The organism is Nocardia sp. NPDC005998 (genome assembly GCF_040614395.1).
GTDB lineage: Bacteria > Actinomycetota > Actinomycetes > Mycobacteriales > Mycobacteriaceae > Nocardia.
This window is the reverse complement of record NZ_JBEXUI010000002.1, coordinates 367,527-425,197: the sequence shown is the minus strand read 5'-3', so window position 1 is coordinate 425,197 and position 57,671 is coordinate 367,527. Positions and strand designations below refer to the sequence as shown.

General features: G+C 66.4%; 57 protein-coding genes and 1 pseudogene (2 of these 58 cut by a window edge). 9 read left to right on the top strand and 49 right to left on the bottom strand.

Going from position 1 to position 57,671, the window contains the following annotated elements; translation table 11 throughout:
- Positions 1–51 carry the 5' end (the start) of a TIGR03118 family protein gene (locus tag ABZ293_RS05540; protein ID WP_355177535.1) on the bottom strand. The gene continues 1,320 nt to the left of window position 1, outside the view, so the window shows 51 of its 1,371 coding nt (coding positions 1–51); the start codon lies at positions 49–51; its stop codon lies beyond the left edge, outside the window.
- Positions 52–160: 109 nt separating this feature from the next.
- Here ABZ293_RS05540 and ABZ293_RS05535 point away from each other — a divergent pair, with 109 nt between their 5' ends.
- On the top strand, positions 161–667 hold the full coding sequence (locus ABZ293_RS05535; RefSeq protein ID WP_354957037.1) for a peroxynitrite isomerase: 507 nt from the start codon (positions 161–163) through the stop codon (positions 665–667).
- A 68-nt stretch (positions 668–735) separates the two neighbouring features.
- Here ABZ293_RS05535 and ABZ293_RS05530 read toward each other — a convergent pair whose 3' ends face one another.
- From ABZ293_RS05530 to dxr, 6 genes are all read right to left on the bottom strand, one after another.
- A complete protein-coding gene (locus tag ABZ293_RS05530; protein ID WP_355177533.1) occupies positions 736–1,851 on the bottom strand; it encodes a hypothetical protein in 1,116 nt (371 codons plus the stop codon).
- Positions 1,852–2,094: 243 nt separating this feature from the next.
- Positions 2,095–3,882 carry a penicillin-binding transpeptidase domain-containing protein gene (locus ABZ293_RS05525; RefSeq protein ID WP_355177531.1) on the bottom strand — a complete coding sequence of 596 codons (1,788 nt, stop codon included), beginning with the start codon at positions 3,880–3,882 and terminating at the stop codon, positions 2,095–2,097.
- A gap of 66 nt (positions 3,883–3,948) precedes the next feature.
- Complete coding sequence (locus ABZ293_RS05520; protein ID WP_355177529.1) at positions 3,949–4,812, bottom strand: GNAT family N-acetyltransferase; 864 nt, start codon at positions 4,810–4,812, stop codon at positions 3,949–3,951.
- Positions 4,813–4,909: 97 nt separating this feature from the next.
- Entirely contained in the window at positions 4,910–6,070 is a 1,161-nt protein-coding gene (ispG, locus tag ABZ293_RS05515; RefSeq protein WP_355177527.1) for a flavodoxin-dependent (E)-4-hydroxy-3-methylbut-2-enyl-diphosphate synthase, read from the bottom strand.
- 189 nt (positions 6,071–6,259) lie between these two features.
- Positions 6,260–7,459 (bottom strand): site-2 protease family protein, encoded by a 1,200-nt coding sequence (locus tag ABZ293_RS05510; RefSeq protein WP_355177525.1) that lies wholly within the window; start codon positions 7,457–7,459, stop codon positions 6,260–6,262.
- Between the two features lie 216 nt (positions 7,460–7,675).
- Entirely contained in the window at positions 7,676–8,815 is a 1,140-nt protein-coding gene (gene dxr / locus ABZ293_RS05505) for a 1-deoxy-D-xylulose-5-phosphate reductoisomerase (RefSeq protein WP_355177523.1), read from the bottom strand.
- Between the two features lie 161 nt (positions 8,816–8,976).
- Here dxr and ABZ293_RS05500 point away from each other — a divergent pair, with 161 nt between their 5' ends.
- Positions 8,977–9,243 (top strand): DUF2631 domain-containing protein, encoded by a 267-nt coding sequence (locus tag ABZ293_RS05500; RefSeq protein WP_355177520.1) that lies wholly within the window; start codon positions 8,977–8,979, stop codon positions 9,241–9,243.
- 41 nt (positions 9,244–9,284) lie between these two features.
- Here ABZ293_RS05500 and ABZ293_RS05495 read toward each other — a convergent pair whose 3' ends face one another.
- On the bottom strand, positions 9,285–10,229 hold the full coding sequence (locus tag ABZ293_RS05495; protein ID WP_355177518.1) for a LysR substrate-binding domain-containing protein: 945 nt from the start codon (positions 10,227–10,229) through the stop codon (positions 9,285–9,287).
- A gap of 65 nt (positions 10,230–10,294) precedes the next feature.
- On the opposite strand from ABZ293_RS05495, the gene ABZ293_RS05490 reads away from it, so the two are divergent.
- The gene (locus tag ABZ293_RS05490) at positions 10,295–10,708 is read left to right on the top strand and encodes a DUF5997 family protein (RefSeq protein WP_354957007.1); all 414 of its coding nucleotides are present in this window, start codon (positions 10,295–10,297) and stop codon (positions 10,706–10,708) included.
- 232 nt (positions 10,709–10,940) lie between these two features.
- On the opposite strand, the gene ABZ293_RS05485 is transcribed toward ABZ293_RS05490, so the two are convergent.
- The 3 genes from ABZ293_RS05485 to rlmN form a co-directional block, all read right to left on the bottom strand.
- On the bottom strand, positions 10,941–11,228 hold the full coding sequence (locus ABZ293_RS05485) for a hypothetical protein (protein ID WP_355177516.1): 288 nt from the start codon (positions 11,226–11,228) through the stop codon (positions 10,941–10,943).
- 10 nt (positions 11,229–11,238) lie between these two features.
- The gene (locus ABZ293_RS05480; protein WP_355177514.1) at positions 11,239–11,787 is read right to left on the bottom strand and encodes an RNA polymerase sigma factor; all 549 of its coding nucleotides are present in this window, start codon (positions 11,785–11,787) and stop codon (positions 11,239–11,241) included.
- A gap of 440 nt (positions 11,788–12,227) precedes the next feature.
- Positions 12,228–13,337 carry a 23S rRNA (adenine(2503)-C(2))-methyltransferase RlmN gene (gene rlmN, locus ABZ293_RS05475; protein WP_355177512.1) on the bottom strand — a complete coding sequence of 370 codons (1,110 nt, stop codon included), beginning with the start codon at positions 13,335–13,337 and terminating at the stop codon, positions 12,228–12,230.
- Between the two features lie 192 nt (positions 13,338–13,529).
- Between rlmN and ABZ293_RS05470 the strand changes: the two genes are divergently transcribed.
- Positions 13,530–13,895: a lipopolysaccharide assembly protein LapA domain-containing protein gene (locus tag ABZ293_RS05470; protein WP_355177510.1), complete on the top strand. Its 366-nt coding sequence runs from the start codon at positions 13,530–13,532 to the stop codon at positions 13,893–13,895.
- Positions 13,896–14,043: 148 nt separating this feature from the next.
- On the opposite strand, the gene ABZ293_RS05465 is transcribed toward ABZ293_RS05470, so the two are convergent.
- The 5 genes from ABZ293_RS05465 to rpsB form a co-directional block, all read right to left on the bottom strand.
- A complete protein-coding gene (locus tag ABZ293_RS05465; RefSeq protein WP_355177508.1) occupies positions 14,044–15,126 on the bottom strand; it encodes a phosphatidate cytidylyltransferase in 1,083 nt (360 codons plus the stop codon).
- A gap of 124 nt (positions 15,127–15,250) precedes the next feature.
- A complete protein-coding gene (gene frr, locus ABZ293_RS05460; RefSeq protein WP_040693344.1) occupies positions 15,251–15,808 on the bottom strand; it encodes a ribosome recycling factor in 558 nt (185 codons plus the stop codon).
- Positions 15,809–15,857: 49 nt separating this feature from the next.
- Positions 15,858–16,586 (bottom strand): UMP kinase, encoded by a 729-nt coding sequence (gene pyrH, locus ABZ293_RS05455; RefSeq protein WP_354957013.1) that lies wholly within the window; start codon positions 16,584–16,586, stop codon positions 15,858–15,860.
- 255 nt (positions 16,587–16,841) lie between these two features.
- Complete coding sequence (tsf, locus tag ABZ293_RS05450) at positions 16,842–17,666, bottom strand: translation elongation factor Ts (RefSeq protein WP_355177506.1); 825 nt, start codon at positions 17,664–17,666, stop codon at positions 16,842–16,844.
- Between the two features lie 149 nt (positions 17,667–17,815).
- The gene (rpsB, locus tag ABZ293_RS05445) at positions 17,816–18,667 is read right to left on the bottom strand and encodes a 30S ribosomal protein S2 (protein ID WP_355177504.1); all 852 of its coding nucleotides are present in this window, start codon (positions 18,665–18,667) and stop codon (positions 17,816–17,818) included.
- Between the two features lie 839 nt (positions 18,668–19,506).
- On the opposite strand from rpsB, the gene ABZ293_RS05440 reads away from it, so the two are divergent.
- Together ABZ293_RS05440 and ABZ293_RS05435 are read left to right on the top strand one after the other, a co-directional pair.
- On the top strand, positions 19,507–20,052 hold the full coding sequence (locus ABZ293_RS05440) for a M23 family metallopeptidase (RefSeq protein WP_355177502.1): 546 nt from the start codon (positions 19,507–19,509) through the stop codon (positions 20,050–20,052).
- A 72-nt stretch (positions 20,053–20,124) separates the two neighbouring features.
- Positions 20,125–20,643: a DUF1990 domain-containing protein gene (locus ABZ293_RS05435; RefSeq protein ID WP_355177500.1), complete on the top strand. Its 519-nt coding sequence runs from the start codon at positions 20,125–20,127 to the stop codon at positions 20,641–20,643.
- A gap of 73 nt (positions 20,644–20,716) precedes the next feature.
- Here the strand turns inward: ABZ293_RS05435 and ABZ293_RS05430 are convergent, their stop codons facing one another.
- The 19 genes and pseudogenes from ABZ293_RS05430 to ABZ293_RS05340 form a co-directional block, all read right to left on the bottom strand.
- Positions 20,717–21,082 carry a hypothetical protein gene (locus tag ABZ293_RS05430; RefSeq protein ID WP_355177498.1) on the bottom strand — a complete coding sequence of 122 codons (366 nt, stop codon included), beginning with the start codon at positions 21,080–21,082 and terminating at the stop codon, positions 20,717–20,719.
- Positions 21,083–21,170: 88 nt separating this feature from the next.
- Complete coding sequence (locus tag ABZ293_RS05425) at positions 21,171–23,072, bottom strand: alkyl sulfatase dimerization domain-containing protein (protein ID WP_355177496.1); 1,902 nt, start codon at positions 23,070–23,072, stop codon at positions 21,171–21,173.
- 62 nt (positions 23,073–23,134) lie between these two features.
- On the bottom strand, positions 23,135–23,440 hold the full coding sequence (locus ABZ293_RS05420; protein WP_354957021.1) for a DUF202 domain-containing protein: 306 nt from the start codon (positions 23,438–23,440) through the stop codon (positions 23,135–23,137).
- Positions 23,437–23,802 carry a DUF202 domain-containing protein gene (locus ABZ293_RS05415; RefSeq protein WP_355177494.1) on the bottom strand — a complete coding sequence of 122 codons (366 nt, stop codon included), beginning with the start codon at positions 23,800–23,802 and terminating at the stop codon, positions 23,437–23,439. Before ABZ293_RS05415 ends, ABZ293_RS05420 begins: the two co-directional genes overlap by 4 nt.
- Positions 23,803–24,040: 238 nt before the next feature.
- Positions 24,041–24,772 (bottom strand): acetoacetate decarboxylase family protein, encoded by a 732-nt coding sequence (locus tag ABZ293_RS05410; RefSeq protein WP_355177492.1) that lies wholly within the window; start codon positions 24,770–24,772, stop codon positions 24,041–24,043.
- A 271-nt stretch (positions 24,773–25,043) separates the two neighbouring features.
- Positions 25,044–25,964 carry a tyrosine recombinase XerC gene (locus ABZ293_RS05405; RefSeq protein WP_355177490.1) on the bottom strand — a complete coding sequence of 307 codons (921 nt, stop codon included), beginning with the start codon at positions 25,962–25,964 and terminating at the stop codon, positions 25,044–25,046.
- Between the two features lie 233 nt (positions 25,965–26,197).
- Complete coding sequence (gene dprA / locus ABZ293_RS05400) at positions 26,198–27,316, bottom strand: DNA-processing protein DprA (RefSeq protein WP_355177488.1); 1,119 nt, start codon at positions 27,314–27,316, stop codon at positions 26,198–26,200.
- 241 nt (positions 27,317–27,557) lie between these two features.
- Positions 27,558–27,725 carry a hypothetical protein gene (locus ABZ293_RS05395; protein WP_355177486.1) on the bottom strand — a complete coding sequence of 56 codons (168 nt, stop codon included), beginning with the start codon at positions 27,723–27,725 and terminating at the stop codon, positions 27,558–27,560.
- Between the two features lie 90 nt (positions 27,726–27,815).
- Positions 27,816–29,324 (bottom strand): YifB family Mg chelatase-like AAA ATPase, encoded by a 1,509-nt coding sequence (locus ABZ293_RS05390; RefSeq protein WP_355177484.1) that lies wholly within the window; start codon positions 29,322–29,324, stop codon positions 27,816–27,818.
- The gene (locus ABZ293_RS05385; RefSeq protein ID WP_354957029.1) at positions 29,324–29,680 is read right to left on the bottom strand and encodes a YraN family protein; all 357 of its coding nucleotides are present in this window, start codon (positions 29,678–29,680) and stop codon (positions 29,324–29,326) included. The genes ABZ293_RS05390 and ABZ293_RS05385 overlap by 1 nt, the downstream gene beginning before the upstream one ends.
- A gap of 185 nt (positions 29,681–29,865) precedes the next feature.
- Complete coding sequence (locus ABZ293_RS05380; RefSeq protein WP_011210678.1) at positions 29,866–30,171, bottom strand: DUF2469 domain-containing protein; 306 nt, start codon at positions 30,169–30,171, stop codon at positions 29,866–29,868.
- 43 nt (positions 30,172–30,214) lie between these two features.
- On the bottom strand, positions 30,215–31,018 hold the full coding sequence (locus tag ABZ293_RS05375; RefSeq protein ID WP_355177482.1) for a ribonuclease HII: 804 nt from the start codon (positions 31,016–31,018) through the stop codon (positions 30,215–30,217).
- 43 nt (positions 31,019–31,061) lie between these two features.
- Complete coding sequence (lepB, locus tag ABZ293_RS05370; protein WP_354957031.1) at positions 31,062–31,805, bottom strand: signal peptidase I; 744 nt, start codon at positions 31,803–31,805, stop codon at positions 31,062–31,064.
- 108 nt (positions 31,806–31,913) lie between these two features.
- Positions 31,914–32,255 (bottom strand): 50S ribosomal protein L19, encoded by a 342-nt coding sequence (rplS, locus tag ABZ293_RS05365; RefSeq protein WP_011210681.1) that lies wholly within the window; start codon positions 32,253–32,255, stop codon positions 31,914–31,916.
- Positions 32,256–32,616: 361 nt separating this feature from the next.
- Positions 32,617–32,685: pseudogene (locus tag ABZ293_RS05360) on the bottom strand (DoxX family protein); the annotation flags it as partial.
- A 190-nt stretch (positions 32,686–32,875) separates the two neighbouring features.
- A complete protein-coding gene (locus tag ABZ293_RS05355) occupies positions 32,876–33,742 on the bottom strand; it encodes a hypothetical protein (protein WP_354957032.1) in 867 nt (288 codons plus the stop codon).
- A 29-nt stretch (positions 33,743–33,771) separates the two neighbouring features.
- On the bottom strand, positions 33,772–36,153 hold the full coding sequence (locus ABZ293_RS05350; RefSeq protein WP_355177865.1) for a Tex family protein: 2,382 nt from the start codon (positions 36,151–36,153) through the stop codon (positions 33,772–33,774).
- 319 nt (positions 36,154–36,472) lie between these two features.
- Positions 36,473–38,119: an AMP-binding protein gene (locus ABZ293_RS05345; protein WP_355177480.1), complete on the bottom strand. Its 1,647-nt coding sequence runs from the start codon at positions 38,117–38,119 to the stop codon at positions 36,473–36,475.
- Positions 38,119–39,903: an AMP-binding protein gene (locus tag ABZ293_RS05340; RefSeq protein ID WP_355177478.1), complete on the bottom strand. Its 1,785-nt coding sequence runs from the start codon at positions 39,901–39,903 to the stop codon at positions 38,119–38,121. Before ABZ293_RS05340 ends, ABZ293_RS05345 begins: the two co-directional genes overlap by 1 nt.
- 96 nt (positions 39,904–39,999) lie before the next feature.
- Here ABZ293_RS05340 and ABZ293_RS05335 point away from each other — a divergent pair, with 96 nt between their 5' ends.
- Positions 40,000–40,854: a LuxR C-terminal-related transcriptional regulator gene (locus ABZ293_RS05335; RefSeq protein WP_355177476.1), complete on the top strand. Its 855-nt coding sequence runs from the start codon at positions 40,000–40,002 to the stop codon at positions 40,852–40,854.
- 889 nt (positions 40,855–41,743) lie between these two features.
- On the opposite strand, the gene trmD is transcribed toward ABZ293_RS05335, so the two are convergent.
- From trmD to ftsY, 13 genes are all read right to left on the bottom strand, one after another.
- A complete protein-coding gene (trmD, locus tag ABZ293_RS05330; protein WP_355177474.1) occupies positions 41,744–42,436 on the bottom strand; it encodes a tRNA (guanosine(37)-N1)-methyltransferase TrmD in 693 nt (230 codons plus the stop codon).
- Between the two features lie 63 nt (positions 42,437–42,499).
- On the bottom strand, positions 42,500–43,024 hold the full coding sequence (gene rimM / locus ABZ293_RS05325; protein ID WP_355177472.1) for a ribosome maturation factor RimM: 525 nt from the start codon (positions 43,022–43,024) through the stop codon (positions 42,500–42,502).
- Complete coding sequence (locus ABZ293_RS05320) at positions 43,025–43,267, bottom strand: RNA-binding protein (protein ID WP_327101130.1); 243 nt, start codon at positions 43,265–43,267, stop codon at positions 43,025–43,027.
- Positions 43,267–43,692, bottom strand: a complete 426-nt coding sequence (gene rpsP / locus ABZ293_RS05315; protein WP_355177470.1) for a 30S ribosomal protein S16 — start codon at positions 43,690–43,692, stop codon at positions 43,267–43,269. Before rpsP ends, ABZ293_RS05320 begins: the two co-directional genes overlap by 1 nt.
- Positions 43,693–44,069: 377 nt before the next feature.
- Entirely contained in the window at positions 44,070–44,648 is a 579-nt protein-coding gene (locus tag ABZ293_RS05310) for a Uma2 family endonuclease (protein ID WP_355177468.1), read from the bottom strand.
- 288 nt (positions 44,649–44,936) lie between these two features.
- Positions 44,937–45,920, bottom strand: a complete 984-nt coding sequence (locus ABZ293_RS05305) for an LLM class F420-dependent oxidoreductase (protein ID WP_355177466.1) — start codon at positions 45,918–45,920, stop codon at positions 44,937–44,939.
- Between the two features lie 136 nt (positions 45,921–46,056).
- Positions 46,057–47,151 carry an amidohydrolase family protein gene (locus tag ABZ293_RS05300; protein ID WP_355177464.1) on the bottom strand — a complete coding sequence of 365 codons (1,095 nt, stop codon included), beginning with the start codon at positions 47,149–47,151 and terminating at the stop codon, positions 46,057–46,059.
- 248 nt (positions 47,152–47,399) lie between these two features.
- Positions 47,400–48,962, bottom strand: a complete 1,563-nt coding sequence (gene ffh, locus ABZ293_RS05295) for a signal recognition particle protein (RefSeq protein WP_355177462.1) — start codon at positions 48,960–48,962, stop codon at positions 47,400–47,402.
- Positions 48,963–49,054: 92 nt separating this feature from the next.
- Positions 49,055–49,369 (bottom strand): hypothetical protein, encoded by a 315-nt coding sequence (locus tag ABZ293_RS05290; RefSeq protein ID WP_355177460.1) that lies wholly within the window; start codon positions 49,367–49,369, stop codon positions 49,055–49,057.
- A gap of 108 nt (positions 49,370–49,477) precedes the next feature.
- Entirely contained in the window at positions 49,478–51,940 is a 2,463-nt protein-coding gene (locus ABZ293_RS05285; RefSeq protein ID WP_355177458.1) for a [protein-PII] uridylyltransferase, read from the bottom strand.
- A gap of 88 nt (positions 51,941–52,028) precedes the next feature.
- A complete protein-coding gene (locus tag ABZ293_RS05280) occupies positions 52,029–52,367 on the bottom strand; it encodes a P-II family nitrogen regulator (RefSeq protein ID WP_040868325.1) in 339 nt (112 codons plus the stop codon).
- 4 nt (positions 52,368–52,371) lie between these two features.
- A complete protein-coding gene (locus tag ABZ293_RS05275) occupies positions 52,372–53,751 on the bottom strand; it encodes an ammonium transporter (protein WP_355177456.1) in 1,380 nt (459 codons plus the stop codon).
- Positions 53,752–54,077: 326 nt separating this feature from the next.
- Positions 54,078–55,595 (bottom strand): signal recognition particle-docking protein FtsY, encoded by a 1,518-nt coding sequence (ftsY, locus tag ABZ293_RS05270; protein WP_355177454.1) that lies wholly within the window; start codon positions 55,593–55,595, stop codon positions 54,078–54,080.
- A 111-nt stretch (positions 55,596–55,706) separates the two neighbouring features.
- Here ftsY and ABZ293_RS05265 point away from each other — a divergent pair, with 111 nt between their 5' ends.
- On the top strand, positions 55,707–56,096 hold the full coding sequence (locus ABZ293_RS05265) for a DUF2237 domain-containing protein (RefSeq protein ID WP_354957120.1): 390 nt from the start codon (positions 55,707–55,709) through the stop codon (positions 56,094–56,096).
- A gap of 21 nt (positions 56,097–56,117) precedes the next feature.
- Here the strand turns inward: ABZ293_RS05265 and ABZ293_RS05260 are convergent, their stop codons facing one another.
- Complete coding sequence (locus ABZ293_RS05260) at positions 56,118–56,927, bottom strand: TetR/AcrR family transcriptional regulator (RefSeq protein WP_355177452.1); 810 nt, start codon at positions 56,925–56,927, stop codon at positions 56,118–56,120.
- 119 nt (positions 56,928–57,046) lie between these two features.
- Here ABZ293_RS05260 and ABZ293_RS05255 point away from each other — a divergent pair, with 119 nt between their 5' ends.
- Positions 57,047–57,671, top strand: the 5' portion of a protein-coding gene (locus ABZ293_RS05255) for an NmrA family NAD(P)-binding protein (protein WP_355177450.1). It continues 293 nt past the right edge of the window; the window shows 625 of its 918 coding nt (coding positions 1–625); it begins with the start codon at positions 57,047–57,049; its stop codon lies beyond the right edge, outside the window.

Genomic DNA, 57,671 nt, shown 5'->3' with positions numbered 1-57,671 from the left:
GGACCGCCACACCCCGTTCCGGCGCAATTCACTCCAGCGTCCGTTCAACATCTTCGTCCTTTCCAGCCTTCGCTACCCTCATATGGCGATTAGGCGATGCTAACCTTAGCTTGGCGGAATTTCGACAGTATGGGAGCACCTGGGAATCGACAGGTTTAAGCTGTCGCCCGTGGTCGCCCCCCAGCCTTCCGTCGCACCCCATCCCGATATCGCTCCACTCGCCGCGCTGCTCGGCACCTGGCGCGGCCCCGGGCACGGTGAATACCCGACCATCGAATCCTTCGACTATGTCGAGGAAATCAAATTCGGCCATCTCGGCCGACCGTTCCTCACCTACCGCCAGCGCACCCGCGCCGCCGACGGCAGCCGCCCCATGCACGCCGAAACCGGCTATCTGCGCTGCCCGCGCCCGGATCACGTCGAGCTGATCCTGGCGCATCCGACCGGCATCACCGAGATCTGCGAGGGCAGCCTCACCATCGCCGATGGTGTGCTGCAGATGGAGTTCGAATCGACCAGCATCGGCCGCAGCAGCACCGCGAAAGTGGTGACCGCTCTCGGCCGTTCGATCGTATTGACCGACGACACCATCGAATACACGCTGCGCATGGCCGCGGTTGGCGAACCACTCACCCACCACCTCGCCGCAACTCTCCACCGCGCCTGACCCATACACCGGGAGTCTCGCCGAGACCACAGGTGCGTGGCGACCAATTCGCAAAGCGGTATGCCAGATCAGTCGCGCATCGGGTCGGGGCACCAGGGAATGTAGGGCCGCCCTTCGGCCTGGGCGGCGGCCTGGGCCGAGTGGAGCTGGTACGGCGTAATACCGCCCGATTCCCAGGCGCCGACCGAACCAGCCGCAATGGCCGCGGCCGCCTTCGGCGCCAAACCGATCTCATTGCGCACCACCGCGATCGGACGGTCGGCCAGTGCGAACCAGTCCAGGTCCAGGAAGTCGTGGCTGCCGTGGGTCAGCGCGCCACGGCGCATCGCGTCCCCGAGGCGGGTCGCCATGCCAGCGGTGCTCAGATGTCCCTGATCGGCCTCGAACAACCCCGCACCCGCATGCAGATAGCCGGTCTCGAACAGCGAAATCACCATGGCCAGCAGGCTGAACGCGCGCGGATCGTCATTGGCGCGCGCCATGAACGCGAACACCTCGATCTCGTTCTCCAGGGTGGTGCCGTATCCGGCGAGCACATGCACCCAATCGTGCTGGGCCAGCAGCGGCGGGGCCGAACCCGGCAGCCCCGGGGTGACGAAGCCGCGGTCGGCATAGAAATCCGAGACGCCGCGCCCGAGCGTGCCGACCGGCAGCTCGCGCAGGGTGGCCCAGCGCGCCGCCAAGGCCGGATCATCGCTGACCTGTCCCCATGACGAATCCAGGCCCTCGGTGTGCAGCGCGGTCAACCGACTCGGATCCAAACCGCCGAGGTAACCGTTGCGGTCGAAGTCGACCGCGGCCAGTTCGATCGCGCCCTCGGCGTACTTCTGCGCCACCGCGATCATCTCGTCATCGACCTCGAGCGCATCGGCGAACTCCCGCAGTTTGGTCGCGACAGCCGGTGGTAGCGGCCGCACCACCAGTGCGGACAGCAGCATGGTCTGCACGATCCGCTCGCGGAAGATCCGGTTGCGCCGGGCCAGCCCGACCGCGAAGGTCTGGGCATCGATGGGTCGCAGCGTCTCCAGATCGACGCGGTGGCCGGTCAGCGACAGAAACAGCGACGGGATCAGCAACTGCTGCAATGGGGTCAATCCATCCGCACCACCCGCCGCGGCCACCACACCGCTCGCGAGCAGCGCGACTTCGGCCGCATCGGGCGGGGTCAGCAGTACATCGTCCATCCGGTCAACACTCCAGCAAGATCGCCAAGAACATCCACCGCCGCGGTGGACGATTCACAGTATCGAATCGAATTCCCCACGGCGACTACCCGTTTCGCCGAGGGCGTAGTCACCGCGGATCGATGCGATCGGTGCCGATTCCGCGCTCGCGCACGGCGATGTCATCCGGATCGGTTCCACCACACTGCGCTACGAAATGCCGGAGCGACCGGAGAGCAGCAACCGCACCACACGCCGACGTGGTCAGTAACCCGCGGGCAAGCCCGCGAGCATGTCACGCGTTACCGCGACGGCGTGATCGGAGCTGCCGCCCTTGACTAGCAGGGTCGCGAAGGCGAGATCCCCGCGATAGCCCACAAACCAGGAATGCGATCCACCGTCGACCTCGGCCTCCCCCGTCTTCCCGTACACCTCGCCCTGATCGGCAATGCGTTCGGCGGTACCCCCGGTGACCACCTTGCGCATCATCATGCGCAACCCGTCGACCACCTGCGCTTCGATGGCGGGACGATCGCCCCTGATCTCTGTGGTGCGACCGGCGATCAGATACGGCACCGGTGCGGAACCGTGCGCGACGGTCGCGGCGAGCACCGCCATCCCGAACGGACTCACCACCACCTTGCCCTGCCCGATGCCGTCCTCGGTGCGCTGGATCAGATCATCGGCCGGCGGCACCGAACCCGATTCGGTCAGCAGGCCGGGGACGGTATACCCCTGTCCCACACCGAATTTCGCGGCGGTATCGTGCAGGGCGTCGCCGGGCAGTTGACTGGCCAGCTTCGCGAACGCGGTATTGCAGGACCGCTCGTAGGCGGTGGCCATCGGCACATCACCGAGCTGGAAGAGGTTGTAGTTCGGAATTGTCCGCTCCCCGATGACAATTCGGCTCGGACACGGCAAAACCGTTTCCGGCGTCGCCTTCCCGGCCGACATCGCGGCCGCCGCGGTCACCGTCTTGAATACCGAGCCCGGCGGATACTGGCCGATGGTCGCCACCGGACCGGCACGATCGGCCGCCTTGTTCTGTGCGACAGCGAGAATCGCGCCGGTCGAGGGCCGCAGCACCACCATCATGGTCTGCTCCTCGCGGCCGCCGACGGCGCGCTGCGCGGAGTTCTGCACATTGCGGTCGACGCTGAGCGAAAACGACGGTGCGGGTTGTGAGGGCACTTCGGTGAGCACGTCGGTGTCGGCGCCATTGGCATTCATGGTGACAACGCTCCAGCCCGCCTTGCCGTCCACCTCGGCGATCACCGTTTTGCGCACCTGCGCGAGCAGATCGGGCGCGAAATCGCGGTCGGTGGGGACCAGATCCCACTGCTGGGTCAGCGTTACCCCGGGCAGACCGATGAGATCGGTACTGACCTGGCCGAATTCGCTCTCGCTCAAAAGCGCCACGGTGTAGGCGCCCTTGGCGCCGTATGCCGCGCTGAGGATCGCCTCGGGAGTGAGCCGGTCATCGAAGCGGTTCAGCGCCGCCGCCAATGCGGTCGCGGTGAACCCCGGATCCGGTGCGGACGTCACGGTGAACGCGACCCGGGATACCTTGCCCGGCACCAGCACATCGCTGCCGGACTGTTCGTTCACCCTGGCGCGCGGGGCCGGGTTGGCGCGCAATGCCATGGTCTGCGTGTCGCCGAGTTTGGGGTGGATATCGGAGGAGGTCCAACGCACCATCCAGCGGCCATCGCTGCGCCCCATCTGTAATTGACCGGTGTACTTCCAGATCCGGTCCTTGGGCAGCCGCCACTGGTAGGTGTAATCGACGGTCGCGGTATCGCCGGTGACCCTGGCCGCGCCGGTATGCGCGGTCAGTTGTTCGGCCTGTAGTTCGTCCCACGCGGAACGCAATGCGGCGGTTGCCTTCTCGGGCTGACTGGTCAGCTCGGCGGCGGCCTCGACAGCACGGTTCGCGAAGGCGGCCAAAAAGGCATCGGCCGCGGGCACCGGTCCCTGCGGGCTGGCCGAACAACCGGTTCCCGCCGCCGCGAGTACTACGACGGCCAGCGTGAGAAACATGCGTGTCGACATCGGCACCGATCGTATAGCCAACCGCGGGCAAACGGCTGTGGCACACCGATGTTCGCCACGCCGTATTCAGTCGAGCAGAACGGTGGCGAAGGTGGCGATCTGCCGGAATCCGACGCGGCTGTAGGCCCGGCGGGCGATCTTGTTGTAGTCGTTCACGTAGAGGCTGGCGGTGCGTCCCGAGGCCACCACCGCATTGGCGACAGCGGCCGTCCCCTGCGTGCCGAGTCCGGCGCCGCGACGTTCGGGATGCACCCAGACACCCTGGATCTGCCCGGTGCGCCGCGACAGCGATCCGACCTCGGCCTTGTACACCACTTCGCCGTCCTCGAAACGCGCCCAGGCGCGGCCGGATTCGATCAGGCTCTGGATCCGGCGACGGTAGCCACGGCCGCCGTCGCCCGCGCGCGGGTCGACGCCGACCTCCTCGATGAACATGGCGATCGCGGCATTGAGATAGCGCTCCAATTCGTCCCGCCGGACCCGGCGGACCTGTGCATCGGCGGTGGCCAGTGCGGGTTGTCCGAGGGCGAGCAGCGGCTGCGCACCGCGCAGTTCCCGTGCCGGTCCCCAATGCGCGGACAACATCTCCCACAGCGGCAGCGTCAACTCCTGGCGTCCGACCACCGACGAGCACACCCGTGGCCAGCGGACCGCCCGCGTCGCGAACGCGCGCAGCGCATCCTCATTGCCGCGCAACGGCACCAGATTCGCACCGGAGAAGCACAGCGATTCCGACGGTCCGCCGCGGCTCCACAGCTCGCCGTATCCCGCGCCGGTATCCAACCCGAATTCCTGCAACCGTGCCGCCACCATGCACGAGGCGACCGGATCGCTATCGAGGACTCGAAGCACCTGCGCCAGATCCCGGTTTGCGAGCTGACGCGCGGGGGCATCCTTGGCCCGTCGCGTCGGCTCCAACAGACTCCGCACATCGACAGCCTGCCATGAATCAACTCGAAGTGGTACGTCGATCCCGAGAAGCGGTACGCCGATCCCCAAAAGCGAACACGCCGCGCCGCAGCAGCGGCTAGTTGGACACCGTGACGACGGGTTCGCCCGCACCCACTTGCTCGCCCATCTCCTCGGCGATGCGCATCGCCTCTTCGATCAGGGTCTCCACGATCTGCGCCTCCGGCACGGTCTTGATGACCTGCCCCTTGACGAAGATCTGGCCCTTGCCATTGCCCGATGCGACACCGAGGTCGGCCTCCCGCGCCTCGCCCGGCCCGTTCACCACACAGCCCATGACGGCCACCCGCAGCGGAACCTCCATGCCCTCCAGCCCCGCGGACACCTCATTGGCCAGGGTGTACACATCGACCTGGGCCCGGCCGCAGGACGGACAGGAAACGATCTCGAGCTTGCGCGGCCGCAGGTTCAGCGACTGCAGGATCTGCCCGCCGACCTTGACCTCCTCGGCGGGCGGCGCGGACAGCGACACCCGAATCGTGTCGCCGATACCCTCCGACAGCAGCGCACCGAATGCGACGGCGGATTTGATCGTGCCCTGGAACGCCGGACCGGCCTCGGTCACACCCAGGTGCAGCGGGTAGTCGGACTGGGCCGCCAGCTGGCGGTAGGCCTCGACCATGACCACCGGGTCGTTGTGCTTGACCGAGATCTTGATATCGCCGAAGCCGTGCTCCTCGAACAGGCTCGCCTCCCACAGCGCCGATTCGACCAGTGCCTCTGGGGTCGCCTTGCCGTACTTCTCCAGCATCCGCTTATCCAGCGAACCGGCGTTCACGCCGATGCGGATCGGGATGCCCGCCGCGCCAGCGGCCTTGGCCACCTCGCCGACGCGACCGTCGAATTCCTTGATATTGCCGGGGTTCACCCGCACCGCGGCGCAGCCCGCGTCGATCGCGGCGAAGATATAGCGCGGCTGAAAATGGATATCCGCGATGACCGGGATCTGGCTCTTGCGCGCAATGGTCGCCAGCGCGTCGGCGTCCTCCTGGCGCGGGCAGGCGACGCGCACGATATCGCAGCCCGAGGCCGTCAGCTCGGCGATCTGCTGCAGAGTCGCGTTGACATCGTGGGTCTTGGTGGTGGTCATCGACTGCACCGAAATCGGGTGATCGCTGCCGACGCCGACATTGCCGACCATCAACTGGCGGGTCTTGCGTCGAGGCGCGAGAACGGCCGCTGGTGCGGTCGGCATCCCCAATCCGATTGTGCTGGTCACTTTCGGCTGCCTACTTTCGTGCTTTCGTGCGTTCCGTTTTGGGCCGTTCGCCTACCGAGCTTAGCCGCGTCGCGCGACCGCTCACCCTGTGACGGCCATGACACGGGCCGTGACAGACGACTGTCCCGCGGTGCCAGCAGTCCAGCGTTCGCGGGTGCTATCACGGCAGGACCGCGACAGATCAGCGCGTCAGCGGAACAACTGAATGGGATTCACGATGTCGGCGACCAGCGTCAGCACCATATACGCACCGCCGATCACCACTGCGACGTAGGTCACCGGAAGCAGTTTCAGATAGTCGACCGGCCCGGCGGGTGCCAGCCCCTTCCAGCCACGGAGGGTATTGCGGATCTTCTCGTAGAGCACCACCGCGATATGCCCGCCGTCCAGTGGCAGCAGCGGCACCAGGTTGAATGCGCCGAGGAAGAAGTTCAGGCTGGCCAGCACCAGGATGAACACACCCCACAGACCGCGCTCCGCGGTCTCGCCGCCGATCTTGCTGGCGCCGTAGACGCTGACCGGCGTCTCTGGATCGCGCTCGCCGCCGGTCACCGCGGTCCACAGCGCGGAGACCTTCTGCGGCAGCTGGGCCAGCGATTGCACGGTGCGCACGAACATCTGCCCGGTGTATGCGCCCGCCGCCGGAATCGCGGCCAGCGCGTTGTACTTCAGGGGTTCGTAGTACTCCGAGCCGACGCCGACCGCGCTGACCTCGTGGGGGCCGCCGTCCTCGAGAACGCGTATGACGCGTTCCGGGGTGACCTCGATGGTCCTGGTCTGTCCGTCCCGTTCGATGGTGTAGCTGAACGGACCGGTCTGCTTCTGGGTTTCGGTCGTGAACTGCTGCCACGTGGTGACCTTCACACCGTTGACGGCCTTGACCACGTCACCGCGCTGCATACCCGCGCGCTGCGCCGGGCCGGTGCCCGTGCAGTCGGCCAGCGACTTGTCCGGGTTCTGCTGGGCGACACATTTCATCGCGCCGATCGTGGTGGCGGGCGGCTGGTCGAACCGCGGCAGCCCCCAGCCGACGGCGAGTACGACCAGCAGGATGAAGCCGAGCAGGAAATTCATCGCGATCCCACCGAACATCACCACCAGCCGCTTCCAGGTGGCCTGCCGGTACATGGCGCGGTCGAGATCCTCGGGCTCGAGTTCGTCCAGCGCGGTCATGCCCGCGATATCGCAGAAGCCGCCGAGCGGGAGGGCCTTGAGGCCGTATTCGGTTTCACCGCGCCGGAAGGAGAAAACCTTGGGACCGAAGCCGATGAAGTACCGCCGCACCTTCATGCCGGTGGCCTGGGCGGCCCACATATGCCCGCATTCGTGCAGCGCGATCGAAATCGTGATGCCGAGGGCGAACAGTACGAACCCCAACGCGAACACCATTTGCTGTACAGCCCTCCTGCGTTGCGCAGCTCGCCTCAAATGAAGTGCGGCCGCCCGCAGCGGCCGCGACTACCCGCGGACGCGCATCCGATCCCGCGCCGCGAGCACCCCGACCACAGTAACCGGACATCGAGCACCACTCGCTGCCAAGTCTGCCAGGCCAGCATCCGACGGCGCGTCCGATCGCATCGAAGGTCGTTCGGTGCGGACGGCAGATCACCGATCGACGAGCGCGCGGGCGTAGTCGCGTGCCCAGGTGTCGGCCGCCAGCACGTCCCGCAGTGTCTCGGGTTCGGCGCGCCACTGATCGGCCGCCTCGACGGCGCGTGCGACGGTGCGCACGATATCCGGGAAACGGATATGGCCGTCCAGAAAGGCTTGTACCGCGATCTCATTGGCCGCGTTGTAGACCGCGGTGACGCTGCCGCCCGCGGTGCCGGCCTGTCTGGCCAGGTCGATGGCCGGGAACACGGCATTGTCGACCGGCTCGAATTCCCAGGTCGACGCGGTGCTGAAATCGCAGGCGGCAGCCGCGCCCGGCACCCGATCGGGCCAGCCGAGTGCCAGTGCGATCGGCAGCTTCATATCGGGCGGACTGGCCTGGGCCAGGGTGGAGCCGTCGGTGAAGGTGACCATGGAGTGCACGATCGACTGCGGGTGCACGGTGACGTCGATGCGGTCGTAGGGCACGCCGAACAGCAGGTGGGTCTCGATCAGTTCGAGGCCCTTGTTCACCAGCGATGCCGAATTCAGGGTATTCATCAGCCCCATCGACCAGGTCGGATGCGCCTTCGCCTCGGCCGGATTCACCGATTCCAGCATTTCGCTGGTCCAGCCGCGGAACGGGCCACCCGACGCGGTCAGTACCAGCCGATCCACCTCCTCGGCCCGGCCGCCGCGCAGGCATTGGGCAAGCGCGGAATGTTCGGAATCGACCGGCACGATCTGGCCGGGTGCCGCGGCACGGGTCACCAGGGAGCCGCCCGCGACCAGGGATTCCTTATTCGCCAGTGCCAGCCGGGTGCCCGCCTGCAGGGTGGCCAGGGTCGGCTCCAGGCCCAACGAACCGACCAATGCGTTGAGTACGACATCCGCTTCGGTGCGGCGCACCAGTTCGGTGACCGCGCCGGGGCCGCTCAGTGACAGCTCGAGTCGCGTTCCGGCGGCCGGATCGGCGACCGCGACATTGCTGGTCCCGGTGGCGGCCATCTGCGCCGCGAGCAGCTCGGTGTTGCCGCCGCGCGCGGCCAGGCCGACCACCTCGAATTTATCGGGATTGGCGGCAATCACCTCGAGCGCCTGGGTACCGATGGAACCGGTGCTGCCGAGCAGAAGGACTCTCACAATGTCGGACACGGCCCCATTGTGGCAGCGGAGCCAGCGACGCGCCCGAAGGCGGTAGCCTGCGTAACCACGTAGGGCGCCGCTCGCCGATCGAACACAGCCCTGCTGGCTACGACGAGCGGTCGTATGCCACGATATCGGCAGCAACACCCATACCGAGCTAAGGAGCGATCGTGGCCGCCACGGAACTCGAACCCACTAGTGACCGTGCAATCGTCACCCACGTGGACACCGCCGAGGTTCCGTCCGCCGCATGGGGCTGGAGCGGGGAATCGCGCCGCACCTTCCGCGTCGCGGGCTGGATCGTCTGCTTCATCCTGCTGGCCATGACGATCGGCAACCACAAGGGCAAGATCGAAGATATCTTCCTCGTCGGCTTCGCCGCCCTGATCGCGGGCATCATGATCCGCGACTCGATCCTGCGTCGCAAGCCTCGGTAGTACACACCGAAAGGTTTTGACTCGGTTAGGGATTCGCCCGCCTAACGCCCTCGTCGCTTGGCGGGCTTCTTCTTGGCACCAGGGTTCTTGACGAACCCCTTGGCTGCGCCGCCGCGCGCGCCCGCCGAGCGTTTGGCTCCGGTCTTCTTCGGCGGCTCGGCCTTCTTGCGCTGGGTCGCGGCGCGCGAGCTGCGCTCGGACCGGCCGCGCACGATTCCGACGAACTCTTCGATCAGGTCGATGGTCTGCGCGCTCGGCCAGGCCAGGGCGATCTCGGTATCCGGAACACCCATCATGGTGCGATAGACGAGGTCGCGGCGGGCGTACAGACGGGCGATGGAATGCGGGACGATGGCGACGCCGACACCGGCCGCCACCAATTCGATGGTGCCCGCGATGGCATCGATATCGCTGCTGTCCTGAATCCGTTCGCCCTCCAGATCACCCATGCCGACCTGCTCGAAGAGCGATAGCGTGTGGTCCTTGGGCAGCACCACGACGGGGAGTTCGCGATACAGCGGAATCGCGCTCAGACCAGCGCGATCGATCGGCAGGCGGACGAAGCAGGCGTCGACCCGACCCTCACGCAGCGCCGCGAGCTGCTCGGCCATCGGGATCGGAACGACCTCCAGCACGGCATCGGGAAACCGCTCACCCCAGATCCGTGTCCACTTGGAGACCGTAACGCCCGGCACGAAGCCGACGCGCAGCACGACCTCCTCTCGGACAACCGGCTCGGGCTCTTCGGCTCGCGCGATGATGTCCTTGGCATCGCGCAGCAGTTGCTGTCCCGCCTCGGTCAGCTGAGTCGGCTGCGCCCCGGGCACAAACAGTTTGGTCCCGAGTTCCTGCTCCAGATCGATCACCGTATGGCTCAACCGCTGCCGGGAAATGTGCAGCGATTTCGCCGCGCGCGCGAAATGCAGTTCCTCGGCGACCGCGACAAACCAGCGCAGGCGGGTCACGTCGATGGACTCGGGGTTCATTCGTATGAGGGTATTGCCCTCGGGGCCGGGGACTCGCATCCGGCCGCGCCCATTAGGCTGTACCGGTGAGCCCGGATAAGAAACCGCAGACCATGAAGCCGCTCACCGCGGCGAACAAGCTCGGCATCTACCTTCCGGCGACGCCCGAGGAATTCCGCAATTCCCCGATCTCCCGCGCCGAACTCGAAGAACTGCGCACCAATCCTCCGGCCTGGTTGAGCGAACTCCGCAAAACCGGCCCCTTCCCCCGCGATATCGTGGCCCGCAAACTCGGCGTTTCCAATACCGGCCTGGCCCGTGCCGAGGTCTCCGATGCGATGAACGCCGAGGAAATCGCCGCCCTCCTCGCCGACCCGCCGGAGTGGCTGATCCGCGAACGCGAAAACTACGCGGCGGTGCTGAAGGAAGACGAGCGCATCAAAACCCAGCAGGCCGAACGACGCGCCGCCTCCAACCGCCCGGCCAAGAACCGCGGCTGAACTGGCGGTTTTCAGCCGCATCCCTTCTCGGCACCCGTTGTGAATACACGAGCAGTGCCGATCCCGAGACAGCGTGCGAATTCGCAAGCAGTACATAGCGATCCGCTGTGGACCAAGTGATGGCCGCTTGTCGGCTCGGCACTCGTTCGGGAAATCCAGGGACTCGACGAGGGGTGCGGCTGCGTTGTAGTCGCACCCCACAGGCGTCGGTTGCCAAAGCCGGTGGAAGTGCTTACGTCGCACCGGATTTCGTGGTGACCAGTTGACAGGTCCCGTCGGTGCACGAGCGCTGCAACCGCCCCCGCGACAGGGTCTGGATCAGTCCGATCGTCCAGCAGGTCGGGCAGCCGCGCAGTGCGACCAGGCCGACCGGAAGCAGCACCAGGCTGATGGGGCCGAGCGCCGGTATCAATGCGACCGAACCGATCACGGCGCCGAATCCGACCGCGCCACGGACCAAATGGCGCGAGACCGACGCACTGGCGAACTCATGCCCGCCCATCGCCCGATCACCGCTCATCAGGGAATCGCTAGGCGATGCTGTCCGCATTACCACCCTCCAAACGCTGTTGCACCGCCGAGCGCGCCCGGTGCAACCGCGATTTCATCGCCGCGGTACTCAGTCCGAGCAGATCCGCGACCATTCGACCGCTATATCCCTGCACATCTCGCATGATCAGCACCCGCCGCTGATCCCCGGGCAGCGCCGCGATCGCCGCGGCCACCCGCTCGGCCTCCCAGCGATTGATCGCCTCCTCTTCCGCCGAGGCGATGGCCGAATCCGGAATCGGTTCCGCCCGTCGCACGCGCAACCGCAGTTGGCGCAGACATTCGTTGCGCACGATCCGAAACATCCACGACGCCAATGCCCCCGATGCCCGCAATGTCCCGATCTTGCGATAGAGAATGATCAACGCCTCCTGCGCCGCATCCTCGGCATCCTCCGGCGACGCGCACAGCGAATAGGCGAATCGCCGCACATGCGGATGCGATCCGGACACCAGCGTGGTGAGCGATTCGATATCGCCCTCGCGTGCCGCGGCGACGAGATGTTCGTCGGGCCAGCACACCTCAGCCACGGGACCGACTCCACCGACGCAGCACGATGATACTGCATGCACAAATCAGCAGCAGTCCAACAACAATCGCGGCAATGATCACGACAAACCTCCCGTTCTCGTGCCGACCGTATTGCCGACACAAGTATGAGAGGAACGAACCAGCGAAAAGGATTCACCGCTGGCGAACCCTTCGTGAGGTCACATCGACCACTGGTCCGGCGGCGACAACACCTTCGAACTCCTCGACGCCACCGCACGCCGCCTCGGCGACAAGCTCTACCTACGCGGGAAAATCCGAATGCACCCCACCGACGCCCGCAACTCGGCCCGCATTGCCGAACAACACAATTTCGCCACCGCAACCGACCGATCCGTCCGCGACCTTACGACCGGCCCGCGCGCTCGCGACATGATGCACTTCGGTCGAACTCGGGTCCTCATCCAAGTTGCTGTCGCGCCTAGCCTTCGGCGGCCAGCTGCCCGCAGGCCGCGGCGATCTCCTGACCGCGGGTGTCGCGCACGGTGCACGGGACGCCTTGGGCGTTGACGCGTCGAACGAATTCGGCCTCAACGGGTTTCGGGCTGGCATCCCATTTGCTGCCCGGGGTCGGGTTCAGCGGGATCACGTTGACGTGTACGCGCGAGCCGAGGGCCTTGTGCAGTTTCTGGCCGAGCATGTCCGCGCGCCATGGCTGATCGTTGATATCGCGGATCAGGGCGTACTCGATCGAGACCCGGCGGCCGGTCTTATCGGCGTAGTAGCGGGCCGCGTCGAGCACCTCGGCGACCGGCCAGCGGTTGTTCACCGGTACCAGGGTGTCGCGCAATTCGTCGTCGGGCGTATGCAGCGACACCGCCAGGGTGACCGAGAGGTCTTCATCGGCCAGTTTGCGGATGGCCGGGGCCAAGCCGACCGTCGAGACGACCACATTGCGCTGGGAGATGCCGAAACCGTCGGGCGCGGGCGAGGTGATGCGCCGGACGGCGGCGACCACCCGCTTGTAGTTGGCCAGCGGCTCGCCCATACCCATGAAAACGATGTTGGACAGGCGGCCGGGGCCACCAGCGACCTCGCCGTCACGCATGGCGGCGGCCGCGGCGCGGACCTGGTCGACGATCTCGGCGGTGGACAGGTTGCGGTTGAGGCCGCCCTGACCGGTGGCACAGAACGGACAGGCCATACCGCAGCCCGCCTGGCTGGAAATGCAGAGCGTGGCGCGGTCCGGATAGCGCATCAGCACGCTCTCCAGCAGGGTGCCGTCGCCCGCGCGCCACAGGGTCTTTCGCGTCTCGCCGCCGTCACAGGCGACGTGTTTGACCGCCGACATCAGCGGCGGGAACAGCGCCTCGCCGATCTTGTCGCGCACTGTTGCGGGCAGGTCGGTCATCTGCTCCGGATCGGCCTGTAGGCGTCCGTAGTACTGGCGCGCGATCTGGTCGGCGCGGAACTTCGGCAGACCGAGCTCCTCGACCACGGCCTTGCGCCCGTCGGCATCGAGGTCGGCGAGATGCCGCGGTGGCATACCACGGCGTGGAGCATCGAAGACGAGGGGCAGGGAGACGGTCATAGTCTCTCCAGTGTCCCATCCCGCACGTCGGCTTCCGACCGAAGGTGAGCATCACGACGCCGGACGCGACGAAGGTCACGTTCGATCGAGCGGCATCGGCACTCGCGAGCGGCCATGACCCGCTGTCACGATATGCCGATCACCGCCAATGAAATGCGTGCACCGACCATAGCGATCGGCAATGATCGGACTATGACCAGCCACGCCGAGTCGCCGGAGCCGGAGCACACCGGCGATATCGCACCCTCGTCGCCGACCGGCCACGAGACCATCGAGCCGACCGAGCGCAAGAGCGTCGAGCCGACCGGCCGCAAGACGGTGGCGAAGACCCGGACCGGCCAAACCTGGATCGGTCTGATCGTCGCGGCGCTGATCGGGATCGTGGTGCTGATCTTCATCCTGCAGAACCTGGAGGAACAGCGCGTGGATCTGTTCTTCTGGGACTTCTCCCTGCCGGTCGGAATCATGGTCCTGCTGTCGGTGATCGCGGGCGCACTCGTCATGGCGCTGGTGGGCGGCATGCGCATCTTCCAACTCCGCCGCGCCGCGAAGCGCTAGTACCGCGCCGCAATCATCGAGCACCTCCAGGGCGGCTGCGCACAGCTCCCCGGAACGTACCGACCGACCAATGATGCGGAAAGCAATGTCTGCGATGTCCACACAACCGGCAATTGTCCAAGCCGAGTGATGGGCCGAATCGGTTCACTCACATCAACGTGGACAGCACCAACCAGGACACGAATGCCGAGGGCAGCATCGAATCGAGACGGTCCATAATGCCGCCGTGTCCGGGCAGCAATGTGCCCATGTCCTTGATGCCCAATTCCCGCTTGACCTGCGATTCGATCAGATCGCCGACCGTCGCCACCAGCACCAGACCGACGCCGAGCACCACGCCGATCATCGAGTTCGCGTCGAGCAGCAGGGTGACCGTCAGCAGACCGCCGATAACGCTGAACACCAGCGAACCGCAGAAACCCTCCCAGGACTTCTTCGGGCTGATCGCGGGCACCATCGGATGGCGCCCGAACAGCACACCGGCGACATAACCGCCGACATCGGAGCAGACCACCAGAATCATGAAGGTCAGCACCCGCAGATTGCCGTCGGGTTCCAGTAGCAGCAGGGTCGCGAACGATGCCAGCAGCGGAATCCAGGCCAGTGTGAAGATGGCGATCGCGGTGTCGCGCAGGAAATTTCGCGGCGCGGTCTGCAGTCCGTGATCGAACAGCCGCCACACCATGCAGATCAGCGTGGTCGCCGCGAATGCGCCCGCCACGCCGCTGGCGCCCCAGGGCCAGCCGAGCCAGAACACCGCCTGTCCGCCCACGATGAGCGGAATCCGCGGTACCAGGACATCCGCCTCCCGCAGCCGCTTGGCGACCTCCCAGGTGGCCACGCCGACCCCGGTGGCCGCCACCCCGATGAACACCTTCGGCACGAACAGCAGAATTGCGATGAGCGACAAACCGAGGCCGAAGCCGACGGCCAGCGCGGCGGGCAGATTGCGACCGGCACGCGAGGCGGGGGGCGAAGGTTCCGCGGGGTTCTCGTGCGGGGTCCCGGCGCTCACCGATTCATCGATCGATGATTCGGGCGTCGCGGATTCCGCACGCACATACCCGGAGGTCGCGGGTGCACCGAACGCCGGTTCAGAATGTGCGGCGTCCGGAATCGCGGCATCGACCGCGTGCCCGTCCATCGCATCAGCTGTGCCGTTGACCGGTCTCGGCTCCTCGGCCGCACCGGTCTCGGCGGCGTTCTCGGCCACGATTGTCCCGTCGCTCAACTCGTCGTTCCGTTCGTCCCCCGCCCGGGCGGGCCCTCGGTGTCTGATCGGCGGCATTCGCGGTGCCCTTCGTGGTTACGCAAGCTACCGCCTCCGGGCCCGCCGCTCATGCCGCGGTCTGGCCTCAGACCTCGAGCAGTTCGGCTTCCTTGTGCTTGACCAGTTCATCGACCTGGCCGACATATTTGGCGGTGGTCTTGTCGAGCTCCTTTTCGGCGCGCCCGACCTCGTCCTCACCCGCCTCGCCATCCTTCTGGATCCGCGACAGTTCGTCCATGGCCTTGCGGCGGACATTGCGAATCGAGACCTTGGCATCCTCGCCCTTGCCCTTGGCCTGCTTCGCCAGTTCGCGGCGCCGCTCCTCGGTGAGCTGCGGGACGGAGATCCGAATGATGTCACCGTTGTTGGTGGGATTGACACCGAGATCGGAATTGCGGATCGCGGTTTCGATCGCGCCGAGGGTCGATTGCTCATACGGCTTGATCACCACCATCCGCGGTTCCGGCACGGTAATGCTCGACACCTGGGTGATCGGGGTCGGCGAACCGTAGTAGTCGATGACGATCCGTTGGAACATTCCCGGATTCGCGCGACCAGTACGGATGGACCCCAGATCGTCCTTCGCTACCGAGACGGCCTTCTCCATCTTCTCCTCGGCGTCGAAGAGCGCTTCTTCAATCACGACCGTTTCCTCCACAGCGTCGTCATCGTCATGATCCGCGGGCGCGGGGTCAGGACCGAACCAATGTGCCGATCTTCTCACCGGCGACCGCACGGGCGATATTGCCCTTCGTCAACAAATTGAACACCAGGATCGGCATCTGGTTGTCCATACACAGGCTGAAGGCCGTCGCGTCGGCGACCTTCAAGTCACGCTCGATGACCTCTTTATGCGTGATTTCGGTGTACATGGTGGCGCTCGCGTCGACCCGGGGATCCGCGGTGAACACCCCGTCGACCGCCTTGGCCATCAGCACCACATCGGCACCGATCTCCAGCGCGCGCTGGGCGGCGGTGGTGTCGGTGGAGAAGTAGGGCATGCCCATGCCCGCACCGAAGATGACCACACGGCCCTTCTCCAGATGCCGCTTGGCGCGCAGCGGCAGATACGGCTCGGCCACCTGCCCCATGGTGATCGCGGTCTGTACCCGGGTGTCGATGCCCTGCTGTTGCAGAAAGTCTTGCAGCGCAAGGCTGTTCATCACGGTGCCGAGCATGCCCATGTAGTCCGAGCGGGCGCGTTCCATACCGCGCTCCTCGAGTTCTGCGCCGCGGAAGAAGTTGCCACCACCGATCACCACGGCCACCTGCACTCCGCTGGAGACCACCTCGGCGATCTGCTCGGCGACCGTCTGCACTACATCGGGATCGAGCCCGACCTTGCCACCGCCGAACATCTCTCCGCCGAGTTTGAGGAGCACCCGGCGATATCCTGGGCGTTCGGTCCCGAGGTTCGTCATGGGTGTTCGTCTCCTTCTGCGGTGGATTCGGTCTCGGCAGGGCCGGATGGCAGCGCGGAGGCTCTCGGATACCAAGACCCTCACTTACAGAGCGCCCTTATCCTGCCCTATTCGGTTTCGGAGTGGGTAGAAGACCCCCCTCGGACGCAACGAACTCGCCCGGTCAGGCTCGGGAATTGCGGATGAACGCGCAGCGTCCGGACAGCCGAAACCCCTCGTACACCGTATTCGGGTACGAGGGGTTCGCGGACGTTATCAGGCCTGGCCGACCTCGAAGCGGGCGAAGCGGGTCACGGTGACACCGGCCTCGTCCAGCAGGGCCTTGACGGTCTTCTTCGAGTCGGTGACCGACGCCTGCTCCAGCAGGACGACGTCCTTGAAGAAGCCGTTGACGCGCCCCTCGGTGATCTTGGGCAGCGCGGCCTCGGGCTTGCCCTCTTCCTTGGCGGTCTGCTCGGCGATGCGGCGCTCGTTCTCCACCACATCGGCCGGGACCTCGTCGCGGGTCAGGTACTTGGCCTTGAGCGCGGCGACCTGCATGCCGACGGCACGCGCGGCCTCGGCGGCGGCGTCACCCTCGCCCTGGTACTCGACCAGCACACCGACGGCGGGCGGCAGGTCGGTGGCACGCTTGTGCAGGTAGATGGCGACCGGGCCGTCGAAGGCGGCGACGCGCCGCAACTCGAGCTTCTCGCCGATCTTGGCGGCCAGCGCCTGCAGCGCCTCGTCGACGGTCTGGCCGTCGAGCTTCAGCGCCTTCAGCGTGTCCAGGTCGGCGGGCTTGGCGGCCGCGGCGGCGGTCACGATCTTGTCGGCGAGGCCCTGGAACTCGTCGTTCTTGGCGACGAAGTCGGTCTCGGAGTTGATCTCGATCAGCACGCCGTCCTTGGCGACGACCAGGCCCTCGGCGGTCGCGCGCTCGGCGCGCTTGCCGACGTCCTTGGCGCCCTTGATGCGCAGCACCTCGACGGCCTTGTCGAAATCACCGTCGGTCTCGACCAGCGCGTTCTTGCAGTCCATCATCCCGGAGCCGGTGAGCTCCCGCAGCCGCTTCACATCCGCGGCGGTGTAAGTCGCCATGGGTGGCGATCCTCCTGTGTGTTGTCTCGGGTGGTAACACCACCTTGCCGACCGCTCCTAGCAGGAGAGGTCGGCAAGGTGAACAAACGCTCCGCGGCGGTAGGAGCCTGGGTGACCAGGCAGCCCACCGCCATCGGACACTGCGACGATCAGGCGTCGGCCGGGGTGGCGGGAGCCTCGGCGTCGGCCGGGGTGGCGTCGGCCGCCTCGGTCTCGGCCGCGGCGGGGGCGGCCTGCGCGAGCAGCTCCTGCTCCCACTCGGCGAGCGGCTCGCCCGCACCGGCTTCCGGCTTCTCGTCACCGGCGGAAATACCGGCCCGCGCCTGCACGCCCTCGGCCACCGCGGAGGCGACGACCTTGGTCAGCAGTGCGGCGGAACGGATCGCGTCGTCGTTACCCGGGATCGGGTAGTCGACCAGGTCGGGATCGCAGTTGGTGTCCAGGATCGCGATGACCGGAATGTTCAGCTTGCGCGCCTCGCCGACGGCGATGTGCTCCTTGTTGGTGTCGACGACCCAGATGGCCGAGGGCACCTTGGCCATATCGCGGATACCGCCGAGGGTGCGCTCGAGCTTGTTCATCTCACGCGTGAGCATGAGGATTTCCTTCTTGGTGCGACCCTCGAAGCCACCGGTCTGCTCCATCGCCTCGAGCTCCTTGAGGCGCTGCAGACGCTTGTGCACGGTGGAGAAGTTGGTGAGCATGCCACCCAGCCAGCGCTGGTTGACGTAGGGCATTCCGACGCGAGTCGCCTCGGCCGCGATCGACTCCTGGGCCTGCTTCTTGGTGCCGACGAAGAGGACGGTGCCACCGTGGGCGACGGTCTCCTTGACGAACTCGTAGGCCTTGTCGATGTAGGTCAGCGTCTGCTGCAGGTCGATGATGTAGATGCCGTTGCGGTCGGTGAAGATGAACCGCTTCATCTTCGGGTTCCAGCGCCGGGTCTGGTGTCCGAAGTGTGCGCCGCTGTCGAGCAGCTGCTTCATGGTTACGACAGCCATGGCTCTCGTATCTCTCTTTCGTTTGCCGGTTGACGCGGTGAATCGGTGATCCACCGCCCTGGCGCCTCCGAACCATCGGACCCGATCACGAGGATCAGGACCAGCCGATGATTCCCTGCTCCGCATGCGCACTGCCGATTACGAAGTCGAGCTCCGTTCGAACAGCGCCGCAGCGAACAAGCACGGGGTGGCGCGCGAAGTCGATCCGTGCAGGCACAGACCGCTCGACCAGTCTACGGTCTCAGCGGGTCAGTTCCTAAATCGCCCTGTCATCGACGTAAACGGGCGATGTTCACAAACGGGAAAGTTGTCCACACTCGCCGGATCGGGGCTACTGCGGGTGCCGTGCCCGGCCGACGCTGGGAGGCATGAATCGCATAGCTATCTCGATAACCATGATTCTCCCGCCGCTGTTCCTGTTGTCGCTGTTTGTGGCACAGCCGGTTTCAGCCGCGCAGCCGGATGGCGCGGCTGCTGTGGCCGTGCCGTGGGGATCCGGGGCAATCGCTCCGCCTGGCGGTATTCGGCCTTACGCATCGGAAGTCGTGTTCGGGGAGTGCACGGGTTCGGCCTGTTCCGCGCCGCATACGGGTGGTGGGCTGGCGCCGGTGCCGCTCCAGTTGGGGCCGCTTGTCGTGAATGTCAGGCCGAACGCGCTGCGGGTGGACAGTGCGCCGATGCCGGTTTTTGGGGCAGGTACGGCTCCGCTCCCGACCGATATCGTCCGTGGGCAGGGCACCGGATCGGCGAGTTCCTTGCCATGGGTGGTCGATGATCTGCTGTCGCGGCTGTTGGAACTGGTCCACCGAGCTCCGCTCCAGCTGCCTCGCTGATCTCGAATGAATACCGTCTGCAGGGTCGGATGGTCGCGCGGGCGGCGACTGGTTTCGATTGTCGTCGCGGTCATCGCTTTACTGGGATTCGTTGCGGAGCAGGCGGTTTCGGCTGCTCCGCTGGGAGAGTTCAGTTGGCCGTTGCAGCCGCGGCCGAGGGTCGAGCGACAGTTCGACAAACCGGTGCGGGACTGGCTGCCCGGACATCGCGGGGTCGATCTGGCGGGCACACCCGGGCAGGCAGTGCTCGCGGCCGGAGACGGGATCGTGGTGTTCGCAGGGACGGTCGCGGGCAAATCGGCGGTGTCGATCGACCATCCGGGTGGGCTTCGGACTACATATGAGCCGGTCCGAGCGGAGGTTGTGGTGGGCCTGCGAGTCGGTCGCGGGATGCGAATCGGCACCTTGGCGGCGGGTCACGAGGGTTGCGGGGCGGCCGCGTGCCTGCACTGGGGTGCACGGCGGGACGCGGGCAGGCACAGCAGACACGAGTATGTCGATCCGCTCGGCCTACTGCATCCGACTCCGCTGCGTTTGAAACCGGTCACCTAGTGGACGACAGTGCAGGCGGCTGTGTCGGACCGCGCTCTTCCATCGCAATGGTTCCGGGACGAGGATCGACCCATGGGATATGCGCTCGGGGATCCGCCGTTCACCTATGCCGAGGTCGGCGCGACGAAGGGTGTGCTCCCGGCGGGCTACCACCGGTTTCGACTGCGCCGCCGAATCGGGCACGGACGTGCACTGTTCGAGCGCGCGGGCGCGGAGCTGCTGGCGTACCGAATGCAGAAGGGTACCGGCATATTTCGGGAAGCCGACACCCCGACCGCAGCGCCGGGGACCCGGCTGACGGTCCGACTCGGCGTCGGTCCGCTCGGGATCACCGCACCGTGCCGGGTGGTGTACATCCTGGACGAACCCGACCGCCGCGGCTTCGCCTACGGCACACTGCCCGGCCACCCGGAGATCGGCGAGGAGCTGTTCGCCGTCGAATACGACCCCACCGACGACAGCGTCTACGGCTTGGTGACCGCATTCTCACGCCCGGGCGCGTGGTATGTCCGCCTCGGCGGACCGGTTGTCCGAGCCATCCAGCACATCATCGCCGGAAAGTACATCGACACCCTCCCGACCTCGAGCTAGGCAGCACCAGGCAGGGCATACGGATTCGGCTGCTGAACAACCAAATCCGTGACGGTGCCAGCTGGACCGTGGCTCAGAGCTGCGCGGTCAGTGCTGCTGCTTCGGCGCGAAGTGCATCGCCGTGATCGGAGCGCCCCAGGGTGTCGTATTCGTCGGCGGTCTTGTGGCGGTCGGTGATTTCGGCACGAACGATCTCTTCGATATCGGACTCCGTCAGGTCGCGACGGCGGACTTCGGCCGCACCGAGGCCTACGGCGCTGGTCTCGATGGCACCGGCCCTGATGTCCATGATGTCGATGGCCTCGGCATTGTCGATCGCACCGAGCGCGGAGCGCAGACCAGCGATGGCGCTGCGGTCGCGGGTCTTCATTGCAGCGGATAGGGCGGCGCGAAGGCGATCACGCAGCGGGCCGGATTTGTCGATGGCTTCGGTGGACATGGTCGCCGACCGTACGCGCCGGAGACCTCGCGGGTCGAGGGATTATCCGACGACACGCGAGGTCACAGCGAGTTCGACGCCGATTCATTCACGGTGTGACGATGGCGAAGTCCGGGTCCGGCTGGTCGAAGACGCCGACGATATCGGCGAGTTTGGTCGGGTCGCCGCCGGGCGTGATGGCGCCGGAGGAGACCAGTGCACCAAAGTCCGCACCCGACAGCAGGACTCGGATCAGTATCGGCCGGGTCAGGGTGAACGAGGCGTCGGGGTCGGGAAGGGCAACGCCGTCGGGCCGGTCGTAATGCGTCAGGCGACCGTTGCGCAGTTCGAGGCGGTGGATGCGGTTTTCGTCGGTGATATGCCAGTCGGTCACCACCCGCATATCCCACGCCTTGGGGCCGTCGACGCGCAATGCCATGGCGTCGAAGATCTGCTCGACGGTCAGGGCGGCGAGCATGGTGGGAGCATTCGTCGTCGTCGGCGTGCCGAACGAGCCGTTGCGCAGTTCATACGCACCGCTGAGGTAGAAGTTGCGCCAGGTGGCATTCTCCGCGCCGTAGCCGAGTTGTTCGAAGGTATTGGCCTGCAATGTTTTCGCGGCCTGGTTGTCCGGATCGGCAAAGATGACGTAATTGACCACCTGGGCGACCCATCGGTAGTCACCGGCATCGTAGGACACCTGCGCCTTGCGGAGCACTTCGTCGGCACCACCCATGAATTCCACATGCCGCCTAGCGGATTCGACCGGCGGATGCTCCCACAGATGCGCCGGATTGCCATCGAACCAGCCCATATACCGCTGGTAGATGGCCTTCACATTGTGACTGACCGATCCGTAATAGCCGTGTGTGTGCCAAGCATTTTCGATGGCGGGGGGCAGCGCGATCAACTCGGCGATCTCACTGCCGACATGGCCCTGATTCAGCAGCCGCAACGTCTGGTCGTGCAGGTAGCCGTACAGATCTCGTTGCAGGGAAAGGAATTCCACCAGTCGATCGGTGCCCCAGGTGGGCCAGTGGTGCGATGCGAACACCACATCGGAATCACGGGCGTACAGATTGATCGCCTCGGTCAGGTACCCGGCCCACACATGTGGATCACGCACCAGCGCGCCGCGCAAGGTGAGCAGGTTGTGCAGGGTGTGTGTGGCGTTTTCGGCCATGCACAGCGCGCGGTGGTCCGGAAAGTAGAAGTTCATCTCGGCCGGAGCCTCGGTGCCCGGGGTGATCTGGAAGACGATGCGCACCCCGTCCACCGTTTCCTGCTGACCGGTGGCGGTGATATCGACGGTCGGCGCGATCAGCGTCACGGTGCCCAAGGAGGTGGTCTGACCCAGACCCGCACCGACCTGACCGAGCGGACCGCGTGGCAGTGCCGCGCCGTACATATAGGCGGCGCGGCGCGCCATCGCGGTGCCCGCGTAGACGTTCTCGGCCACTGCGTGCTCCAGGAATCCGGCCGGAGCCAGCACCGGACAGCGGCCCGCCGCAACGTCTTCGGCACTGGTCACGCCCAGCGCGCCGCCGAAGTGGTCCACATGCGAGTGGGTGTAGATGAGTCCCGTGACGGGGCGGCCGCCGCGGTGTGCGCGATAGAGCGCCAGCCCGGCGGCGGCGGTTTCCGCGCAGATCAGCGGATCGATGACGATCACACCGGCAGTGCCCTCGACCAACGTCATATTCGACAGATCGAGGCCGCGTATCTGATAGATCCCTTCGACGACCTGGTACAGACCCTGTTTGACCACCACGCCGGACTGGCGCCACAGACTCGGGTGCACCGACGCCGGGCACGGCTCGCGCAGGAAGTCGTAGGAGTCGTTGTCCCACACCACCGTTCCGTCAGCAGCGGTGACAATGCCCGGTTCGAGCGCGGCGATGAACCCGCGGTCCGCGTCCGCCAGGTCGGCGGTGTCCGCGAACGGCAGCGTCGTGGCCGCACGCCGCTGGCTCTCAACGATCAACTCGCTCGGCTCGGTCGATGTCGTCATGTCCACCCTCCTTGTCAGCTGAACTTTCTGGGCCTGCCGTTGATATATCGAGCCTCGGTGCTTCAGGGCGGTGTTTCCGTCGATGCGATCACTGCCACGATGACAGCAACGACCAGCACCGCCACCGTCGTTGCGGCAACCGCGCCGCGGCCGTGACCGAAGCGACCTTCGTGCAATGTGCGATTACGCGAAAAACACAATCCCGCAAGCGCCGCCATCGCGATAGCCGCACCGATCGTCGCGACGGCAGCGGGTCGCCACCCGCTGGTCACCGCATGATTGAGCAGCAGCGCGGCGACAGCCATCGCGCTGGTGGCAGTGCGCCGCCAAGAGAGCGCGGTGCGCTCTGCGGCCAGACCGTCGCTCATCGCAGCAATACCGCGATACAGGCCAGCGCCGACACGATAGCGATGCCCAACGACAGGATCGGCACCATGACGGTGTTGGGCAGCGGCTCGCCATTGCGCATCGCCGCGCCGACGCGCCGCCAATGTCCGTACGCACCAACCGCGACGATTACCGCGAGCGCGATGCAGCTCATCGCGAGCGCCCGCCGCAGGCCCGCCATCCGGAACGGTTGCACCAGCGTATGTACCGCAACACCACCGGCGAGCAGCCCGAGCGACGTGCGGATCCAGGCCAGGAAGGTCCGCTCGTTGGCGAGGGTGAACCGGTAATCGATTTCCTCTTCGCCCTCTTCGGATTCCTCAGCGGGATTGGGGAGAGTCACGTCACCTCGGTTTCGACTATCGACCCCTCGGCTTCGGAGGGGCGGGGCCCGTTGGCGCGCACCGGTTGCTGCCGGTCAAGGGCCGCAATGTGCTGCTCGTCGGGATTCACGGACACCTCTCCATCGCTGGCCGGTTTCCTGCCGTAAGCAAACGATCCGCTACGTCAGGTTACCGCCGTCGATGTGGTCGTCCACTGAGTTCGCAGCTCGCGGATGCGAACTTGCGGCGGATCCACCGTCAGAGGGGGTTGGCGTCCTGGAAGGTCATCGCGAGTCGATCCACGACCGACGCCATGAGCGCGCGTTTGGGTAAACCGACGGATCGCAGCTCATCGGCCCAGGCATGGTCGCCGAGGGACAACTCGGCGCCGCCGGGCCGGGCACGCATAGCGGACGGTTCCATCTGCCACTGTGTGCATCGGGTGATCCCGTCGATATGGGAGTAGGCGTCGAACGATGCGGCACCGTTACGGCGCCCCGGGACGGACAGGCCGGGCCGGATGGTGAGATCGACGATCAGTTGCCCGTTCTGGTGCAGGACGCCACGACGCACACGGCCTTCGTGCTGTGCATCGAAATCCGCGATCTCCTTGGGAAATCCCCAGATCCCGCGGCCCGCGGCGAGGGTGAATTCACCATCGACCGGGAGACGATGGATGAAGACACCAGCTCCGCCCGTGGACAGGGCCCGGAGATCGCCGAGTGCGGCGGCGGGTCCGGAGGTGTGGTGGCGGACCATGAACGACACGCCGAATTCGTTGTACGGACCCAGATCTCCGTCGATGTAGTCGACGAAGACGAGCGTGCATATGGCGCGCCCGCCGGGCAGCCGAAGAATCTCCAGCCCGGAATAGTCGATCACCCGCTGCGCGGCTGTCGCGGACACCGCATAGGTCGCCATGAACGCGTGCGCGAGCCGGATCCGCACCGGCATCCGGACTTCCTTGCCCAACACGGTGTGGGTGCTCATCGAACCTCCCGCCGTGGGCCGCGGCGTGAGCCGACCGCGGGCCGGTCAACGAATCGTGCGGCGTACACGAATCCTCCAAACTAGAACCCGTTTCAGAATACCGATAATTTCACCCCATCTTCATCAGTTCCCGCCACGCGAACACATTTCAGAATTTCGACCGGCCCGATGTTCGCCGATGGTCGCGGCCTACTTGATGGACAGCGCCTCGACAAGGTCCGCGACGGCATCGAAGGCAATCACACCAGTGCCTACGGCCTTAGCCGACCGGTCAGGCCCGAGGATGGGCCTGGTCGTGGACTTTCTTCAGGCGCTCGATCGAGACGTGGGTATACAGCTGGGTGGTGGCCATGCTGGCGTGGCCGAGCAGTTCCTGCACGACGCGTAGGTCGGCGCCACCCTCGAGCAGGTGGGTTGCCGCCGAATGCCGCAATCCGTGCGGGCCCATATCGGGTGCGCCCGGGATCGCCGAAACGACCTCGTGGACAACCGTTCTGGCCTGGCGTTGATCGAGGCGTTTGCCGCGACGGCCCAGCAGCAGGGCGCGACCCGAATCGGCGGTGGCGAATGTGGGGCGGCCGTACCGCAGCCAATTCACGATCGCTGCATCGGCCGGAACGCCGAAGGGCACCGATCGCTCCTTGTTGCCCTTGCCGAGTACGCGGACCAGGCGCCGCTCTCGATCGATATCGTCGAGATCGAGTCCGCACAATTCGCTGACCCGGATTCCGGTGGAGTACAACAGCTCCACGATCAGCCGATCCCGTAAGGCCATTGGATCACGTTGCACCGCACCGGATTCCGCCGCATCCATGGCCGCCACGGCCTGCTGGGTGCCGAGCACCGCAGGCAACACCCGATGCGCCTTCGGCGAACCGAGCCGAAGTCCGGGATCGATCGCGAGCCGCCCAGTACTGGTCAACCACGCGGTAAATGTCCTTGCCGAGGACGCCCGCCGCGCCATGGTCGTGCGCGCCGCGCCGCCGGCCGACTGCGCGGCCAGCCATGACCGCAACAACGCCAAATCCATCTCCCGCACTGCCGAATCCGCCGAGCGCGCAACCAAATGCGCCAGCAACGACCGCGCATCCCCCACATACGCCCGCGCCGTATGCGCCGACCGATTCCGCCCCAACCGCAGATGCCGCCCATACTCCATCAGCAACGCCTCGAGATCCTCCGGCAACTCCATCTCCCCACCGTCACCACCCCACCCGCCATTGGCAAGTCAGCACGCCGCACCGACAGCGGATTCATCTACTTTTCACCCGCCCCCGAGCAGATCCAGCAGCGGCGATCCGAGGTGCGAGCGCTGCAAAGTCTCGAAGGGCGAACCGTTCACGGTGTAGCGGGAGGGGCCGGCACCGCTGAGCGCACGGGCATGACCCGGGGCTCGAGCTCTTCGGGTTCAGGAGCATGGGACAGTCATTGTTGCGTCTTCTTCGTGGTTCGGTACCAGCCGTTTTCGTCCATTCCGACGAGTCCGGCCAGTTCGAGTGCAGGGAGAATGGCGCGGACGGTGGCCAGTTCGAGACCGGCGTCTTCGGCGATGGCTCTTGGCTGGCGGGAGCCGATTTGCGGGAGTACCGCGAAGACCGATGCTTCGTCGCCGAGCAAACGGTCGCCTGGGCCGGACAACTGCTGAGTCGGTAGCGAAAGACGCAGTGGGCCTGCTTCATCGATGACCTCCTCGGCGCGGGTGACCAGCAGAGCCTCACCTTCGCGGATCATGCGGTGGCAGCCCACCGAGGATGCCGAGGTGACGGGACCGGGGATGGCGAGGGCGGGGCGGCCGAGGCGGCGGGCCCATTTGACAGTGTTTCGTGCACCGCTGCGCAGCCCCGCCTCCACCACGAGAACGCCGTCCGCCAGGGCCGCGATCAGCCTGTTGCGGGCCAGGAATTGGTTCTTGTGGGCAACCGTGCCGGGCGGGTATTCGCTGATCACCAAACCGGTTTCGGCGATCTCGGCCAGGAGCCGCTCATGCTGGGCGGGATAGGCGCGGTCGACGCCGCAGGCGAGGACGGCAATGGTCGGGGCGCCAACGGCCAGAGCGGCGCGATGCGCCATACCGTCGATACCGAAGGCAGCACCGGACACCACCGTCCAGCCTTGCGCGGCCAGATCACCGACGATCTCACCGGTGACGCGATCACCGTACCCGGTACTGCACCGCGCCCCGACCACCGCGATGGCGCGCTCACTCGACTCCAGCAGCGACCGTGGCCCACGCACCCATAACACCAGCGGCACGGCCCCGTCCCGATCGCGTCCCGGCTCGAGTTGGCTGAGACCCAACATCCGCCAGGCAGGCCATTCCGGATCATCCGGAGTAACCAAACGTCCACCGATCCGGTCCATCATCTCGAGATCGCTTGCCGCACAATCGATCTCTCGCCGCCTCGAAGTAGGCCCCAACAACGACTCCGGCAACGCACACTCCCGCACCGCCCGCGCCGCCTCCACCACCCCAACCGACTCGATCAACAACGACAGCGCCGCACACGGCCCCGCCACCACGCGCGACAAATATGCCCACGCCAACCGTCGCTCATCCCCGCCAATAACCACCTCGGTATTCGCCGACCCCCGATCGTCCAGGTCCACAACCCCATACCCCGAGCGAGGGGATCGGCCGCGCACCACCCCACCGGCACACCCCGCCACCTCTGATACGTATCCCACATCCGCCCCCTCAGCACCTCCCGCCCAACCGCAATCCGCCCTGAGGATGCCGTCATCCGCCGCATACTCGCCTGCTGCCGACGCCCCAGCTGTCCGGTCCTCATTCATCGCCCACCCCGCCGCGGAAGTTCGACGCCGCCAGCACATCCCGCGCACCAGCGAGGTCGATGCCGCCGTATGCGGTGCACACAGCTACCCGCGCCACGCTCGGTGTCCCCCACCACCGGAAGTCCACGGCGACCAATACGTCTTGGGCCCTGAGGAACACGGACAGACTCGCATCCGACGAGAACGGCGACCATCGCTGAATCGCCCCCGTCGCACACAGCCCCATCTGCCGACGACCTCACTCCCCCGCTCACTGTGCACCCCGCTGTCGAAAGTTCAACGCCGCCAGTACATCCTGGGCTCCAGGAAGGTCCGCGCCGCGGAGGTCACAGATTGTCCACGCGACGCGGATGGCGCGGTCGGCGCCGCGGGCGGAGAGGCGGCCCAGGCGGAGAGCGGCCTCGACCGGGGCGGTTGCTTCGGAGGGCAGTCGGAATCGTTGGCGGAGTATGTGACCTGGGACTTCGGCGTTCGTAGCCCAGCCAAAATCCCTCCAACGGTGTACTGCGGCTTGCCTTGCCGCCGCTACTCGGCCGCGCACGACCGCACTGCTCTCGGCCTCCGCGGCGGCGAACGATGCGCCCGACTGGCCGTGCATCTGGACCCAGAGGTCTATGCGGTCCATCAGCGGTCCGGACAGTTTGCCGAGGTATCGGCGGCGGGCGAGCGGCGGGCAGATGCAGTCGACATCGCGGGCCGGGGCGCAGGGGCAGGGGTTCGCGGCGAGCACCAGTTGGAATCGGGCCGGATAGCGCGCCACTCCGTCGCGGCGGGCGATGCGAACTTCGCCCTCTTCCAAGGGAGTTCGCATCGCTTCCAGGACCTTGGTGCCGATCTCCGCGCATTCGTCGAGGAACAGCACGCCCCGGTGGGCGCGGCTGACCGCACCCGGGCGTGCCGTCCCCGATCCGCCGCCGACCATGGCGCTGGCCGAGGTCGAATGATGGGGCGCGACGAAGGGCGGCATGGTGATCAACGGGTGGTCGTCGGAGAGCGCGCCGGCGACCGAGTGGATGGCCGTCACCTCGAGGGCTTCGGATTCGGTGAGGGGCGGCAGTAGGCCCGGAAGGCGTTGCGCCAACATGGTTTTGCCGATTCCTGGCGGTCCGGTGAGCAGCAGGTGATGACCGCCCGCCGCGGCCACCTCCAGTGCCCACCGCGCCTCGTCCTGGCCGACCACCTCGCTCAGATCGCCGCCGTAGCGACCGGTGTCGGGCAGGATGCCATTGGGTTCGACGAGGGCGCCCTCGCCACGCAGCCACGCGACAACGGTGCGCAGGCTGGCGGCGCCGAAGACCTCGATACCATCCACCAGACCGGCTTCGGCCAGTGCGGATTCCGGCACGATCACCCGAGACCAGCCCGCATTGCGCGCCGCGATCACCGCGGGCAGTATGCCGCGCACGCGGCGCACCCGGCCGTCGAGCGCCAATTCCCCTAACAGCACAGTCTTTCCGAGCCGATCGGAGGGAATCGCGCCCGCTGCGTCGAGTACTGCGACCGCAAGGGCCAGGTCGTAAACGCTGCCGATCTTGGGCAAGGTCGCCGGGGACAGCGCCAGAATCACCCTGCCGTCGGGCCACTTCTCCCCCGTATTCGCCACCGCCGAACGCACTCGATCCCGGGATTCCTGCAGCGCGGTGTCGGGCAGTCCGACCAGATGCACCGAGGGCAAGCCCTGTCCGATATCCGCTTCGATCTCGACCAGTTGACCGTCCACCCCGGTCACCGCGACCGAATACGCCACCCCCAGCGCCATCAGAACACGGCTTTCAGGTGGTCGATGACCGGACGGTGGCCGCGGTGCAGCAACACCGAAACGACATCGAACCGGATATTGCGCCACGGACCGTCCTGTTCGGCCAGCCACACCAGCGCAAGCCGCCGTATCCGCTGCTGTTTATCGAAGGTGACCGCCTCGGCGGGCGTGCCGAACTTGGCCCCGGTTCGGGTTTTGACCTCTACGAAGGCGGTGACCTCGGTGTCCTTGGCGATCAGATCCAGCTCGCCGTATTTACACCGCCAATTCCTGCCGATGATCTCCATCCCGGCGGCCTGCAGGAATCGTGCCGCCAGCTCTTCCCCTTGTGCGCCGAGCGCCCGGTTATCTGCCACCAGCTCAGCGTGCCCGGACCGCACCTCCGGTCGACGCCAGCGACCTGGGCGAACAGAAAGCCTGTGGATAACCGCTGAGCTGTGCACAACCCGAGCGCCCAGTATTCACCTGCGCCGTATTTGTCGGTACCCCGTGCTATAGAGCCGGATCGGCGCCCATGCGACCACCCCGCAGTGTGGGCGCCCTACTCCGGCAACCGCAGATCCGGCTTCTCCAGCTCCTCGATATTCACGTCCTTGAACGTGATCACCCGAACATGCTTCACGAAGCGCGCGGGACGGTACATATCCCATACCCAGGCATCGCTCATGCGCACCTCGAAGTACACCTCGCCGTCGGCGTTCTGCGGCCGCAATTCGACGGAGTTGGCCAGATAGAAGCGGCGCTCGGTCTCCACCACGTACGAGAACTGACCGACGATGTCCTTGTACTCCCGATACAGCGAGAGCTCCATCTCGGTTTCGTATTTCTCCAGGTCCTCGGCACTCATCGGGTGGGACGTCCTCCTTCTCGCCGCACTGCGTGTATTGACATCATCTCGCATGCGCCGGGTCGGTAGCCACTCGGCTATCCGGTTCGGCGCCGTCGACCAGAACCGCACCGGCCAAAACCTCATCGGCCAGTACCGCGTCGGCGTATTCGGCGGCGGCGACCGGCCGCAGCCCCGCCGCCTCCCGCACATTGCGCCAGGATCGGCGGTGCTCACTGCTCGGTCCGAGCCGTTCGAGCGCGGCGGTATGTTCGGGCGTGTTGTAGCCCTTGTGCGCGGCGAAACCGTAGCCGGGAAAGCGCTCGTCGAGTTCGACCATTATTCGGTCCCTGGTCACCTTGGCCAGAATGCTCGCCGCCGCGATGCAGGCCGCGGCCGCGTCACCACCGATGACCGGCAGCGACGGCACCGGAATACCGGGCACCCGGAATCCGTCGGTGAGCACATATCCGGGCGTCCGCCCGAGCCCGGCGACCGCGCGGCGCATACCTTCGATATTGGCGACATGGATGCCGATCGAGTCGATCTCCCAGGCCGGAACGACCACGACCTTCCAGGCCAGCGCCAGCCGGGTGATGACCGGGTACAGCTGCTCGCGCACCGATTCGGTGAGCTTCTTGGAATCGTCGAGTCCGGCCAGCTTGTCGTAGGCCTTGGGAGCGAGCAGACAGGCGGCGACCACCAGCGGTCCGGCACAGGGGCCGCGCCCGGCCTCGTCGACGCCCGCGACGGGTCCTAGTCCGCTGCGGATCAGTGCCGCCTCCAGGGTGCGCAATCCGCCTGCCCGGCGCATGACAACGCGCGGCGGCCACCCGTTGCCCGGAGTCGCGCCCTTAGCCTGTGCCACTCGACCCTGCCCCACCGTCTAATTATCCTGCGGCCCGCACCGATCAGTTCGTCTGGGGATCCTGCGCTTTCACCGGGCCGATGCGGGTGGGCGGCCAGATCTTGAAGACGGTCTTACCGCGAACATTGTCGATCGGGACGGTGCCCTGCAGATTGTCGCTGACGTGGGCGCGCGAGTCGGCGGACTGATTGCGGTTATCGCCCATCACCCACAGGTTGCCCTCGGGCACCTTCACCGGGCCGAACACCCGGCCCGCAGGGTAGGTCGCATTCTGCTGCCCGGGATACCACGGGTAGTCGTTCTTGACATACGGCTCGTCCAAGGGCTTGCCGTCCACCAGGACCCGGCCCTGTGCGTCACAGCACTGCACGGTCTGGCCGCCGACGGCGATCACCCGCTTCACCAGATCGTTCTCATCCGGCGGCACGAGCCCGAAGAAGGAAAAGAAGTTCTGCACGCCGCGCACGACGACATTGCTCGACCGGATGGACTGGTAGCGGGTATTCCACGACGGCGGACCGACGAACACCACGACATCACCGGGCTCGGGATTGCCCCAGTAGTAGCTCGGCTTCTCCACGTAGATACGGTCGCCGATGAGCAGAGTCTGTTCCATCGACTGGGACGGAATGACATACGGGCGCCCGACGAAACTGACCATCAAGGCCGCGATCACCGCAGCGATGACAATGAGGACCGGCAGTTCCTGCCAGAAAGGGCGTTGCTTGCGCTTCGCGCGTCGCGAGCGACGGCCCGCACCCTCGTCGTCCGAACCGGACACAGTCATCGACCCACTTTCGTCTGCCACGCCGAACAGATTAGCCCGGCACCATGACTCACGTCCGGTGCCGGGCTACTGAAGAACTATCGTGCCGAGCTGCGTTGTGCTACAAGGTCAGCGCTTTTCCTTGATCTTGGCAGCCTTGCCGCGCAGATCGCGCAGGTAGTACAGCTTGGCCCGGCGGACATCACCGCGGGTCACGACATCGATGTGGTCGATGTTCGGGCTGTGCACCGGGAAGGTGCGCTCCACGCCGACACCGAACGACACCTTGCGGACGGTGAAGGTTTCGCGGATGCCACCGCCCTGGCGCCGGATCACGACGCCCTTGAAGACCTGGATGCGCTCCTTCGAGCCTTCGATGACCTTCACATGCACGTTGAGCGTGTCACCCGGCCGGAAGTCGGGGACGTCGCTGCGCAGCGACTTTTCGTCGACGAAGTCAAGGGTGTTCATTTCATCCTTCTGATGTTCGCGCGAGCAGAGGACCCTGGCGGCACTCACGTACTCGACCGGTTCATGCTCCGAATAAGGGGTGCTCCATGGGCCGAAAGCACCCAGGGCAACCTGTGCATTGTGCCAGATCGACGGGGCACTGGAAAAATCGCCCCGGTCCTCCCGCGGGAAAAGCCCCGCTCAACGGGTCACCGCGCGGTGCACCGCCGCCGCCTCGCTCACGCGGCCGCCCGGCAGCGCAGCACTCCGAGCGGCTGCGCTGCGCCCGGCCGCAGGCCCCAGGAGGCGAGGGCGAGCCAGCGAAACCCGGCGGTCCGAGCCATGCCTTCGGCTCGTCACCGACCGCGATATGGGAGGCGGCCGCGCCGCCATAGACGAAGGTCAGTCCCGCGTAGGCCCATTCCTCGGCGCGCGGGAACTCCGCTGTCATGCTCGCGGCATTCGTTCCGTCAACTCTTCGAGCAACATCGAGGAGACCTTTGTGGACACGAACTGGCCGACCGACTCGAGGCGCGACCTCCTCTCCCACCCCAGCTCATCCCGTGAGAATGCGCTGGTGCAGGCAAACGCCGGGAGCACCCTGCACCAGCGCATTCTCGTGAACGCGAGAGCCTGGGGGGTCAGTTGTGGTGGGAGTGGTCGGCCATGGGGAGGTGCCAGTGGGCGGGGGCGGGTGGGGCGGGGACTACGGTGCGGGCCAATTCGGCTTCGGCGGCCTCGCGGACGTGGACCACGTCGGGTTTTCCGGCGACCAGGTCTTGGACGAAAATTTTCGCGCGGATTACTGGGCGGCGGTATCGGCGTTCGCGGACGATGGCGCGGTACATCAGCCGTCGCTTACCGGGGTAGCGCCAGCGGGCCCATGGTGCGCCCGGCCTGCTCAGGCGTAGCGCGCCTACGACGAGTAGGGGTAGGAAGTACATGCCGAACAGGCCGGTCCAGATCTTGCCTTTCGCGATGACGATGGCCGCGAGCCCGAGGTTCACCACCGCGAAGACGACGATGGAGATCCGGACCTCCATGCTGGGGTCGCGGCGGAAGTCATTGACATCCAATAACCACAGCGGATGGAAGCCGAGCAGTAGCAGTCCCGTCACGGCGAGCGCGACGAAGACCGCGTCGACCGAGGTGCGGCCCTGTTCCTCCCAGTACACATCGCGCAGATAGAAGATCAGCGCGAATTCGTCGAGGGTGAGGGCCGCACCGACACCGAAGGCGGCGGCGAGCAGGCTCGCGGTGAGCGTATCGGCGCTCTGGTAGGTCGTGACCAACCCGATGCCGGACAACAGCACGAGGATGACCCCGAACACCATGTGATGGATGTGCACGCCGCCGGAGCGCAGATTTCCGGGCCACCAGCGGACCTGCTTACGGATCAACCGGACGCTGAGCCGGATCAGCAGGAACCCGACGATAAATCCGAGCAGGAAGCACGCCAACGGCAGACGACCATGCGCGATCACATCATCTTCGAGCCACCGTCGCATGGCCGCCTACAACCTCCGCCCGTATCGCCCTACTGTCCGAAACCGGCCCGCCGCAGTGCATCCGCCATCGAACCGCTCGGCGCGGGCGTGTTACGACGCTGGTTGCCCTGGTTGCGGCCCTGATTCTGCTGGCGCCCCTGGCCCTGCTGCTTACCCTGTCCATTCTGCCGCTGCCCGCCGCGATCGGGTCCGCCCCGAGCACCCTGGCCACGGCCACGGCCGCCCTCGGCCTTGACGGCACCCGGTTCGTCGTCCAGCCGCAGCGACAGCCCGATGCGCTGACGTGCGACATCGACCTCGAGCACCTTCACCTTGACGACATCGCCGGACTTCACGACCTCGCGCGGATCCTTGACGAAGTTGTGCGACATGGCCGAGACGTGCACAAGTCCGTCCTGGTGCACGCCGATATCGACGAAGGCACCGAATGCGGCCACATTGGTGACCACACCCTCGAGCACCATGCCCGGCTCGAGGTCGGCGACCTTCTCTACGCCCGCCGCGAATTCGGCGGTCTTGAACTCCGGACGGGGGTCGCGACCCGGCTTCTCGAGTTCGGTGATGATGTCGGTGACGGTGGGGATACCGAACTTCTCGTCGGTGAAATCGGCGGGCTTCAGCGCGCGCAATGTCCCGGTATTGCCGATCAGCTCCGACATGCCGCGTCCGGTCGACTCCAGAATGCGCCGCACCACCGGATAGGCCTCGGGGTGCACGGCGGAGGTGTCGAGCGGATCGTCGCCGCCGCGGATGCGCAGGAAGCCCGCGCACTGTTCGAAGGCCTTCGGGCCCAGGCGTGGCACATTCAGCAACGCGGTGCGGCTGCGGAACGGACCGTGCTGATCACGGTGCGCCACAATGCTTTCGGCGATCGAGTTGGCGATCCCGGATACTCGCGACAGCAGCGGCACCGACGCGGTGTTGACGTCGACACCGACCGCGTTCACCGCATCCTCGACCACCGCGCCGAGCGAGCGGGCCAGCAGCGTTTCGGAGACGTCGTGCTGGTACTGGCCGACGCCGATGGACTTCGGGTCGATCTTCACCAGCTCGGCCAGCGGGTCCTGCAGGCGGCGCGCGATCGATACCGCGCCGCGCAGCGAGACATCCATATCGGGTAGTTCCTGCGAGGCGTAGGCCGATGCGGAGTACACCGACGCGCCCGCCTCGGACACCACGATCTTTGTCGGCTTGTTCTCCGGAATACGCGAGATCAGTTCGACGGCAAGGGCATCGGTCTCGCGCGAGGCAGTGCCATTGCCGATGGCGATGAGCTCGACGCCGAACCGGGCCACCAGCGCACCGAGTACGGCAAGGGACTTCTCGGTCTGTCCCTGCGGCTTGTGCGGGTAGATGACCTCGGTGGCGACGGCCTTGCCGGTCGCATCGACGACCGCGACCTTCACGCCGGTGCGGTAACCCGGATCCAGCCCCATGGTGGCGCGGGTGCCCGCGGGTGCGGCGAGCAGCAGATCGCGCAGGTTCGCGGCGAACACATCGACGGCGTCCTTCTCGGCCGCCTGACGCAGCCGCATGCGGGTATCGATGCCAAGGCTCACTTGAAGTTTCGTGCGCCATGCCCAACGCACCGTGTCCAGCAGCCAGTTGTCGGCGGCCCGGCCGCGATCGGCGATATCGAACTTCACCGCGATTCGGCCCTCGTAGACCGACCGCTCACCGGGCTCGCCAGGAGCGGAGCCTGCGGAGCGACCAGCGGAGGCGGCCTCGGTATCCGGTTCGAGCTGCAGTTGCAGAATCTCTTCCTTCTCGCCGCGCAGCAGCGCGAGGATCCGGTGCGAGGGCAGCTTGCTGAACGGCTCGCTGAACTCGAAGTAGTCGGCGAACTTCGCGCCCGCCTCCTCCTTGCCCGCGCGCACGCTCGAGCTGACCTGACCGCGGTTCCACATCAGCTCGCGCAGTTCGCCGACCAGGTCGGCGTCCTCGGCGAAACGCTCGACCAGGATGGCACGGGCGCCGTCGAGCTGCTCGGCGGTGTACTGCGCCGGATCGGTGGTCGGATCGCCGATCAGCGCGTCGGCGACCGGCTCGTGACCGGCCTCGCGGGCGATCTGCGCCTTGGTGCGCCGCTTCGGCTTGTACGGCAGGTAGATGTCCTCGAGACGGGCCTTGGTCTCGGCCATCATCAACTGCCCGAGCAGTGCGTTATCGAGTTTGCCCTGGCCCTTGATGGATTCGATGATCGCGCCGCGGCGCTCGTCGAGTTCGCGCAGATAGCTCAGGCGCTCGTCGAGCTGACGGAGCTGGGCATCATCGAGGCCGCCGGTGACCTCTTTTCGATATCGCGCGATGAAGGGCACGGTCGAACCAGCATCCAGCAGCTCGACGGCGGCGCGAACCTGACTCTCGCGCACGCCGAGCTCCTCGGCGATGCGCTGGCCCACGCTGGCCAGCGCTCTGGTCGCGGCCGGTGCGGCGGCGGTCGTGTCGGTGTTCGTCGCTGAACTGGCGATCTCGGGCGCTGTCGTCACGCCCGAGACACTACCGTTGTCACCCGACAAACGGCCCACGCCCAGGTAAACCGGTACGGGCATGCCCGAATTGCGCGGTGTCACCGTCGGTCGGGCAGGTCCGGTATGGCCCTGGACAGCTCGCGCCTCCCCGGGCCTTTTGCCGGTCGTGAGGTGCTCGAACAGTGTGGTCGCAGGCCGACAGTCGAGCAGTTGGCGGAGTTTTGGATGTCCCCGGCGAGTCACCCAGGTACGCGCGAAATCAGCGGTCGCTCGGTGTGCGCGCGTCCGAAGAGGCGAGCATTGCCGCAGCCAGCTCACGCATTTCAGCCTTACGGATCTTGCCCGTGACAGTCATCGGGAACTCCTCCACGACGTGCACATAGCGCGGGATCTTGAAGTGCGCGAGCTTGCCGGTGCAGAACGCGCGGACCGCGTCGGCGTCCAATGGTGTTGTGCCGTCCTTCATTCGGATCCAGACCATCAGCTCTTCGCCGTATTTCGGGTCGGGGACGCCGACCACCTGAGCGTCGAGGATGTCCGGATGGGTGTAGAGGAATTCCTCGATCTCGCGCGGGTAGATATTCTCGCCGCCGCGGATCACCATGTCCTTGATCCGGCCGGTAATCGCCAGGTATCCGTCGTCGTCCATGATGCCGATATCGCCGGTATGCATCCAGCGGGCGGCGTCGATGGCCTCGGCGGTCTTCTCCGGTTCGGACCAGTAGCCGAGCATCACCGAATAGCCGCGGGTGCACAGTTCGCCGGGCACACCGCGCGGCACCGTCAAACCTGTTGCGGGGTCGATGATTTTGACCTCCAGATGCGGTCCGACCCGGCCGACGGTCGCGGTGCGGCGGTCGATGCTGTCATCGCGGCGGGTCTGTGTCGAAACCGGGGAGGTTTCGGTCATGCCGTAACAGATGCACACCTCGCTCATCCCCATGCGATCGATCACGCGCTTCATGACCTCGACCGGGCAGGGTGATCCGGCCATGATGCCGGTGCGCAGACTGGACAGGTCGACATCGGTGCCCGAATCCAGTTCCGTGAGCATCGCGATGAACATGGTCGGCACACCGTAGAGCGAGGAGCACCGCTCCGCCGCGACCGCGTCCAAGGTCACGACCGGATCGAACGAGGGTGCCGGAATCACCACGGCCGCACCATGACTGGTGCTGGCCAGATTGCCCATGACCATCCCGAAGCAGTGATAGAACGGCACCGGCACACAGATCCGGTCCTGTTCGGTGTAGCCGCAGAGTTCGCCGACGAAGTAGCCGTTGTTGAGGATGTTGTGGTGACTGAGCGTCGCCCCCTTGGGGAAGCCTGTTGTGCCGGAGGTGTATTGGATATTGATGGGGTCGTCCATGGACAGGGTCGCGGCGATCGCCGCAAGTCGCTCGGCATCAATATCGGTCCGCGCCACCGCATCCCATTCGGGAGTGCCGAACACCAGCACCTGCTCCAGACCCGGACATGCCGGGCGAACCTGCTCGATCATGGCAACATAGTTCGAGATCTTGAACTCCGGCGCGGCGATCAGCAGACGCACTCCGGCCTGGCGCAGTACATATTCCAGTTCGCTGGTGCGGTAGGCGGGGTTGATATTGACCAGGATCGCACCGAGTTTCGCGGTGGCGTACTGGGTGAGGAACCACTCCGCGCAATTCGGCGCCCAGATGCCCACACGGTCGCCCTTGCCGATGCCACGCGCCGAAAGCCCGGTCGCGAGTGCGTCGATCGCAGCCGCGAGTTCGCGATAGGTCCAGCGACGACCGGTTGGACAGTCCACCAGCGCTTCCCGGTCCGCATAGGCGGCGGCCATGCGATCGAAGTCGTCGCCGATAGTGTCGCCGAGCAGCGGAGCTTCCGCGGTGCCGGAGGCGTAACTCGGGAGAGCGGACATCACCGAACCCCCTGCTGCCGCAGGATGAACCGCTGCACCTTGCCACTGGGCGTCTTGGGCAGTGCGTCCACGAAATGCACCTTGCGTGGATAGGCGTGCGCGGCGAATTTTCGTTTCACCAGGGCCTGCAATTCGGCCTCGAGTTCGGCGTTGCCCTCGAATCCGTTGCGCAGCACCACGAAGGCCTCCAGCACCTCGCCGCGCAGTTCGTCGGGCATGCCGACCACGGCGGCCTCGACCACCCGCTCGTCCAGTACCAACACGCTCTCGACCTCGAACGGGCCGATGCGGTATCCGGCCATGATGATGACATCGTCGTCGCGGGCCGAGAAGTGGAAGAAGCCATCCGCATCCTGTGATCCGGCATCACCGGTCAGATACCAGCGGCCGTCGGCGGTGTAGCGCTGCGCGGTGCGTTCCGGAGCGTCGAGATAGCCGAGGAACCACAGCAGGGGGCTGCGTTCGGTATCGATGGCGACCCGGCCCAACTCGCCGATCGGCGCTTCGACATCGGCAACGTCGGCGAGCACCGCACAATGCCAACCCGGCATCGTGCGCCCCATCGAGCCCGCTGGCGCGTCCACCCGCAGCGCATCGTGCCAGGAATTGCAGATGAGCATGCCGTGTTCGGTCTGCCCGTAGTGGTCGCGAACCGCGCCGCCGAGGGTATCGATCGACCAGGTCACCACATCCGGGGTCAGTGGTTCGCCCGCCGATGAGGCCCGCCGCAGCCGGAGACCGGATGGGGCAGCGGCGCCATCGGCGCGCAAGGCGCGGTAGACCGTCGGCGCGGCGGTGAAATTGGTGACGCCGAACCGTTCGAGTACCTGCCAGGTCAGCGGTGCGGAAAATGCGGCGTGCAGCAGCAGACTGCGGATACCGGAGGCCAGCGGGCTCAGGATCGCCCAGTACAGGCCGTACGCCCAACCCGGGTCGGCGGCGTTCCAGTAGACGTCGTCGGCGCGGACGTCGAGCGAGAACTCCTGGTACGCATGAAATGCCGCGAGCGCACGCACCGGAATCGGCACGCCCTTCGGGGTGCCCGTTGTGCCGCTGGTGAACAGCTGAACCAGCAGCCCATCGCCACCGACGGTTGCGGCAGCGGCTCGCGGGTCGTCAGCGGAATGCTGCGCGAGCAAATCCGCGAACCTCAGCGGTGTCGCCGCCCGTACCTCGCCGGCGCGGCCCGCAATAGGCGTCTGCTCCTCGGCGATATGCCCCGGGACTGTCGCAGTGGCACTCTCGGCAGCCGAACTCGCTATCGGCATTTCGGCCGAGTCCTTGGCTGCGCCGGTCGCTGATGTGCGACCGGTCGTCCGACCATCCCCCGCGATGATGACCCGCCACGTCGGCTCGGCCGGGATGTCCTCACCGGGGACGAGTTTGCTCGCCTGATCCGCGTCCGCGATGACGAGCGAGGCACGGCTGGCCTCGAGGCGGAAGGCGATGGCAGGCGGGGCGAACGCGGTGAACAGCGGGACGTGCACCGCGCCGCGGCGCCAGATGCCGAGCAGCGCCACCACCAGATCCGCGGACTTCGACATCAGTGTGGCGACGCGGTCACCCGGTTCAATGCCGAGGTCAGCGAGGGCGGCGGCAAAACGCTGGGAGCGTTCGCGCAGCTCACCGTAGGTGAGGTCCGTTGCGGTCAGATCGGGGTCGACGATGGTGAACGCGACCCGGTCGGCGGGATGCCGGTCGCACAGCAGATCCGCCGCGCTGGCGTCGGGTCCGTCGTAGGTCTCCAGTAACTCGCGCACGCGCGCGCTCAGGTCCGCAGTCATCTCGCCTCTCCTCATCGGTGATCCAGGCCACCCCGATGTCCAATAGGATGTGGGTCACATCACGTCCGGCACTACCCCCGAAAAGGGGTGAGTCTTTTGACCCACACCAGCGCCCTGCTGCGCCCGCGCGACGGCGACGCGCTGCGCTCCGAGATCCGCTGGGTGGCGACCAAGGCGGGCGTGCCGGTGGTATTCGGCGGCGAGGTGCACGATGACGCATTGCTGCTCACCGAATTCGTCGGCACCCTTACCAACGGTCTGCGCGGACTCACTGTGCTGCGCACCTCCGGACTCGGCGGCCGGGTCATGGATATGCGTCGCCCGGCCTCGGTCGCCGACTACCGCAATGCCTCCTCGATCACCCACCACTACGACGGCCCGGTCTTCGGTGAACGCATCCGATCGGTCGTCGCGGTCCCCGTAGTGGTCGACAATCGCTCGCGCGCGGTGCTCTACGCCGCCAACCGCGGCGGCACACCGCTCGGCGACCGCACCGCTGATCTGGTTGTCGAGGCCAGCCGCCGCCTGGCCACCGAGATCACCATTCGCGACGAGGTCGACCGCCGCCTGCGCCTGTTGGAGATGACGCCCCCCGCGCCCGATACCGCACCCGCCATCGCCGAAGAACTCCGCGATATCAGCGCCGAACTCCGCGGCGCGGCGCGCTCGGCCGCGGATGAACAGCTCCGCGAACGCCTGCACTCGATCTGCGAACGCCTCACCCGGGTCCTGGTCGGCGACCCACCGCCGGACGCCCCACGCCTATCCCGCCGCGAATTGGATGTGCTCTCCCAGATCGCCCTCGGCTGCACCAATCAGGAAGCCGCCCAACGCCTTTCCCTCGGCACCGAGACCGTCAAGAGCTACCTGCGCAACGCGATGACCAAACTCGACGCGCACTCGCGCCACGAGGCCGTGGTCACCGCCCGCCGCCACGGTTTGCTGCCCTGACGGACCGCTTTCGGCGCACGCAATGATCACGGCGTGAAATTCTCGGGGTGGATATCGATTGACATCGGCACGCGTGCACCGCTTATCGCGCGGTTGCGTGGCGGGCTCGCGGCCGGGCCGATGGCGGCTTCGGTGCATGCGGGTCCGATACGCCGGAACACCAAGGGCCGACCTCGTCGGGCACTCCGGCGGTGAACCTGTCGGGAATCAAGCCGTTGGATATCGGGCCGCATGACGCGGTCGGCACCAGGGCAACGATCACCGATGGCCGATTGACCGGTATTGACCCACCTTCCGGCAAACAGAAGTGGGTGGCAACGGCCCAGCCTGCGGCCCGACAGCAAGCACATCTCGATGCTTGACAAGGGCCGTGGGCTGTTGGTCGGTTGGCAGGGCGATTCGGCTCGATGCCCGTCGATTTCCAGAGCACCCTGCTGAAGTCGGCACCGTGGGGCGCACTGATCCCCAGCAAGAACGGCACCTTCGCCATCATCCCGACGGCGTGGCGGCCGCAATGCGATGTGGTCAACGTCCGCCGGTGCAAACCCCTTCGGGGGTGTACTGGCAGGGACGCTCGTCGCGTCCTTTGTACTGCCCATGGTTGCTGCTGAGGGCGCGCTGCCCCTCGCGACCGGAGTCCCGATCATGCGTATCTCGATCCGCGGCCGCTCCGACTACGACGAGTTCTGGCGTACCAAGATCAGATACGACCAGCATCGCGCCACCGATGAGAGTTGAGGCCATCACTCGACGCACCGTCCCGAGCCCAGCTGCTGTCCGCACAGTCACCTACCCGTCAGTCAATGTACCGTTAGTTAACGATATATTCATCGACGGGTTGATATCTGTTCATTCGGGTGCGACACGCAGATGAGCGCCGCGGCGAAGCTCAGCCGTCGTCCTGGTCGGCGAGCAGATCCGGACGCCGTTCGCGGGTCCGAGCCAGCGACTGTTCACGTCGCCATGCGGCGACCTTGGCGTGATCTCCGGACAGCAGGATCGGCGGAACATCCAGACCGCGCCAGGAGACCGGGCGGGTGTAGCTAGGACCTTCGAGCAGTCCATCGGAGAACGAATCCTCTTGGTGGGATTGCTGATTGCCGAGCACGCCGGGGAGCAGGCGGACCACCGCCTCGGCCATGACCAGGACCGCGGCCTCGCCGCCGATGAGGACATAGTCGCCGATGCTGACCTCCTCGACGCGAACCCGACGGGCGGCATCGTCGAAGACGCGTTGATCGATGCCTTCGTAACGGCCGCAGGCAAATACGAGGTGCTCCTCGCTCGCCCAGCGTTGGGCGGTGGCCTGGGTAAAGGGCACACCGGCGGGCGTGGGCACCACGAGCAGCGCGTCATCGGGGCATACCTCGTCGAGGGCGTCGCCCCAGACGGTCGGCTTCATGACCATGCCCGGCCCGCCGCCGTATGGCGAGTCGTCCACGGATTTGTGCACGTCATGGGTCCAGCGACGCAGATCGTGCACGTCGAGCGAGATCAGCCCCTTGTCGATCGCCTTGCCCAGCAACGCCGTTCGCAGCGGCTCCAGATACTCCGGAAAGATCGTGACGACATCGAGTTTCATGCTGCCCCCTGCTTCTGGCGGGAGATACCTATTGATCGCACCCATCGACGTGGGCACACGCCGCTACTCGGGATCGAGCAGGCCTTCGGGCGGATCGATGACGACGAGGTGATCGGCCAGCGAGACGGTCGGCACGATGGCCGTGACGAACGGAATCAGAATCTCCCGGCCGTCATCCGCGGCACGGACCGAAAGCAGTTCACCAGCGGCCGAATGCAGTACCTCGGTGACCTCGCCGACGACGGTGCCATCGGTGAGCTGGACGGTCAGGCCCTCCAACTCGTGGTCGTAATACTCGTCCGGATCCTCCGACGGCGGCAGATCCGCGCTGTCCACGACGAATAGCGTGCCGCGCAGCGCATCGGCGGCGGTGCGATCGGAGACCCCGACCAGCTGCACGAGAAGTCGGCCCGAATGCTCTCGGGCCGACTCCACGGTGAACTCACGGACTTCGTTGGACCGCGCCGCCCGACCGCGCAGCCGCACACCGGGTGCGAAGCGCGCGTCGGGATCATCGGTGCGTACCTCGACGACCAGTTCGCCGCGCACACCGTGCGATTTGGCGACCCGGCCTACGACGAGTTCCATCTAGGCGTCGGTATCGACCACGTCGACCCGGATGCCCCGGCCGCCGATACCGGCAACGAGGGTGCGCAGCGCGGTCGCGGTACGACCGCCGCGACCGATCACCTTGCCCAGGTCCTCGGGATTGACGTGCACCTCGACGGTGCGTCCGCGGCGGCCGGTGATCAGCTCGACCCGGACGTCATCCGGATTGGCGACAATGCCACGGACCAGGTGTTCCACGGCATCGGCCACGACAGCGGACATTACTCGGCAGCCTCGGTCTCGGCGGCCTCGTCCTTCTTGGCGGCCTTCTTCTTGGGGGTGACGGCCTCGGCGACCGGCTCGTTATCGGCGGCGGCGAGCGCGGCGTTGAACAGGTCCAGCTTGGACGGCTTCGGAGCCTTCACCTTCAGGGTGCCCTCGGCGCCCGGCAGGCCCTTGAACTTCTGCCAGTCGCCGGTGATCTCCAGCAGGCGCTGCACGGCCTCGGTCGGCTGCGCGCCGACACCCAGCCAGTACTGCACGCGCTCGGAGTTGATCTCGATCAGCGACGGCTCTTCCTTCGGGTGGTACTTGCCGACGTTCTCGATGGCGCGGCCGTCACGACGGGTGCGGGCGTCGGCGATGACCACGCGGTACTGCGGGTTGCGGATCTTGCCGAGGCGGGTGAGCTTGATGCGAACAGCCATGTGCTGATCTGCCTTTCAGTGGTTGGTCACGGCACAATTCAGCGACCCGCACGGTCTGCGAGCCCGGTTTTGCGCTTGGAGTGTGTGACCGCCGCGCGGTACGTAACCGGAGACGGGCTGACACTTGTCCAGGAGGACGGTGGTCCATTCTGCCAGACCGGCCACCCTCCCCTGAAATCGCGATGTCAGGAAGCGATCGGCCCGGCGAGATTGCCCCGAGGCCGCCGCTCGACTCGGCGGCGACGCGGCCCTGGAATTGATCGCGCCCGGTCTGGTGCGAGCCATTGTCGGCAGCATCCGCATTGTCGTCAGCGGTATCGCACACCTGTTCAGTCGACGGCCGAGCCGCACCGCGCGCAGCTGCGGGCGGCCACGGCTCAGCGCAGGTCCGCAGTGTTTACGGTGACCGAAACGGGTCCTGGGGCAACGACCGCTTCGCCCGCCGCAGCGTATACCTCCTGACGGTATCCGCTCTCACCGAGCCGATAGCCCCAGAAGCGCGCTGGCTTGTCCTCGGGCAGTTCCACAATCCACAGGTAAGGGACCCGCGCGGCCGCGTATCCGGCGATCTTCGTATCGCGCTCATCGCGGCTACTGCCGGGAGACCACACCTCCACGGCAAGCACCAAGTCCTCCGGCGCGAAGCTGGTGTGGTTGATGTCCACATTCACCACAGCGATATCTGGAATGACACCGGTGCGGAAGGCCGTACTGATCCGTACGGCTACTGCAGGCAGAACATGCAAATCCGTCCGCCCCGCAGTCCGCAACGCATCGCGCAGCAGAATCGCCAACTCCAACGACGCATACTGATGCGGACCGCCGGGCACTGGCGTCAGGTAGAGGTACCCCAGGATGAGTTCGAGTCGAGAGCCATCGGACGGCTGCACTTCAGCCAGCCAGTCTTCCACAGTCGTTGGCCCCAAGGGATGAATCATCGCAACCTCGGCGCTCATCGTCATATCCCGTCCGATCTCCGCCGCCTGCGACCACCAATACGAGCATCACCATGCAACTTCGTGTGGTCCACTGTAACCCGGCCACCGTTGCCACTGGTGATATCGCAGCCCCGGCCGATCAGTGTGGCACTCGCTGATTCACGGGCTGGGCGCCGTTGCGGCGACTGCTTTCACGAACCCGCGTCGACAGCCGATGGTGGCGGACACCGGCCCGAGTGCCCGAGCTCGAGCAGCATCCGCGGGATCCCGCTGAGTCCAGACCCGACCTCTCGGGCCGACACCGCCCTAGCGAACCAGTGGCGCGAGCGTGCGTCCCGCGAGATCGACAGCACCCGGTTCGTGACCGGTGGTCACCATATTGACGATGAGGCCCTGGACACCATTGTCGAGCACCCGGGTCTGCAGTTGCTCGGCGACTTCGGCTGGGGTGCCGACGAATTGGCGGTCGGCGATGGTCTGCTTGCGTTCGTCCTCGGAGAGGGTGGACAGGTCGACGCCGATGCCGCGCAGCATATCCTGCTGTTGTTTGCGCGCACGGTCGCCGTCTTCATCGATCATCAGGAAGCAGAGGAAGCTGACTTCCAAAGTCGCCGGGTCGCGACCGATTTCGGCGCAACGCTGGTGCAGCGCCGCCATCTTGCGCGGGAGTTCGGAGGCGTTGGCGACGATATTGATGTGATCGGCGAAGCGGGCCGCAAGCGCGAAGGTCTTCTTCTCGCCGCCACCACCGAGCAGGATCGGCAGATCGTTGCGCAGCCGAGGCTCGTTCATGGCGTTATCGGTGTGGTACCACTTGCCGTCGAAGGTCGAATGTTCGCCGCGCAGCATCGGTGTGATGATCTGCAGGGCCTCGTCGAGGCGCTGGAATCGTTCGGTAAAGGTGCCGAATTCGAAGCCGTAGGACTGGTGCTCGAGTTCGAACCAGCCCGCGCCGATACCGAGTACGGCCCGGCCGCCACTCACCAGATCGAGGGTGGTTACGGTCTTGGCCAGCAGTGCGGGATTGCGGTAGGTGTTGCCGGTTACCAACGCCGACAACTGAACTCGTTCGGTGGACGCGGCGATGCCGGACAGCGCGGTGTACGCCTCCAGCATCGGATCGCTCGGTTCACCGAGACCGGGCAACTGGTAGAAGTGGTCCATTACGAAGACGGTGTCGAAGCCAGCGGCTTCGGCCTCCCTGGCCTGCGCCACCACAGTCGGAAACAGTTCGCTGACGGGCCGGCCATAGCTGAAGTTGGGCATCTGATAGCCGAGGCGAATAGTCACGGACCCGACCATACGCGCCCGCCGCCGCGAGTTCCGGTTCTTGCTCGTATCAACCCGCTGACCTGGGCAGCAACACGTCCGGACCGGCCGTCACGCGAGGTGTCCGACAGAACGCCCACCCGGCACGCGGCAGAGGTCACCGGTGGCCGGTGACCGGGTTGCGGCGCTTGACGACCCGGCCCCGCAGGACGACGTACTGGGGATCGGTGAGCGCGGCCGGGCTGATACGTGGATCCTCCCGGTAGACAACGAAATCCGCCGGTGCACCAGCTTCGATGCCCGGTCGGCCCAACCAGCTGCGGGCATTCCAGGAGGCGGCGCCGAGCGCATCGTGTTCGGACAGCCCGGCCCCGGACAGCGCGGCGATCTCGTCGGCGATACGGCCGTGCCGGATGGAGCCGCCGGCATCCGTGCCCGCGAAAATCGGCACGCCCGCATCGTGCGCATTGGCGACCGTGCGGCGCACCCGCGCATGCAGATCACGCATATGCGCGGCGTAAATGGGGAATTTGCCTGCACTGGAGGCAATTTCGGGGAAGGTGTCGATATTGATGAGGGTCGGCACCAGTGCGGTGCCGTGTTCGACCATCATCTCGATGGTGTCATCGGTGAGGCCGGTGCCGTGCTCGATGCAGTCGATACCCGCATTGATCAGCCCCGGCAATGCGTCCTCGCCGAAGACGTGCGCCGTCACCCGCGCGCCATTGGCATGCGCGGCGTCGATCGCCTCCTTCAGGATCGCATCGCTCCACAACGGCCGCAGATCGCCCACCGACCGGTCGATCCAGTCCCCGACTATCTTCACCCAGCCATCGCCGAAACGAGCCTGCTCGGCGACGATATCCGGCAGATCGCGCTCATCGTCGAGTTCGATGCCGAGTTCGCGGATATAGCGCCGCGGTCGCGCGATATGGCGGCCAGCGCGGATGATCCGCGGCAGTTCCTCGTGCTCGTCGATGAAGCGCGTGTCGATCGGTGAACCCGCGTCGCGCAGCAGTAGTGCGCCCGCATCCCGCTCGGTTTCGGCCTGTGCGATCGCCCCGGCCCGCTCCTCGTGTCCCCCGCCGTACCGGATCCCGACGTGACAGTGCGCATCGACCAGCCCCGGCACGATCCACCCCGCGTCGCAGAGGGTTTCGGCCCCCGCGACCGGCTCGAACGACACCACACCGTCGCGCACCCACAGGTCACGCACCTCGGCATCAGGGAGAATCACACCTCGCAGATGCACAAGCAACCTCCTCGCCGTCGTCGGCCGCCTCCAACCTAGTGCCGACACCCATTGACGGTCACCCCGTCCGCCCACACAACGTTTCAGTCGGCACAGAACGCGTTGGCATCCGTGCCGTGCTTCTGCGCGCCGGGCACCTGGCCGTGCCGGACCAATTCATCGCCGCAGACCGCGCGCAAGTCCGGTGCCGAGCCGCGCCCAGCACGACCTGTCCGGTGCCGCAACAACATTGGCTGCGGACCGGAGTGCTACTTCTTGGGGAAGTTCAGCTTCGAGATATCGAAACCTTCGAGCCCGGGCGGCAACTGGTCCAATCCGGCGGGCATACCGGACAGATCGGGCATACCGGCAGGCATGCCCGGCATGCCCGGCATCCCCGGGAAGCCACCGCGCACCTTCGGCGGCGTCGGCCCGCGGCCACCCTTCTTGCCCTTCTTGCCCTTCTTCGCATTGGCCCGCCGCGCCCCGGGCAGGCCCATCTGGCGGCCCATCATGGTCATCATCTTCTTGGCCTCGAAGAACCGGTCCACCAGCTGATTGACCTCGGACACCTGGACGCCGGAGCCATTGGCGATGCGCAGGCGGCGGGACGCGTTGATGATCTTCGGGTTCGCGCGTTCGGCCGGGGTCATGCCGCGAATGATCGCCTGCACCCGATCGAGCTGCTTATCGTCGACCTGGGCGAGCACATCCTTCATCTGACCCGCACCGGGCAGCATGCCGAGCAGATTTCCGATGGGCCCCATCTTGCGGATGGCGAGCATCTGATCGAGGAAGTCCTCGAGCGTCATCTCGCCGCTGCCGATCTTGCGGGCGGCTTCTTCGGCCTGCTGCTGGTCGTAGACCTGTTCGGCCTGTTCGATCAGGCTGAGCACATCACCCATGCCGAGGATGCGCGAGGCCATCCGGTCCGGATGGAAGACATCGAAGTCCTCGAGCTTCTCACCGGTCGAGGCGAACATGATCGGCGCGCCGGTCACATTGCGGACCGACAGCGCCGCGCCACCGCGGGCGTCACCATCGAGCTTGGTGAGCACCACGCCGGTGAAGCCGACGCCGTCACGGAAGGCCTCGGCGGTGTTGACCGCGTCCTGGCCGATCATGGCGTCGAGCACGAACAGCGTCTCGTCCGGTTGCACGGCATCGCGAATGCCAGCGGCCTGTGCCATCAACTCGGCGTCGATGCCGAGGCGACCGGCGGTATCGACGATGACCACGTCGTACTGCTTGCTGCGGGCTTCGGCGACACCGGCCTCGGCCACCGCGACCGGATCGGCCGCCGAGATGCCGAGCGGATTCTCGCCGCCACCGACGGACGTGCCGGGATGCGGTGCGAAAACGGGCACGCCCGCACGCTCACCGACGACCTGGAGCTGGGTGACCGCGCCGGGGCGCTGCAGGTCGCAGGCCACCAGCAATGGCTGATGTCCCTGCCCCTTCAGCAATTTCGCGAGTTTGCCCGCCAGGGTCGTCTTACCGGAACCCTGCAGACCGGCGAGCATGATCACCGTCGGCGGGTTCTTGGCCAGCGTCAGCCTGCGGGTTTCACCACCGAGGATGCCGACGAGTTCCTCATTGACGATCTTGACGACCTGCTGGGCCGGATTGAGGGCGGCCGAAACCTCGGCGCCCTTGGCCCGCTCCTTGATCTTCGCGATGAAACCGCGCACCACGGGCAGCGCGACGTCGGCCTCGAGCAGGGCGAGACGGATCTCGCGACAGGTGGCGTCGATGTCGGCCGGTGACAGACGCCCCTTACCGCGAAGATCCTTGAGGGCACCGGTAAGCCGGTCGGACAGGGATTCGAACACCGATCGCGCTCCTGATCTCGTGGGACGTCACTTGGTATCCCAGGGTAATGGGACAGCCCACCAGTTCGCGCAAGCGGTGCACCTTCCAGGGACTATTCGAGTATGCGACGGCGCGGTTTGGCAGTTTTGCGGTAGTCGTGGTTCTCCAGCGCAACCATGAATACCGCCTCGCGGGCGGTCAGGCCCAGTTCCAGGGCCAGGTCGTCGAGCATGGCCCACTCGGTGCCGGTCGGCACATCGTGGGTGGCGACAGTGGTGGCGATCGTCATAGCGGTGACAGCCTGTTGTCCGGACAGGGTCCGGCCGGGTAGCCAGGAGACGACCCAGCGATCACCGCCGACGCAGCGCGCCATATGCGTGGTCTCATCACTCGTCATCATCGACGCCGAAACGACTTCAATTGCCACCGACCTGCTCCCCTCATGCTCGCGATAGCCAGACGCTCTGATACTAGGGTGCGAGGGGGCCAGCGCCTACCCTTTCAGCAAATCATCTGCAAATCTAAATTAGCTCGGTCAGGAGCCCGTGCTCGATCCGGGCGCCACGCCCTCGGGCGGCTTCGGCGCGGGCCGGGGGACCACCGCCAAGATCGCCTTCTCAATGGTCTCGCGGCGTTGCGGGGTGTCCTCGACCAGGTCGAGACCGAAGGCGTCGACCACCGCCGAACCCATGGTCACCACCTTCGCCCACCGCACGTCGGCACGACATTCGGCAAGCGCCGCCGCCAACCTGCTGAGCAGTCCGATCCGGTCCTCGGCGCGCAATTCGAGAACCAACTGGCCGGTCGAGTTGGCCGACCAGATCACCCGCGGCTGCGCCTGCGCATACGGGCTCGGCCGGGCGCCGGTGGCCTCGCGCTCGCGCTTGGCCAGCAGCGCGTGCAGATCCAGATCGCCAGCGGTCGCCCGGATCAGCTCCTGCCGCAGCAGCCCGACATCCGGCGGATCACCGAATTTGGGCGACACCACGAAGGTATTGACGGCCGAATCAGCTTCCCCGCCAACGGTAGCCGAGAGCACCCGCAGCGAGTGCAGGGCCAGCACCCCGGCAGCATCCGAGAGCAGACCCGGGGTATCCGGTGCGATCACCGTGACGGTGTAGATGTACTTGCCCTCGCCGGGCCGCAGATCGACATGCACACCACCGGCCGCGGCCTTGGCCAGTAATTCGGGTGCGATCGGCTCCGGCTCGGGCAGCTGGTCGCCCGCCATCACCAGGCGGCAGCGCCGCACCAGCTCACCGATCAGTGAAGCCTTCCAATCGCCCCAGACGCCGGGGCCGGTGGCCAGCGAATCGGCCTCGGCCAGGGTGTGCAGCAGTTCCAGCAGCTGCACGTCACCATCGAGGGTGTCCACGACGAACTGCACGGTATCGGGATCGGCGAGGTCACGTCGCGTCGCGGTGTCCGGCAACAGCAGGTGGTGGCGCGCGATTGCGCTGAGTGTCTGCACATCCGACGGCCACAGCCCGAGCCGCCGCCCGATGTGGGTGGCCAGTTCGGCCCCGACGACGCTGTGATCGCCTGCCCGACCCTTGCCGATATCGTGCAACAGCGCGCCCAACATCAGCAGGTCCGGGCGGGCGACCCGAGTGCTCAGCGCACTCGAATAGGCAACTGTCTCCATCAGGTGCCGGTCCACGGTCCAGGTGTGCAGCACATCGCGCGGCGGCAGGTCCCGCACCGCGCCCCATTCCGGAAGTAGCCTGCCCCACAGGCCCGTTCGGTCCAGCGCCTCGACCGCATCGATGGCGCCACGGCCCGCGCCGAGCAGGATCAACAGGTCGTTGAGCGCATCCTTGGGCCAGGGCTCACGCAGCTCCGGTGCGTCCTCGGAGAGCCGATTCAGTGTCGTCGCCGACATCGGCAACCCCGTCTGCGCCGATGCCGCGGCCACCCGCAGGATCAGTCCGGGATCGCGCTGCGGCCGCGCGTCCCGCGCCAGCACGACCTCACCGGCATGTTCGACCACCCCCTCATCGAGTGGTCGACGCACCGGCATGCGGCGCAGTCGCGCGAGGCCACGACGCGGCAGCGCATTGGCGGCGGTGCGCAGACCGACATCGACGGAGTAGCTCACCGTCCGCGCGGAATCACTGAGAGTGCGGGCGAGGTCGAAGCGGTCACCGATGCGCAGCGCCGCGCCGATCTCGTCGGCGTCCTGGGCACGCAGCTGATCACGCGCCCGGCCCGCCACCCGATGCAGCTCCGTGCGAACATCCAGCAACCGCCGGTGCGCCTGCTTCAGACCGCCGCCCGGCACGTCCGGACCGAGCCCTGGCATGGCGTCGGTCAGCTGGGCGATGGCCAGTGCGTCGAGCAGTTGAATATCGCGCAGTCCGCCGCGCCCGTTCTTCAGATCGGGCTCGGCGCGATGGGCGATCGCGCCGCTGCGCTGCCATCTGGTCTCGGCCTGTTCGATCAATTCGTCGAAGCGCGAACGAATTCCGGTTCGCCATTCCCGACGCACCCCACCGATGAGCAGATTGCTCAACTCGATATCACCGACGATATGCCTGGTCTCGAGCATGCCGAGGGCCGCGACGAGATCGCCGGATGCGACGCGCAGCGCCTGTGGAACGGTGCGCACACTGTGATCGAGTTTGATGTGCGCATCCCACAGCGGATACCACAGCTGATCGGCCACCTCGGCCACTCGCGCCGGATCGACATCGTCGTGCAACAACACCAGATCCAGATCGGAATACGGCAGCATTTCCTTGCGACCGAGACCACCGACGGCGACCACGGCCAGACCGCTGTCGCGGGTGATGCCGAGTTCGGTGCCCTTGGTGGTCAGCCACAGTTCGAACAGATCGACCAGCGCCGAACGCAGGGATTCGGCATCCAGCCGTGGATTTCTGGGCAATCCGCCCTCGAGCAATTGATTACGTGCCCGGACCAGATCGGCCGCGCCGTTGGAGACATTCGTGCCGCCGTCCTCGGTTACCTGTCCGCCGTTTTGCTCGTGACTACCCACAAACCCACCGCCCATCAAGATGCGTGCGGCCCCGCCCCGACCGGGCAATCCGGTGGGAGCGGGGCCGCCGCTCGATTTCGATATCTGCCTACAGAGCGTCGGTACCGCGTTCCCCGGTCCGGACCCTGATGATCGACTCCACCGGGGTGACCCAGACCTTGCCGTCACCGATCTTGCCCGTGCGGGAGGCCTCGACGATCACCTCGACGACCTTGTCGACCGAGGCATCGTCGACAACGACCTCGACGCGAACCTTCGGAACGAAATCCACGGAGTATTCCGCACCGCGGTAGACCTCGGTGTGGCCCTTCTGGCGACCGTAGCCCTGTACCTCGCTGACGGTCATGCCCAGCACACCCGCCTGCTCGAGCCCGGATTTGACGTCCTCGAGAGTGAACGGTTTGACGATAGCGGTGATCAGTTTCATGTCGTCATGCCTCCTTGACGGCGGTACGTGCCGTGCCACCCACAGCAGCGAAATCGTATGCCGTTTCAGCGTGCTCGGATTCGTCCATGCCCACCGACTCGGCTTCCTCGCTGGCGCGCAGCCCAATTGTGAACTTCACGATATAGGCAATGATCAGGCTCGCGATGAAGGAGAACGCAAGTACCGCACCGGCACCGACGGCCTGGCGCCACAGCTGGTCGAAACCGCCGCCGTAGAACAGACCGGTCTTGCCCGCACCCGCCTCCGGCGCGGCGACCAGGCCGACCATCAGGGTGCCGATGATGCCGCCGACGAGGTGCACGCCGACCACGTCGAGCGAGTCGTCGAAGCCGAACTTGAACTTCAGGCCGACCGCCAGCGCACACACCGCACCGGCCACGAAGCCGATCACCAGCGCGCCGACCACGTTCACCGAGGAACAGGACGGGGTGATCGCGACCAGACCGGCCACCACACCCGAGGCCGCACCCAGCGAGGTGGGCTTGCCGTCGCGGAACTTCTCCACCAGCAGCCAGGCCAGCATCGCCGCGCAGGTCGCGAGGGTGGTGGTGATGAAGGTCGAGCCGGCCAGACCGCCCGAGGTGACCGCGGAACCGGCGTTGAATCCGAACCAGCCGAACCACAGCAGACCGGCGCCGAGCATCACGAACGGCAGGTTGTGCGGCCGGAACGGGGTGCTCGGCCAGCCCTTGCGCTTACCGAGTACCAGCACTAGGGCCAGGCCCGCCGCACCGGCGTTGATGTGGACCGCGGTACCACCGGCGAAGTCGACCGCGAGCAGTTTGTTCGCGATCCAGCCGCCCTCGTGCACGACGTTGCCGTCGGCATCCTTGACATCGAAGTCGAAGACCCAGTGGGCGACCGGGAAGTAGACGACCGTCGCCCAGATACCCGCGAACAGCAGCCAGGCACCGAACTTCAGACGGTCCGCGACAGCACCCGAGATGAGGGCAACCGTAATGATCGCGAACATCAGCTGGAACGCGACGAATACGGTCGCGGGAATGGTGCCCGCGAGCGGGATATTCACGGCTGCGGTGGTGACGGCGCCGCTGGCATCCTTCACTTCGGCAACCGAATTGCCGCCGATCAGACCCTTGAGGCCGAAGAACTGCGCCGGATCACCGACTACGCCGAATTTGTTGTCGCCGAATGCGGCCGAGTATCCGTACAGCGACCACAGCACGCCGACCAGGCCCATGGCGCTGATGCTCATCATGATCATGTTGAGCACATTCTTCGAGCGGACCATGCCGCCGTAGAAGAACGCCAGACCGGGCGTCATCAACAATACGAGTGCCGAGCTCGCCAGCATCCAGGCGGTGTCACCGGTGTCCGGTGCACCGGTAAGGGGAAAAGCCACCTTAATGTCCTCCTCATCTCGGGCCCAGCCGACTCCGGCAAATGGACCTGCAGAGAAGGGTCCTCATTCGGTGTTTCATCCACAGAGCTGTGGTGTTTCACCTGCGTGAACGGATGGAGCAGTTGTGTTGCTACCACGTTTCGTAATGTTCGCCCCGGGTTTCCCGGAGGGTGTGAGGCGGTGTTGCCGGAGGTCGGGATGCGTTTACCGAGGAGTAGATGCGGCAAACTTCCGGCTCTCAGCACTCGACCCCCGCTCCCTGATCGGTAGCGGGGGTCGAGCGGGCGCGCACGAGACGGTGCTGCGCGACGGCCTGGCTATTCGGTTCAGCCGAGAAGTGCGTCGACGAATGCGGCGGGTTCGAACGGGGCCAGGTCGTCGGCGCCCTCGCCGAGGCCGACCAGTTTCACCGGCACGCCGAGTTCGTGCTGGACCTGGAAGACGATGCCGCCCTTGGCCGTTCCATCGAGTTTGGTGAGCACCACGCCTGTGATATCGACCACTTCGGCGAAGACCCTGGCCTGCATCAGACCGTTCTGGCCGACGGTGGCATCCAGGACGAGCAGCACCTCGTCGACCTTGGCCTTCTTCTCCACCACACGCTTGACCTTGCCGAGTTCGTCCATCAGACCGGTCTTGGTGTGCAGGCGGCCCGCGGTGTCGATCATGACTACGTCGACGCCGCGGTCGATGCCCGCGCTGACCGCGTCGAAGGCGACGGCCGCGGGGTCCCCGCCCTCCCTGCCACGGACAGTGTCCGCGCCGACCCGCTCACCCCAGGTCTGCAGCTGATCGGCGGCCGCGGCGCGGAAGGTATCGGCCGCACCGAGCAGCACCCGGCGGCCGTCGGCGACCAGGACGCGGGCGAGCTTGCCGGTGGTGGTGGTCTTTCCGGTGCCGTTGACGCCGACGACCAGCAGGATCGAGGGGTGATCGTCGTGCGGGAGCGCGCGGACCGAACGGTCGAGCTCGGGGCGCAGGGCCTCGATCAGCACGTCGTGCAGGACGGCGCGGGCCTGTTCGGTATTGCGGACGCTGCGGACCGCCATTTCCTCGCGCAGGCGCTCGACCACCGCCGCGGTGCTCGCAGTGCCGAGATCGGCGAGGACCAGGGTGTCCTCGACCTCTTCCCAGGAGTCCTCGTCCAGGTCACCGCCGCCGAGCAGGCCGAGCAGGCTCTTGCCGACGGCGTTCTGCGAGCGGGACAGGCGGCCACGCAGGCGGACCAGGCGGCCCGCGGTCGGCTCGATTTCCTCGAGTGCAGGGGCGACCGCGGCGTCGGCGGCGGTGGGCTCGGGGGCGGTTTCGACCGAAGCTTCCGGGCCGGGCGCGGGAGTCGTCGGTCCGGCGGTGTCCGCAGGTGCGACCGTGTCGACATCCGCTGGGACGGCGGCTTCGGGTTGGGTGGTTATCACGCCCGAATCGACCGAGGTATCCGAATCAGCGGTGGCCGTTGCGGATTCGACCGCACCGTCGGTTTCGGCCGGGGCGGACTCCGCGGTGTCGACATCGCCCTCCGGCAGCGACACATTGGTTATGCCGCGCTTCGGCGCGTCGCGCGGAATCGCCGCGTCGTCGCCGACGTGCGGCTGGCCCTCGGTATCGGTTCGCTCGATCGGTGCGGGTTCCGGGCGTGTCGCGGTGGCCGTGGCCCCCTGACTGAAGTTGAAGCCGCCCGAGGCCGTGTACCCGCCCGACCGGTCGGTCAGTTCTTTCTCCGGGGTGGGCGACGTCAGCGTGACGCGACGGCGTTTGTACAGGACGAATCCAGCGACAAACGCCACCACCAGCACGGCGGCGACAGCGGCAATCAGGATCCAGGCTTCGGAACTCACGTCGACCATCCTTGCAGAACCGGATTCTTCGCATTACCACGCCGTCCTGGCCCCGACACACAACCCCCGAGATTTCTTGTCCTGCGGAACTTCTCGCGAATGGACAATAGGATCGGCGACGTGACCGATCGAAACGTGCTTGGGGGGCCGCTGGAAGAGTGCGGCGCCGATCCTCTCACCGGGTTCTACCGGGACGGCTGCTGCAGCACCGGGCCGGAGGATCTCGGTAGCCACACCGTGTGCACCGTCGTCACGGCTGAGTTTCTCGAGCACCAGGCGTCCATCGGCAACGATTTGAGTACGCCGCGCCCGGAGAACAGCTTCCCCGGCCTGCAACCGGGAGACCGGTGGTGTGTGGTGGCCGTGCGCTGGCTGCACGCCCACGAGGACGGTGTCGCCGCACCGGTGGTGCTGGCGGCCACCCATGAAAACGCCCTGGAAGTGATCTCGATGGACATTTTGCGCAAATATGCCGTCGACGTTCCGGACGATGTGAGCGATCTGCTCTAGCGCTATACCGAGGACCCGCCGTCAACCTCTCGCGACTGCCCCGGCCAGGGCGGCGCGGGCGGTTCGTCGGCGGTGTGCCTTTTGGCGGCAGGCGGCGCCGCAGTAGCGGGCCGGGCGGCCGGTCCCGGTCGGTCGGATCGCGGTACCGCAGATCGGGCAGCGCGCGCCGCCTGTTTCGTTACGCGAGTCCGTTTCGTTATGAGGGTTGGGCTCGACGTCGGGTTTCGTAACGGTCCGGTTTTCTGGATTCATGCGCATTGCGTCGAGCATGATGGCGGCGGCCCGGATCATCGGGCCGTCCGGGCGCTGACGTCGTTGGATCGCAACGCATCCGGTGAAAATGTCCAGTACGTCAGCGATTTCGATATCGGGGCGGACCGCGCCCTGGCGCTGCGCGGCCGTCAACAGGGCGCCGAGTGCATGGTGGAACCGGTCGCCCGCGCTGCGTAGCAGTGCCTTCGGCCAGCCGTCGTCGGACTGGACGATATCGCAGAGCGCCTGGCTGCGCGGGGCCGAGACGACCACCTCGGTACAGAGCGCGAAGAACGCCGCACCCGGATCCGGCGCGTCGAGATGCGCGGCCGCAACGGCGGCGAGCCGGTCGATGCGGTGTTGCATAACCGCTTCCAGCAAATCGGTTTTCGTGGGGAAATGCCGGTAGACCGTGCCCGCGCCCACCCCGGCACGACGCGCGACCTCGGCCAGGGAGACCGAGGTGCCGTGTTCGGCGAAGGCACGTTGCGCGGCGGCCAGCACCAGCGCCCGGTTGCGACGGGCATCGGCTCGCGCGGCGGCGCCGGGCTGCGCGGGCGGGGACTGCGGAGCAGACATTTCGTTACGGCCTTCCGTGCCGGGACCTGGCCAAGCGGGTGATCGCACCCATATCGTCCGAATGCGGGTTATCCGACCCGATTGTATCCAGCAGAGTCCGATCGAATGAGAAGGCGAGCATGTCCCCTCAGCAGAACCCGATACTGATCACCGGCGCAACCGGCAAGCAGGGCGGCGCCACCGCGCACCGATTGCTGGCCGACGGCGTCGCGGTGCGTGCGCTGGTCCGCGATCCCGACGCGCCCGCGGCGCACGCACTCGCCGACGCGGGCGCCGAATTGATGACCGGCGACTTCGACGCACCGGAAACGCTGGACGCCGCCGCCGCCGGTGCGCGCGCCGTATTCCTGGTTCCACCAGCCGCCTTCGGCCCGAACGGCTGGGACGCGGAGTTGGAGGCCACCCGTGGCATCGCGGTGATCGACGCGGCCGTACGCGCCGGTGTCGAGCAGATCGTCTTCACCGGTGTCGCCTCGATGACCGATGACCGCTCCTGGGGCATGGCCGGAAAGGGTCGCATCGAGGATGCGATCGCGGCCAGTGGTCTGCGCTACACCCTGTTGCGCCCGGTGCGTTTCATGGAGAACTACATCCTGCGTGGCAGTCCGTTGGACGGCATCATCGACGGCGTGCACAGGCACCTGTTCCAGGCGGACCGGCCGCTGCAGATGATCGCCATCGCCGATATCGCGGCCTTCGCCGCACTGGCCTTCGACGATCCGGACCGCTTCCACGGCCGCACCC

Bases quoted from the DNA above. Each gene is read 5' to 3' on its own strand.
- pyrH (WP_354957013.1), bottom strand. From the start codon at position 16,586: ATGACGAACCTCGGGACCGAACGCCCAGGATATCGCCGGGTGCTCCTC.
- ftsY (WP_355177454.1), bottom strand. From the start codon at position 55,595: ATGGTCGACGTGAGTTCCGAAGCCTGGATCCTGATTGCCGCTGTCGCC.
- ABZ293_RS05345 (WP_355177480.1), bottom strand. From the start codon at position 38,119: ATGTCCGCTCTCCCGAGTTACGCCTCCGGCACCGCGGAAGCTCCGCTG.
- rpsP (WP_355177470.1), bottom strand. From the start codon at position 43,692: ATGGCTGTTCGCATCAAGCTCACCCGCCTCGGCAAGATCCGCAACCCG.
- ABZ293_RS05310 (WP_355177468.1), bottom strand. From the start codon at position 44,648: ATGAGCGCCGAGGTTGCGATGATTCATCCCTTGGGGCCAACGACTGTG.
- tsf (WP_355177506.1), bottom strand. From the start codon at position 17,666: ATGGCGACTTACACCGCCGCGGATGTGAAGCGGCTGCGGGAGCTCACC.
- ABZ293_RS05495 (WP_355177518.1), bottom strand. From the start codon at position 10,229: ATGAACCCCGAGTCCATCGACGTGACCCGCCTGCGCTGGTTTGTCGCG.
- ABZ293_RS05280 (WP_040868325.1), bottom strand. From the start codon at position 52,367: ATGAAACTGATCACCGCTATCGTCAAACCGTTCACTCTCGAGGACGTC.
- ABZ293_RS05435 (WP_355177500.1), top strand. From the start codon at position 20,125: ATGGGATATGCGCTCGGGGATCCGCCGTTCACCTATGCCGAGGTCGGC.
- ABZ293_RS05425 (WP_355177496.1), bottom strand. From the start codon at position 23,072: ATGACGACATCGACCGAGCCGAGCGAGTTGATCGTTGAGAGCCAGCGG.
- lepB (WP_354957031.1), bottom strand. From the start codon at position 31,805: ATGACTGTGTCCGGTTCGGACGACGAGGGTGCGGGCCGTCGCTCGCGA.
- ABZ293_RS05530 (WP_355177533.1), bottom strand. From the start codon at position 1,851: ATGGACGATGTACTGCTGACCCCGCCCGATGCGGCCGAAGTCGCGCTG.
- ABZ293_RS05390 (WP_355177484.1), bottom strand. From the start codon at position 29,324: ATGGCGCTGGGGGTGGCGTATTCGGTCGCGGTGACCGGGGTGGACGGT.
- rplS (WP_011210681.1), bottom strand. From the start codon at position 32,255: ATGAACACCCTTGACTTCGTCGACGAAAAGTCGCTGCGCAGCGACGTC.
- ABZ293_RS05320 (WP_327101130.1), bottom strand. From the start codon at position 43,267: ATGTCCGCTGTCGTGGCCGATGCCGTGGAACACCTGGTCCGTGGCATT.
- ABZ293_RS05510 (WP_355177525.1), bottom strand. From the start codon at position 7,459: ATGGTGTTCGCGTTGGGGTTCGTACTGTTCGCCCTCGGCATCACGATT.
- ABZ293_RS05405 (WP_355177490.1), bottom strand. From the start codon at position 25,964: ATGGAGTTGCCGGAGGATCTCGAGGCGTTGCTGATGGAGTATGGGCGG.
- rpsB (WP_355177504.1), bottom strand. From the start codon at position 18,667: ATGGCTGTCGTAACCATGAAGCAGCTGCTCGACAGCGGCGCACACTTC.
- rimM (WP_355177472.1), bottom strand. From the start codon at position 43,024: ATGGAACTCGTCGTAGGCCGGGTCGCCAAATCGCACGGTGTGCGCGGC.
- ABZ293_RS05260 (WP_355177452.1), bottom strand. From the start codon at position 56,927: ATGTCTGCTCCGCAGTCCCCGCCCGCGCAGCCCGGCGCCGCCGCGCGA.
- trmD (WP_355177474.1), bottom strand. From the start codon at position 42,436: ATGAAACTCGATGTCGTCACGATCTTTCCGGAGTATCTGGAGCCGCTG.
- ABZ293_RS05410 (WP_355177492.1), bottom strand. From the start codon at position 24,772: ATGAGCACCCACACCGTGTTGGGCAAGGAAGTCCGGATGCCGGTGCGG.
- ABZ293_RS05485 (WP_355177516.1), bottom strand. From the start codon at position 11,228: ATGAGCGGTGATCGGGCGATGGGCGGGCATGAGTTCGCCAGTGCGTCG.
- ABZ293_RS05355 (WP_354957032.1), bottom strand. From the start codon at position 33,742: ATGCGACGGTGGCTCGAAGATGATGTGATCGCGCATGGTCGTCTGCCG.
- ABZ293_RS05420 (WP_354957021.1), bottom strand. From the start codon at position 23,440: ATGAGCGACGGTCTGGCCGCAGAGCGCACCGCGCTCTCTTGGCGGCGC.
- ABZ293_RS05380 (WP_011210678.1), bottom strand. From the start codon at position 30,171: ATGAGTGCCGAGGACCTGGAGAAATACGAAACCGAGATGGAGCTCTCG.
- ABZ293_RS05470 (WP_355177510.1), top strand. From the start codon at position 13,530: ATGACCAGCCACGCCGAGTCGCCGGAGCCGGAGCACACCGGCGATATC.
- ABZ293_RS05430 (WP_355177498.1), bottom strand. From the start codon at position 21,082: ATGTCCACCGAAGCCATCGACAAATCCGGCCCGCTGCGTGATCGCCTT.
- ABZ293_RS05525 (WP_355177531.1), bottom strand. From the start codon at position 3,882: ATGTCGACACGCATGTTTCTCACGCTGGCCGTCGTAGTACTCGCGGCG.
- rlmN (WP_355177512.1), bottom strand. From the start codon at position 13,337: ATGACCGTCTCCCTGCCCCTCGTCTTCGATGCTCCACGCCGTGGTATG.
- ABZ293_RS05440 (WP_355177502.1), top strand. From the start codon at position 19,507: ATGAATACCGTCTGCAGGGTCGGATGGTCGCGCGGGCGGCGACTGGTT.
- ABZ293_RS05340 (WP_355177478.1), bottom strand. From the start codon at position 39,903: ATGACTGCGGACCTGAGCGCGCGCGTGCGCGAGTTACTGGAGACCTAC.